Below are 53,819 nucleotides of genomic sequence, written 5' to 3'. Positions count from 1 at the left end.
CAACCAGCCGATGAACCAGACCGAGCACCAGCTCCGGCTGACCATCGAGGCGCTGCGCGAGCGCCAGGAGCACGAGCTGATCAACAACCCGGAGTTCGGGCTGCTCGGCAACACCGACTTCGACCAGCGGATCCAGACGCACTCCGGCGCGCCCACGCCGGACGACCTGGACGACCTGCTCGCGATGCGCCGCGACACCGACTACCTGTTCGCCCACCCGCGCGCGATCGCCGCGTTCGAGCGGGAGTGCAACCGGCTCGGCGTCTACCCCGGCACGGCCGAGGTGCTCGGCAAGCGGCGGCCGGCCTGGCGCGGGGTGCCGATCTTCCCGTGCAACAAGATCCCGGTGGCGGACAACCAGACCACCTCCTTCCTCGCGATGCGCGTCGGCGAGGACAACCAGGGCGTGGTCGGCCTCCACCAGATCGGCATCCCGGACGAGGTCGAGCCGGGGCTGAACGTCCGGTTCATGGGCGTCGACGAGAAGGCGATCACCTCCTACCTGGTGAGCGCCTACTACTCGGCGGCGGTGCTGGTGCCGGACGCGATCGGGGTGCTGGAGAACGTCGAGGTCGGGCACGCCCGCAGCTGAGCCACACGTCAGGGGAGTGCGGCGGGCGCGCGCAGCAGGAGCAGCGCGCGCCCGCCGAGCACCACCGCGCCGGCCGGGTGCGGCTCGCCCGCCCCGGCGGTGTCGACGACGGTCTCGTAGCGGGCCTCCGGCGCCGCCCAGGGCTCGCCGGGCAGGGTGAACACCACCGGTTCGTGGCCGGCGTTGAGGAGCAGCAGGAAGTCGTCGTCCCGCACCGGCCGCCCGGTGGCGTCCCGTTCGGACATCGCGCTGCCGGACAGCAGCATGCCGAGGCAGGCGGTCGGGGCGAACCAGTCGGCCTCGGTCATCTCCTTGCCGAGCCGGGTGAACCAGGCGAGGTCCGGGCGCCCGCCGGGGGCGGCGGCCCGGCCGGAGAAGAACGCCCGCCGGCGCAGCACCGGGTGGGCCCGGCGCAGCCGGACCAATCGGGCGGTCAGCTCGCACAGTTCGCGCCACTCGGGCCGTTCCAGTGTCGACCAGTCGACCCAGCCGACCTCGTTGTCCTGGCAGTAGGCGTTGTTGTTGCCGCCCTGGGTGCGGCCGAGCTCGTCCCCGGCGGTGATCATCGGGACGCCGGTGGAGAGCAGCAGCGTGGCCATCAGGTTGCGCAGTTGGCGCAGGCGCAGGGCGGTGACCTCCGGGTCGGTGGTCTCGCCCTCGGCGCCGTGGTTCCAGGAGCGGTTGTCGTCGGTGCCGTCCCGGCCGCCCTCGCCGTTCGCCTCGTTGTGCTTGCGGTCGTAGGAGACCAGGTCGCGCAGGGTGAAACCGTCGTGCGCCGTCACGTAGTTGACGGAGGCGCACGGGCGGCGGCCGTCGCGCTGGTAGAGGTCGGAGGAGCCGGAGAGGCGGTAGCCGAGCTCGCGGACGTCCGGGCGGGCGCCGCGCCAGAAGTCCCGTACGGTGTCGCGGTAGCGGTCGTTCCACTCGGCCCACAGCGGCGGGAAGCCGCCCAGCCGGTAGCCGCCCGGGCCGACGTCCCACGGCTCGGCGATCAGCTTCACCCGGGACAGCAGCGGGTCCTGGGCGACGGCGCTGAGGAACGGGTGCTCCGGGTCGACGCCGTCCGAGGCCCGGGCCAGGGCGGCGGCGAGGTCGAAGCGGAAGCCGTCCACGCCCATCTCGGCGACCCAGTGGCGCAGCGAGTCGGTGATCAGCCGGATCACCTGCGGGCGGCGGGTGTCCAGGGTGTTGCCGCAGCCGGTGTAGTCGGCGTAGCCGCGCGGGCGGTGCGGGGCGAGGCGGTAGTGGGCGGCGTTGTCGACGCCGCGCAGGGAGAGCGTCGGGCCCAGCTCGGCGCCCTCGGCGGTGTGGTTGAACACCACGTCGAGGATCACCTCGATCCCGGCGGCGTGCAGGGCGCGCACCATCCGCTTGAACTCGCCGACCTGGCCGCCGCGCGAGCCCGAGGCGGAGTAGCCGGCGTGCGGGGCGAAGTAGCCGATCGTGTTGTAGCCCCAGTAGTTGACCAGGCCGCGCGCCTGGAGGTGGTCCTCGCTGACGTGGTGGTGGACGGGCAGCAGCTCGACGGCGGTGACGCCGAGGCGGGTGAGGTGGGCGAGCGCGGCGGGGTGGGCGAGGCCGGCGTAGGTGCCGCGCAGGGCCGGGGGGACGTCGGGGTGGCGCATGGTGAAGCCGCGCACGTGCAGTTCGTAGAGGACGGTCTCGGACCACGGGGTCCGCGGGCGGTGGTCGTCGGACGGGTCGTCGGACCGGTGGTCGTCGTCCGCGACGACCACGGATCTGGGCACGTGGGCGGCCGAGTCGCGGTTGTCCCGGACGGTGTCGGCGACGTCGGCCTCCGGCCAGTTGCGGACGGCGGCGCAGACCGCGTCGTGCGCGGTGTAGTTGCCGTCGATCGCGCGGGCGTACGGGTCGAGCAGCAGCTTCGCCGGGTTCCAGCGGGCGCCCGTCCACGGGTCCCACCGGCCGTGCACGCGGTAGCCGTAGCGGGTGCCGGGGCGCACGCCCGGCAGGAAGCCGTGCCAGACCTGGACGTCCTGCTCGGTGAGGCGGTGCCGGCTCTCCCGGCCGTCCTCGTCGAACAGGCACAGGTCGACGGCCTCGGCGCCGGCCGCCCACAGCGCGAAGTTGGTGCCGGGGCCGCACGGCCCGTCCGGGCGGAAACGGGCACCGAGGGGGTGGGGGCTTCCTGGCCTCGTCCCGGCTTCCAGCTCCATGGCCCTGCCCTCCCTGGACGGGGTGTCCCGGACCCCGTGCCGTTGTTTCCTTCCCGGAATGCGGCGGGGGGAAGCCGTTGAACGGGGGCTTACCAGCGGATGGCTGTCCGGGGGGCGTGCTCCGGAGGGCGGGGCGAGGGCGTGTCCTCGGCGGGCCGGGGGTCGTTGTTCCCGGCGTTGGAACCGGACGGCGGGAGGCCCCGATGCGGCGCCGAGTACGGGTGTGGGCGCGGCATGCGGCGGCGGTGGGCTGCTGCTTGGCCGTCCTGGCGGGGTGCGGCGGCTCGGCGGGCGCCCCGGTCGGGGACGGCGCCTCGGCCACGGTCGTCGCGCCGCCTCCGCCGCCGTCGCGGGCGGTGCTCACGGTGCAGCCCGCGGACGGAGCGCAGGACGTGCCGCCGGAGGGGGCGGTGAAGGTGGCGGCGGCGCAGGGGAAGCTGCTGTCCGTCCGGCTGGCCGACGCCCGGGGGGCGGAGCTGCCCGGGACGATCGCCGCGGACGGCTCCTCGTGGGCGCCGGACGGGCCGCTGCCGCTGGGTACGGCGTTCACGCTGGACTCCGTCGCGGAGGACGACCAGGGGCAGAAGGCGGCCCAGCACGCGGAGTTCTCGACCGTCGCCCGGGCGCACACCTTCGTCGCGTTCTTCACGCCCGAGGACGGGTCGACGGTCGGGGTGGGGATGCCGGTGTCGCTGCGCTTCAGCCGCCCGATCGCGGACCGGGCGGCGGTCGAGCGGGCGGTGCAGGTGACCGCGGACCCGCCGGTGCCGGTGGCCGCGCACTGGTTCGGCAACCAGCGGCTGGACTTCCGGCCGCAGCAGTACTGGGCGGCCGGCACCAAGGTGGCGGTGGCGCTGCGGCTGAAGGACGTGCAGGGCGCGCCGGGCGACTTCGGCAGCCAGAACCGGGACCTGCACTTCACCATCGGCCGGGCGCAGGTCTCCACCGTGGACCTGGACGCGCACACGCTGACCGTCCGAGGAGGGCAGGGCGGCAAGGTGGTCCGGGTGCTCAAGGTGTCCGGCGGCAGCCCCGAGCACTCCACCTACCGGGGGGTGCTGGTGGTGTCGGAGAAGTACCAGGTGACCCGGATGAACTCGCAGACCGTGGGCATGGGCGACGAGTACGACATCAAGGACGTCCCGCACGCGATGCGGCTGACCGGCTCCGGCACCTTCGTGCACGGCAACTACTGGGCGAACCCCGGGGTCTTCGGCACCGCCAACACCAGCCACGGGTGCATCGGCCTGGCCGACACCAAGGGCGGCAGCAGCAAGGACACCCCGGCGGGCTGGCTGTTCGAGCACACGATCCCCGGTGACGTGCTGGAGGTGAAGGCCTCCGCGGGGGACTTCGTGCCGCCCTCGAACGGTCTCAACGGGTGGAACCTGCCCTGGGAGCAGTGGCTGGCCGGCAGCGCGCTGCGCTAGGCCCCGCCCGGCGGGCTTCACGGGGGGTTCACCCCCGCTCCACCCACCTCCCCTCCGGATTCACCCGGATGGCCCAGTTATCCTGCTCCGGCGCGTCGTGCCCCTGCTGGGGAAGATCGGCGCCCGGGTGCAACTCCCAGGGGCACTCGACGCGTCAAGAGAGTGGACAACGGGAGGGGAGAGACCGTGAAGACGGGTAAGGCGGCCGGCGCCGCGATACGCACCAGCCGGTTCGGGCGCAGGGGAGCTGCTGCGCTGGTCATGGGCGGGGTGCTGCTGCTGACCGCGGCCTGCAACGACGACAAGGGCGGTTCGGGCGGAGGTTCCGGGGGCTCCGGTGGCGACAACGCCGCCTCGGCCCCGGCGGACGCCGGCGGTGCGTCGGCGGCGCCGAAGACCTCGGCCGCGGTGCTGAACGTCGAGCCGAAGGACGGCGCCCAGGACGTCGCGCCGACCGGCCTGCAGGTGTCCGTCTCCAACGGCAAGCTGACCACCGTCGAGGTGACCGACAAGGACGGCAAGCCGGTCGAGGGTGCGATCACCCCGGACGGCACCGGCTGGAAGCCGGCGGCGGGCCTCGCGGTCGGCACGGCCTACAAGGTGAACGCGCAGGCCAAGGACGCGGACGGGCTGGTGGCCGCGTCCACCACCTCCTTCACCACGCTGACGCCGGAGAAGAAGGTCTCCACCAACGACAACATCAGCGACGGCGCCACCTACGGCGTCGGCATGATCGTCTCGGTGAACTTCACCAAGGACGTCAAGAACAAGGACGCCGTCCTCAAGGGCATCACCATCGACGCCGGCGGCACCGAGGTGAAGGGCCACTGGTTCGGCGACCGGCGGGTGGACTTCCGCCCGGCCGACTACTGGAAGCCGAACACCAAGGTCGTCATCAAGTACCGGCTGAAGAACGTCGAGGTCTCCCCGGGCGTCTACGGCGACGTGGACAAGGACGAGCCGTTCACCATCGGCCGCTCGCGGATCGCCACGGCGGACGCCAAGTCGCACCAGATGACCGTCGACCAGGGCGGCAAGGTCACCACCGTGCCGGTCACCCTGGGCGCGGACGCGACGCCGTCCTGGGGCGGGACGATGGTGATCATGTCCAAGGAGAAGGTCACCCGGATGAACTCGCAGACCGTCGGCCTCGGCGGCGAGTACGACATCCAGGACGTGCCGCACGCGATGCGGCTGACCACCTCCGGCACCTTCGTGCACGGCAACTACTGGTCCAGCCCGTTCGGCAAGACCAACGCCAGCCACGGCTGCGTGTCGATGGCCGACGAGAAGGGCGGCAGCGACTCCTCGGTGGCCGGCAAGTTCTTCAACGACTCGATCGTCGGCGACGTCGTGAAGATCGTGAACACCAAGGAGAAGACCGTCGCCCCGTCCAACGGGCTGGGCGGCTGGAACGTGGCCTGGGCGAACTGGTAGGCCGTACCGGTCCGCGGGTTCGATGAACCCGGGCGACCGGGGGATTCCGTTGGTTCTCATGCCGGCACCGTGCCGGCGGGTTTCATGCCGGGGCGGTCCGATCCTCACCCGTTGGGGTCGGGCCGTTCCGGTTTTCGGGGCGATGAGCCCCTCGAATGGCGCAACCTTTCCGGAGGGCCGGCGCATCTAGCGGTCGGGGCCCACGGGCCCCAGGGGAGCAGAGGGAGGGATCGACGTGAGGTCGATACGCAGAGTGGTGGCCGCCGGTGTGGTCGGCGGGGCGATGGTGCTGACGGCGGCCTGCAGCAGTGGCGGCAGCGGCGGCGGCAGCGCGGCCAAGGCCGACATCGGGGCCGGCGCGGCCCCCGCCTCGGCGGCGGCGGCGACGCCGGGCAGCGCCGCGCCGAAGGTGTCGCAGGCCGCGGTGAGCATCGAGCCGAAGACCGGTTCGGTGGACGTGGCGCCGACCGCGCTCAAGGTCGGCGCGACGGGCGGCAAGCTCACCACCGTCAAGGTGAGCGACAAGTCCGGCAAGGAGGTGCCCGGCACCATCGCCGCGGACGGCCTGAGCTGGACCCCGACCGCCGGCCTCTCGGTCGGCACGGCCTACCAGGTCAGCGCGATGGCGGCGGACGCCAACGGCGTGGTCGCCGAGGCGGACAGCAGCTTCACCACGCTGACGCCGGAGGTGCAGGCCAAGGCCGCCGACAACGTCGACGACAACGCGACGTACGGCGTCGGCATGATCGTCTCGGTGGAGTTCACCAAGGACGTCAAGAACAAGGACGCCGTCGCCAAGAGCATCTCCTTCGAGACCGACAACGGCACGGTCGTCAAGGGCCACTGGTTCGGCGACCGGCGGCTGGACTTCCGCCCGGAGAACTACTGGAAGCCGGGCACCAAGGTGACGGTGCACTACCGGCTGAAGAGCGTGGAGATCGCGCCGGGCGTCTACGGCGGTTCGGACCGGGACGAGCCCTTCACTATCGGGCGAAGCCAGGTCTCGACGGTTGACGCCGCCGCGCACCAGATGACCGTCGTCGGGGACAACGGCAAGACCGAGCAGATCGACATCACCTCCGGCTCGGACGACCACCCGACCTGGAACGGCACCATGGTCGTCATGTCCAAGGAGGGCACGGTGCGGATGCAGTCCAGCACCCTGCCCGGCATGACCGGCGCGCCGTACGACCTGCAGGTGCCGCACTCCATGCGGCTCACCACGTCCGGGACGTACGTGCACGGCAACTGGTGGGCCCGCAACGGCGTGTTCGGCGGGGACAACGTCAGCCACGGCTGCGTCGGGCTCAAGGACGCGGAGGGCGGCGGCAGTTCCACCACCGCCGGGAAGTTCTACGACAGCTCGATCGTCGGCGACGTCGTGATCGTCAAGAACTCGATCAAGAAGGAGACGCTGGAGCCGGACAACGGGCTCAGCGGCTGGAACCTGGGCTGGAGCCAGTGGTAGGCGGGCGCTGAGCCGCTGGTGAGCGGGCGTCGGGGTCAACCCGGGTTTGACCGGGGTGGCCCCGACGCGTTTTCCGACGCCTGTTCGGACGATCGCCGGGTGGTTCCGGATTGCTCCCGGCATATGCCGAACTGGGCGTGATCGTTTGCTCATTGTCCGTACGCGGCCGCTTGCGTTCCGCAATGATGGTCCGCATGGCGGGTTGGGGCGAAACAGATCAGTCAGTGGTTACCGTGGCCGGCGCGGTCGCGGAGGCGGCCTGGGCGGACGTCCCGGGCACACTCTCGGAGTTGGAGCGGCTCAGCTCGGCGGAGCTGGAGGAGATGTACTCCCCCAGACTGTGCGGCCAGTCCTCGCCGAACGAGGTGCGGCTGCCGTCCCGGCCGGCGTCGGCCAAGGTGGCCCGGCGGCTGGTGCTCTCCGCGCTGGCGTCCTGGGGCCTCCACCAGCACCTGGAGGCGGGGGAGTTACTCACCAGCGAGCTGGTCGCCAACGCCGTCCGGCACGCCGGCGGGCGCACCATCGGCCTGTACGTGGGCCGCAAGCCCGGGTGGGTGCGGATCGAGGTGCGCGACTCCTCGCGGTCGCTGCCCTGCATGATCCTCGCCGAGCCGCGGCCGGTGAACGAGCGCGGGCGGGGGCTGAAGGTCGTCGACGACCTGGCCGACCGCTGGGGCGCGGACCTGCTGCCGCGCGGGAAGGGCGTCTGGTTCGAGCTGAAGGTGCGCGACCGGAACTGAGCCGCCCGGCCGGCCGGCGCGACCGGCCGGGGATACGCGCAGGGCCCCCGGGTTCGCCGTGATCCGGCGATGGGGGCCCCTGCAAGTCATCGCGCCGGCCAAGGGGGTGCGTGCCGCACGATGGGCGTCGGCAGTGCCAGGTCGGGCCCGCCGAAGTCTTCGTTGCGTCGACTATCGCACGGATCTCAGCATGTGGGCAAACCGCGCGACTTGGAATGAAAGGTTTGTAACCTACTTCACCTTTGGATTTTGCATAGGTTAACGCTGCAACCTGTGAATATTCATGATCGCAGGGTTCAGGAGAGCATCGCGATCCGGTACTGCATGATCCGGTAGATCGTCGGGTCCGGGACGTACCATTGGCTGACGACGATGTGGAAGTCGCCGAACGTCGAGCCGGGGACCACGAAGCCGCCGTACGGGCTGAGGACGAGGTTGCCGGCCTCCTGGCCCGGGGCGCAGGGGAGGATCATGGTCTGCTCCAGCGTCCTGGTCAGGTCCGAGGTCGGGAGCGGGAAGACCATCGCCCTGATCGACAGCGGGTCCATGTTCAGCCAGGTGAGGACGTACTTGCCGTCCATGGCGCGGAAGCAGATCTCGCCCCACTTGCGAGTGCCGAAGACCGTCGTCGGGGCGGGCGCGTTCCACTGCCAGCCGCTGTCCGTGAAGCCCCACGGCTCGTAGGCGTCCGGGTTGCCGAGGCTGTCCTGGCGCACCCGGTGCAGCAGCATCCCGGATTCGACGTCGCGGTTGAAGACCGTCGACAGCACGTAGCAGTAGCCGTCGTCGGCCACGGCGTAGGTCTTCTGCTGGAACTGGCCGCCGTACAGGTCGGCCGGCCACTGGCACAGGTACTCCCAGGTCTCGCCGTTGTCGGTGGAGCGCCAGAAGTCCGTGTGGTGGGTGTCGTAGATGACGCCGCGCATCAGATGCATGTACATCACGCCGTTGACGACGAACGCGTCGGACGGGATCGCCGTCGTCCGCTTGTCGCCGACCCAGGTGTGCGGCTCGTCGACCAGGCTGCGGGCGTGGTCGCCGCCGACGACGCCGTCGATGCGCAGGTTGTTCGGGTCCGCGCTGCTGGAGCGCAGGCCCACCGGGGCGTACCAGTCGCCGTCGCCCACGCCGCTGCCGTCGAAGGTGTCGCCGCAGACGAAGAGCATCGTGCCGTCCGGGCACCGCACGGGGATGCCGAGGTCCGTCCACGGCGCGCCGAACGGCCCGGTCTCGGCGAGGCCGCTGAGGTTCTTCACCTTGGTCGCGATGGTGGGAGCGGTCGGGTCGTTCGGGCCGCCGGCGATCGCGGCGGGAGCGCCGGCCGCGAAGGCCCCCGCTCCCACGGCGACGCCGATGCCGAGCTTGAGGACCGTGCGGCGGGTGAGGTCGTTCCCGGCGGGCGAGTGCGTCATGTGGCCTTCCCTGGCGAGGAGTTGTGCGAGTCCGGCGAGGCCGGCGAGTCCTGCGGTCTCCCGAGGCTATGGCGGGCCACCGGCGCGCCGTCGATCGGAGACGAACCTTCACCCGAACGAGCTAGGCATGGGTGCGGCCCGGCCGTAGCATCGGGGGCGTGAACCTCTACTGGCACGCCGTGCTGCCACCGCTCTGCGCCTGATCGGGCGTACGCGCTGGTCGGCAGACCCCTTCCCGAGCCCCGGTTCGGCCCGCTGAGGCCGCCGGGTGTCGTTGCGGCGTGCGCCCGTTCTCGAAACCACTCCCACTGACGGTTTTCGACGACGGAAGTTCACGACTGTGCCGCATCGTTTGTCCGCGCCCACGCCCACGCCCATGCCCACCTCCACGCCCGTGCCCGCGTCCGGCCGGCCGGCCGGCGGCGCGCTGCCGATCCTGGCGGCCGCCCTGCTCTGGGGCACCACCGGGACGGCGGCCTCCCTCGCACCCGCCGCCGCCCCGGCCGCCGGGATCGGGGCGGCGGCCCTGGTGCTCGGCGGACTGCTGCTGTTCCTCACCGACCGCACCGCCCGGACCCTGCCCCGCACCTGCGGGGCCCGCGAACGCCGGCTGCTCGCGCTCGGGGCGGTGGCGGTGGTCGGCTACCCGCTGACCTTCTACCCGGCAGTCGCCCGCACCGGCGTCGCCGTCGCCACGGTGATCGCGCTCGGCAGCGCGCCGGTGTTCACCGGGCTGCTCGGGTGGCTCACCCGGCAGGGCCGGCCCGGCGGGCGCTGGGCCGGAGCCACCGGGCTCGCCGTGCTCGGCTGCGCCGTCCTCGTCCTCGGCCCCGAACTCGCGGGCGGGGGCGGGGCGGTGGACCTCCTGGGGGTGCTGCTCGCGGCGCTCTCCGGGCTCTCGTACGCGGTGTACTCGCTGATCGGCGGCCGGCTGATCGCGAACGGGCGGCCCTCGGGCGGGGTGATGGGCGCGATGTTCGGCGGGGCCGCGCTGCTGGTCTCGCCGGTGCTGCTGCTGCTGCTCGGCGGCGGCGGTGGGGCGGGCTGGCTGCTCACGGCGCGCGGCGCCGGCGTGGTCCTGCACCTCGGGGTGATCACCACCCTCCTCGCGTACCGCCTCTTCGGCCACGGCCTGCGCCACACCACCGCCCAGACCGCCACCACCCTCACCCTCGCCGAACCGGCCGTCGCGGCCCTCCTCGGCGTCGCCGCCCTCGGCGAACGCCTCCCGGCCGCCTCCTGGTGCGGCCTGGCCGTCCTCGCCGCCGGCCTCACGGTGCTCGCCCTCCCCACCCGCCGCTGAGCCCCCGCCCGCGCGGGAAGTCGGCCCGGCCGACTTCCTGTGCGGCGGGCACCCGCGGCCAAACCCGCTCGACCTCGCCGCACCCGTACGGGGACCATGGGCGGATGTCGTCCACCGAACCCGCCGCCCGGGAGCTCCAGGAGCGCGCCGCCCTCTGGACCATCGGTGAGGTCCGCGCCCACGAGGTCGTCGACGCCGCCTGCGACGCACTCGTCGCCGGACTCGGCGGCCCCGCCCTGTGGACCCTGGCCGCGTGCACGCGCGGCGAGGCGGACTGCGACGTGCCGGAGATCCTGCCGGCCGCGCTCGACGAGCTCGGCCTGACCTTCCACCCGGTCGGCAGCGAGGCCTGCCGGGAAGCCGCCGTCCGGGCACTCGCGAACCGGACGCTGGCCGGTCGGCTGACTCCCCGGGAGCTCGCCTCCCGGATCCACCTGCACTTCGGGCACCGGCTGCCCCTGGCCGAACGGCTCGCCGAGCTCGACGACGAGTACGACCTGGTCCACCTCGGGGCCGGGCGCGCCGCCGCGGAGGTCGACGCGGAGGTCAGGGCCGAAGCCCTCCGACTGGCTCGGGACGCGCCGGCGCACTCGTCCGGCCGCTGAGCCCCGGTGCGGTGGCCGGTTGCCGTCCGCATGGTTGAACGTGTTCAAGGGGCGTGCCAGGCTGGCGGCGGGCCGATCGTTCGTACCGCCGGGGGCGCGGCGCGGGCCCGCGGATCTGTGGGGGAGACGTGGATTCAGGGACGCGGGCCGGCCGGCTCGTCCGGTGGGGCGCGGTGGCGGTGGGGGGCCTGGCCCTCTACGCCGCCTGTGCGGTCATGGAGGCCGGGGGCGACCGCGCCGTGATCGAGCAGGCCGACCTGGTGGGGGACTGGGGCAACCGGGACGGCACCCGGCTGCACATCGCGGGCGAGCACAGCGTGTCCATCAGCGGCCTCGACCAAGCCGTGCCCGACAACGGATGCCCGATGACCGTGTCGGTCGGGACGTGGAGCTTCCTCGAACCGAAGGGCTCGCGCCGGACCTCCCCGCCCCCTGAGCCGCTGACCGGGAGCGATGCCGTCGACCTGGAGCTGAAGCCGGACGTGGGCTACCCCCGCGCCTGCTCGGTCTTCGTGAAGGTGCAGCGCGACGACGACGGGTACGACCTCTGCCTCGTCATGGACCCGGACCAGACCTGCATGGACGACGAACTCCTCCGCAAGCGCGGGCCTCGGAGCGGCTGACCGGCTGACCGGCCGACCGCTGACCGGCCCGGTCAGGCCAGGAGGCCGCCGGTGTAGGGGTCTTCGGCGAGGAGGCGCCAGGAGTGCCGGGGGGTGGCGAAGGACTCCGGGTCGACGGCCTCGACCAGGCCGTCGACCTCGGTGCGCAGGAAGGAGTGCGGGTCGAAGACCGTCCAGTCGTCGTCGCCGTCCCCGTCGTGCCAGTCCTGCCCGCCGTACTCCCAGCGGTCCCAGTGGGCGCGCACCCGCTCGTACGTCCACAGGGCGTAGAGGAGGGCGGAGAGGTCGCGGTTGAGGTAGCGGGCGGGGTCGTCGGCGCCGTGCAGGCCGGGGAGTTCGAGGCGGCCGGTGGTGCCGTCGAGCGCGATCACCAGGTCGTGCGGCCAGTAGCCGAGTTCGAGGTGGTGGGTGAGCTCGGCGAAGTCGTCGGGGTACCTGGCGGCCATGGTGGTGAGCGGGGCGTCCGGGTGGACGCCGAGCATCTCGCCCTCCAGGGGCAGGCCGGCCTCGACGAGGAGCCGGCGGGTCGGCTCGTGGGTGAGCTCGGCGGGCAGCTCCTCGGGGCGGTAGCGGCGGACGGCGGCGTCCTCCTCGTCGAGCAGGCGGGCCAGGTCGGCGACGAGGTCCGGCTCGAAGTCGTAGGCGAGGCCGTCCGGTTCGCCGGGGCGGGCGCCCCAGGCCAGGGCGGCGATCAGCAGCGCGGTGTGCCAGTGCGGGGGCGGGGCGCCCCGGGTGAACAGCTCCGGGTCGAGCGCCCGCATCCGCTGCTCGGCCGCCGATCGCACGGCGTCCGCCACCGCGGCACCCCGGCGGCCGCCGAACGCCGCGCGGTCGGCGGCGCCGGTCGCGACCGCCTCGACCTCCCGCACCAGGGCGGCGAGCGCGGGCAGCGAGGAGGCGAGCAGGTCGCCCTCGTCCTCCCGGCCGGACTCCTCGGCGAGCCGGACCTCGCCGGTCTCGCCGTCGAGGACGACCAGGCTGCCGCAGTAGGCCGTCCCGCCGAGGACGGTCCACCGCCCGCCCCCGGCCGGCGCGGTGCCGGGGGAGCGGAACTCCAGGAAGGCGCCGCTCGCCGGCAGCGCGGCGATGCCCGTACGGTCCGTCATGACTCCCCCTCCGATCCGATGACTGGCCAGAGCGTACGTGACGGCCCTGACAACGGGCGCGCGGGGAAGGCAGGATGGTGGGCGGGGAAGGGTGGGCGGCATGGCGGGACCGGCAGTGGGGCTGTGGCTGTTCGAGCGGCGGGAGTTCGGGGCCGTCCGGGCCGAGGCGGCCGCGTGGCTGGAGGGCTTCTGCGCGCCGGTCGAGACCGGGGTCGGCGGCGACCTGGACTTCCGGGTGCGGGACGCCACGGCCCTGGGGCCGGTGGAGCCGGACCTCGCCGACCTCGGGGTGTTCTTCCTGTCGGAGGACGAGGAGATGCCGGCGGAGGACGAGGACTACTCGGCGTTCCCGCGGCCGCCGGTGCAGGGCCTGGTGCTCGGCGCGGGCTGCTCCGGCCCGGCGAACCACCGGATGCTCGGCCACCTGGCCCTCGCGCTCGCCGAACGCCTCGGCGCGCTGGTCGACTTCGACGGCGTGCTGGGCTATCGCACACCGTGCGACGACGCGGGCGACGAGGCGCTGCTGGCCGGGGCGCGGGCGCTGGTCGCCGCCCTCCCGGGCCGGGTGGTGGAGGTCCCGTACGACACCGGGGGCGGCGAGCGGTGGTTCCGGCACGTCGGCGACGCGGAGTTCCTGGCGGCCTGGCTGCGGCACCCGGCCTTCCACCTGGTCACGTAGACAGTCGGCCTAGGGTGGGGTGATCACCGGACCAGCGGAGGAGTGGCAGCCATGACCGACCAACACCCCACCGGGCCGGGCCCGTTCGAGCTCCTCGCGCGGTACCGGCAGGCGATGCTCGACATGGACGCGGACGCGCTCGCCGACCTCTACGCCGAGGACGCCGTGCACGAGTTCCCGTTCCTGTTCCCCGGGATGCCCGAGGCCTACCGGGGCCGGGAGGAGGTGCGGGCCGGGTACCGGGCCGCGTGGGGGGCGAGTGCGGCACGGGTGGCGGAGATCCGCGAGGTGGCCGCGCACCCGGGCGCGGACCCGGAGGTGGTGGTGGTCGAACAGGTGGTGCACGGCACGATCAGCGGGACGGGCAAGCCGTTCGCGTTCCCCGGGCTGCTGGTGCTCCGGGCCCGGGGCGGCCGGATCGTGCACGTCCGCGACTACATGGACGGCCTCGGCGTGGCCGCCGGAACCGGCCGACTGGCCGCTGTGGCAGCGAAGTTGGCGGAACCGGCCTGACCGGGAGCCCGGGGCCGGCAAAGCCGTTGAGCCCGTGGGCGGCGGTCGGGAAGACTGCCGCCCATGGGCTTTCGACGTTTCGTGTCCCTCGACCCTGACGGGATGGCGGAGAGCGGTTGGCTGTACGTGGTGGTCGAGGCTCCGACCGGGGTCGTCCACCGGCACCAGTACGGCGGCACCGCGTGCCGCCAGGGCCGGGTGGAGGGCTTCCTGGTCCCGGTGTGCGGCCCCGGCGCGACGGCCGGCCTGCGCGAGCTGTTCGAGGGCGGGGGCGAGCCCTGCGGCGCCGACGCCCGGGACCGGAGGCTGCGCGCGCTCGTGGCGGGCATCGTCTACTGGGCGTGCGACGGGCGGGCCGAGGAGCCGCACGCGCTGCGGGTGGACGAGGGCCGGGCCCGGGAGATCGACGAGGCGTGGGTGCCGGTGGTCACCCCGGACGGGCCCGGCGTGCTGGTCTGGCCCAACTCGGACTGAGCCCAACTCGGACTGAGCCCTCCTCGGACTGAGCCCTGGCCGGGCTCAGCCGGCCGGAGTGGCCGGGCAGTGCCCGCTGAGGCAGAAGCCGGCGACGAGGCTCGCCTGGACGTCCCGCAGCGGGGTGGGCCAGCTGGTCTCGGGGCCGGCGACGAGCAGGGCGTACGCCTGGCCGTCCGGGCCGGTGACGATCTGGTCGACGGTGTGCCGGACGCCGCGCCCCGCCAGGTCGTAGGAGTACTCCAGCACCGCGCCGCCGCCCGGCGTCCGGTCCAGCCGCAGGCGCCGGTAGCCGGGGAAGCGGCCGGAGTCGGCGGCGAGGCTGCTGTCGGTGGAGGTGGCCTGGGCGTACGGGCTGTCGCCGCCCATCGAGAACACCTGGATCAGGCTGTTGCCGTCCGGCGAGTCGTAGAAGACGGACGTGCCGTCGACGCGGCGCTGCCAGCCGTCCGGCACCGGCAGGGTGAAGCCGGCGGCGTCCTGGGTGGGCGTGGTGTGCAACCCGGTGGTGGGCGTGGCGGACGGCGTGGGCGTGGCCGTGGGCGTCGGGCCGCCGGACGGGGTCGCGGGGAAGGTGAACTCGGGGTAGGGCGGCGGAGCGTCCGAGGCCCTGGTGCTCGGCAGGGGCGTGCCGAGCGGGGTGGCCGTCGCCTTCGCGTGGTCGTCGTGTCGCCCGTACAGGTACCACCCGCCGCCGCCCGCGACGGCCCCGAGCAGCACGCCGACGAGCGCCGCCACCAGCACGGGCCGCCGCCGCCCGCCGGGACGGTCCGGGGGCGGCGTCGACCGGGGCCCCGCCGGCGCCCGCAGCAGCGGCGCCGTCAGCGGCGGCGGAACCGCCCCGACCGGAGGCGGCACGGCCCCGAGCGGCGGCGGAGGCGGCGGTGCCGGCACCCACTGCTGCCGCTGCGCGTCCCAGATCTCCCCCACCAACGCCCCCCCGAAGTCCGTGACCGGCCGCTCGGCCGAGACCGGAGACTACCGTGGCAGAACGCCCGGCCGCGCCGGAAGCCCCCGGCGCGGCCCTCCCGGCCGCGTGATCAGCACTCGACGATCAGCACTCGACGATCAGCACTCGATGACGTTGACCGCGAGCCCGCCCCGCGACGTCTCCTTGTACTTGATCTTCATGTCGGCCCCGGTCTCCTTCATCGTCTTGATCGCCTTGTCCAGCGAGACGTGGTGCCGCCCGTCCCCGCGCAGCGCCATCCGGGCCGCCGTGACGGCCTTGACGGACGCCATGCCGTTGCGCTCGATGCAGGGGATCTGGACGAGGCCGCCGACCGGGTCGCAGGTGAGGCCGAGGTTGTGCTCGATGCCGATCTCGGCGGCGTTCTCGACCTGCTCGGGGGTGCCGCCGAGCACCTCGGCGAGGCCGCCGGCGGCCATCGAGCAGGCGGAGCCGACCTCGCCCTGGCAGCCGACCTCGGCGCCGGAGATGGAGGCGTTCTCCTTGAAGAGCATGCCGATGGCGCCGGCCGCGAGCAGGAAGCGGACGATGCCGTCGTCGTCCGCGCCCGGGATGAAGTTCAGGTAGTAGTGCAGGACGGCCGGGATGATGCCCGCCGCGCCGTTGGTCGGCGCGGTGACGACCCGCCGGCCGGAGGCGTTCTCCTCGTTCACGGCCATCGCGTAGAGGGTCACCCACTCCATCGCGTTGGCCGGGCCGATGCCCTCGGCGCGCAGCGCCCGGGCGCCCGAGGCGGCCCGGCGGCGGACCTTGAGGCCGCCCGGCAGGATGCCCTCGCGGGTCATGCCGGCCCGCACGCACTCCTGCATCACGGACCAGATCTCCAGCAGCCCGGTGCGGATCTCCTCCTCGCTGCGCCAGGCCTTCTCGTTCTCCAGCATCAGGCCGGAGATCGACAGCCCGGTCTCCCGGGTGAGGCGGAGCAGCTCCTCGCCGGTCCGGAAGGGGTAGCGCAGCGCGGTGTCGTCGGGCTTGACCCGGTCGGCGCCGATCGCGTCCTCGTCGACGACGAAGCCGCCGCCGACCGAGTAGTAGGTCTTCTCCAGCAGCGTCGAGCCGTCCGCCGCGAACGCCCAGAGGGTCATGCCGTTGGCGTGGTAGGGCAGCGAGCGGCGGCGGTGCAGGATCAGCTGGCTGTCGGGGTCGAAGTCGATCGGGTGCTCGCCGAGCAGGTTGATCCGCTTCTCGGCGGTGATCCGCTCGACGTCCTTGTCGGCCTGGTCGACGTCGACGGTGCGCGGCGAGTTGTTCTCCAGGCCGAGCAGGACGGCCTTCGGGGTGCCGTGGCCGTGGCCGGTGGCGCCCAGCGAGCCGTAGAGCTCGGCGCGGACGGCCGTCACCTGGGTCAGCAGGCCTTCGGTCCGCAGCCGGCGGGCGAACATCCGGGCGGCGCGCATCGGGCCGACGGTGTGGGAGCTCGACGGGCCGATGCCGATGGAGAAGAGGTCGAAGACGCTGATGGCCACGGGGGGACGTCCTTGTCTGGTCTCGTGGAAGGACTGGAGCGTGGAGGGGGAGCGGGGCGCCGCATGAGGAGGGGCACCGCGCGCACTTCCAGTGTGCGCGGTGCCCCGGGGCCCCAGGTACGCCGGCGGGGTGAGACAGGTCACCCCGGCCCGGCCGCACTACTCCTGGTTGGCGAGGTTCGGGTACAGCGGGTACTTCTCGGCCAGCGCGGTGACGCGGGCCTTCAGCGCGGCGGCGACGGTCTCGTCGAAGGCGGGCTTGAGCGCCTCGGCGATGATGTCGGCGACCTCGCGGAAGTCCTCGGCCCGGAAGCCGCGGGTGGCCAGGGCCGGGGTGCCGATGCGCAGGCCGGAGGTGACCATCGGCGGGCGCGGGTCGTTCGGGATGGCGTTGCGGTTGACGGTGATGCCGACCTCGTGCAGGCGGTCCTCGGCCTGCTGGCCGTCGAGCTGGCTGTTGCGCAGGTCGACCAGGACGAGGTGGACGTCGGTGCCGCCGGAGAGCACGCTGGCGCCGGCCTCGGCGACGTCGGCCCGCAGCAGGCGCTCGGCCAGGATCCGCGCGCCCTCCAGGGTGCGCTGCTGGCGCTCCTTGAACTCCTCGGACGCGGCGACCTTGAAGGCGACGGCCTTGCCCGCGATCACGTGCTCCAGCGGGCCGCCCTGCTGGCCCGGGAAGACCGCGGAGTTGATCTTCTTGGCCCACTCGGCCTTGGACAGGATGACGCCGCCGCGCGGGCCGCCCAGGGTCTTGTGGGTGGTGGTGGTGACGACGTCCGCGTACGGCACCGGGTTGGGGTGCAGGCCCGCGGCCACCAGGCCGGCGAAGTGCGCCATGTCCACCATGAGCAGGGCGCCGACCTCGTCGGCGACCCGGCGGAACTCGGCGAAGTCGAGCTGGCGCGGGTAGGCGGACCAGCCGGCGATGATCAGCTTCGGCTGGTGCTCCTTGGCGAGGCGCTCGACCTCGGCCATGTCGACCTGGCCGGTCTTCTCGTCGACGTGGTACGCGACCACGTTGTAGAGCTTGCCGGAGAAGTTGATCTTCATGCCGTGGGTCAGGTGACCGCCGTGGGCCAGGTTCAGGCCCAGGATGGTGTCGCCCGGCTGGATCAGCGCGAACATGGCGGCGGCGTTGGCCTGCGCGCCGGAGTGCGGCTGGACGTTGGCGTGCTCGGCGCCGAACAGGGCCTTGATGCGGTCGATCGCGATCTGCTCGACCACGTCGACGTGCTCGCAGCCGCCGTAGTAGCGGCGGCCGGGGTAGCCCTCGGCGTACTTGTTGGTGAGCACCGAGCCCTGGGCCTCCATGACCGCCACCGGGGCGAAGTTCTCGGAGGCGATCATCTCCAGGGTGGTCTGCTGGCGGTGCAGCTCGGCGTCGACCGCGGCGGCGATCTCCGGGTCGAGGGCGTGCAGGGACTGGTTCAGAACCGTCATGGTGTGGTCTTCCCGGGAGGAGGAGGGAAAGGGGCCGGGGCGGGACGGGCCGCGCTGCCGCGGCCCGCCCCTGCGGGGGCTCAGCCCTGCGGGTTGGTGAGCGCGTCGTACTCGGCGGCGCTGAGCAGCTCGTCGGTGGACTCCACGCGGACCTTGAACAGCCAGCCGCCCTCGAACGGGGCGCTGTTGACCAGGGCGTTGTCGTCCAGGACGTCCTGGTTGACCTCGACGACCTCGCCGGTCACCGGGGAGTACAGGTCGCTGACCGACTTGGTGGACTCCAGCTCGCCGCAGGTCTCGCCGGCCTCGACGGTGTCGCCGACCTCGGGCAGCTGCACGTAGACGATGTCGCCGAGGGCGTCGGCGGCGTGCTTGGTGATGCCGACCGTGGAGACACCGTCCTCAGCGGCGGTCAGCCACTCGTGCTCCTTGGTGTACTGCAGGTGCTGGGGGTTGCTCATGGCGTCATTCTCCAGGATGGGAAGCGGGTACGACGAAGCGGGCCGCCACTCGGACGGCTGCGACGTGCGCGTATGGGAAAGCGGGGGGAGCGGGGAGGGGTCAGCGCGCGCGCTTGTAGAACGGCAGCGCGACGACCTGCACCGGCTCGTGCTTGCCGCGCACGTCCACCGCGACGGTGGTGCCGGGGGCGGCGTGGGCCGCGTCCACGTAGGCCATCGCGATCGGCCGGCCCAGCGTCGGGGACGGCGCGCCGGAGGTGATCCGGCCGATCGGGGCGCCCTCGGTGGAGACCACGGTGTACTCGGCGCGCGGCACCCGCTTGCCCTCGGAGACCAGGCCGACCAGGACCTTCGGAGGGTTGGTCTCGGCCGCGGCGGCGGCCCGCTCCAGGGCGGCGCGGCCGACGAAGGCGCCGCCGTTGGTGGTCTTGTCGAAGCGGACGACCCGGCCCAGGCCCGCGTCGAACGGGGTCAGGTCGGTGGACAGCTCGTGCCCGTACAGCGGCATGCCGGCCTCCAGGCGCAGCGTGTCGCGGCAGGACAGGCCGCACGGCACCAGGCCGCGGCCCTCGCCGGCCTCGGTCAGCGCCTGCCAGATCGCCTCGGCGTCGGCCGGGGCGCAGAAGATCTCGAAGCCGTCCTCGCCGGTGTAGCCGGTGCGGGCCAGCAGCACGTCGCGGCCGGCCACCTGGGCGGGGAGGATCGCGTAGTACTTCAGGCCGGGCAGGTCGGCCTCGGTGGTCCCGGCCAGGATGCCGGTGGCCTCCGGGCCCTGGACGGCGATCAGCGCGTAGGTGTCGCGGTCGTCGGTGACGACGGCGTCGAAGCCCTTGGCGCGGGCGATCAGCTCGTCGAGGACCAGCTGGGCGTTGGAGGCGTTGGCGACGACCAGGAAGGCGTCCTCGCGCAGGCGGTAGACGATCAGGTCGTCCAGGATGCCGCCGTTCTCGGCGCAGATCATGGTGTAGCGGGCGCGCAGCTCGCCGAGCGCGGAGACGAAGCCGACCAGCGCGTGGTCCAGCATCTCGCCGGCCTGGGGGCCGGTGACGGTGATCTCGCCCATGTGCGAGAGGTCGAACAGGCCGGCCTTGGTGCGGACGGCGAGGTGCTCCTCGCGCTCGCTGCCGTAGCGCAGCGGCATGTCCCAGCCGGCGAAGTCGGTCATGGTCGCGCCGAGGGCGCGGTGCAGCGCGTCGAGCGCGGTCAGGCGGAGGGACGACATGGCCAGGAACTCCTCGGTCGGGGCACTCAGGGGTGCGCGTGCCGGACCGGACCCGCTCGGGGGCCGACCCTGCGCGCGGGCATGCGGCGGCGTGGGTCTCCCCATCTGTCGTCGAACCTGAGAGCTTCACCGCCCACTGCCCGGTGCTGGTTTCCAGCATCGGGGACAGCATGGCGGCTTGCACCGTGGGTGGGCGCGCGACCGGGCCGTGCGCCGCTTTCCAGATGTGCCTAACCCGTGCGGTAGGGGGGCCTGAGAGATTCCGGGGAGGACTTGCTCCTTCGGCGCCGGCTGTGCCGCCGTGGCGGCACTCCGGGCTCTCCCGCGCGGGTTCGAGCGGCCGGTGTGGAGTTGTGGAGCCCGCGGCGCATGCCGTCGGACGCGCACATCATGGCACGTCCGGGGCGGCGAAGGGAGAGGGGGCTGGGTCACACCCGGCCCCAGCACCGAACACGCCCTCTAAACTGCTCCGCGTCGGTGCGGCACAGGGCGGCCGGCGGCGGAGCGGCGGCGGACGGGGTGCCCGGTGGAGCAGCAGCAGGGGTGGGGCGGTCCGGACTCGGCGCCGCAGGGCGGCACGTGGCCGGCCAACGAGCTGGAGCAGGTGCTGACCGCCGCGCTGGGCGACCCGGGCGCGACGCCGCGGGTGATCGAGGTGCTGGCCCGCAGCCAGGTGTGGATCCCGCTGCCCGCCGGGGGCGACCCGCAGGGGCGGTCGCTGGACCTGCCGACCATCGAGCTGGGCGGCGAGCCGTACGTGCCGGTGTTCTCCTCGCAGGAGGTGTTCCTGCAGCAGGCGCCGGGGATGGCGTTCGCGGTCGCGCCGGTGTGGGAGTTCGCCCGCGGGCTGCCGCTGGGCGTGGGCATCGCGGTCAACCCGGAGGCGGCGGTGGGGATTCCGGTGCCGCCGCAGGGGGTGGCCGAGCTGCGCCGTGGCCCCCGGGACGCCGCTCGTTGGGAGCTTCCCGAAGGCGCTGCCGACGCCCCGACCGGCGGCCGGGTGGCGCTGCGCGAGCCGGTGCCGGGCGAGGACCCGGAGCACTTCCTGGCCGCCTGCCGGGCCGAACTCGCGGCCCTGCCCGGGGTGCTGACCGCGCGTCGGGCGCTGGCGAGCGTCGAGGGCGAGCCGACCGTGATGTTCGTGGGCGTCCAGCTCGACCTGGCGGCCCCGGCCGACCCGGCGGCGGTGAACGAGGCGCTCGGCCGGGCGCTGGGAACCGCGCCGCTGCCCGGTGGCGTCCACCTCGTGCTGCTCGACCTCGCCGAGGACCCGGTGGTCGAGTGGCTGCTCACCCGGGTCATGCCGTTCTACTCGCGGGTGTGAGCGGGGTCGGTTCACAGGCACGTCGCCGTGGCGGTGGCCGGTGCCGCGCCATAGGGTGCGTGCAGACGGCTGACGGCCGGCGGGAAGAGCGAAAGAGGCGCGGCGAGGTGGGCGCATGAGTGCGGGAGCGGGAGCGGTGGGTGGACCGGGGCCCTGGGGCCAGGCGCCGACCGGGCGCCCCGGGGCGGACCCGGGTGCGCTGGAGCGCGCCCTGCGCGAGGTCGCGCCGGAACGCTACGACGCGTACGAGCAGTTGCTCCGCGCCCTGGCGGACGGCCAGGTGTGGATGCTGCTCTGGCACGGCACGCCGGGCAGCCCGGACGCCCAGTACGGGAACATGGAGATCAGCGGCCACGGCTATGCGCCGGCCGTCACCTCGGCCGAGCAGCTGACCGCCTCCGGCTGGGCGAGGGCCCACGAGGTCATCTCCGGTCGGGAGATCGCCGCCTCGCTGTACCGGACCCGCTGGGGCCTGTGGCTCAACCCGCACGCGCCGGGCGGCGGCGTCGGCGTGCCCTGGGCGGACCTGCGGCGGATCGCGGCGGGCCTGGACCGGCTGCCGGCCGGGCCGCTGAAGCTGAGCGAGCCGCAGGTGAACGCCGAGCAGTTCTTCGCGCTGCTGGCGCGGCAGGCGGGCGAGGTGCGCGCGGTGCGCGCGCTGCGCCGGGCCTGGGTGCAGCCGGCGGTGGGGGAGCCGTACCTGGCGATCGGGCTGGAGCTGTACGAGAGTTCGCCGCCGGCGGTGGAGGCGGTGCGCGCGCTGATGCAGCGGGCGATCGCGGTGGCCCCGGAGGGGCTGGCGGTGTCCACGGTGGCGATGGCGGACGAGTACGACCCGGTGGCGCTGTGGATGCGCGCCAACGCGCGGCCGTTCTTCGACCGGGAGGCGGGCCGCCCGCCGGCCGGGACGTACCACCCGCCGGCGCCGCCGTACCACGGGCAGCCCGGCTACTACGGCACGCAGCCGCCCGCGCCGGGCTGGACCGGGCAGCAGCCGCCGCCGGGGCAGTGGCCCGGATACCCGGGGCGCTGAATCACCAAACACGTTCGCACGAAGCCGACTTGATTTCGCATCAGGTCGGCTTCGGTGTTTTCCGGTCGAATTCGGGTCGATTGCCGTCCAGGCATCTTGACATGGCTGTTACAGCGGTGTGAAGAGGGATATGCCACCGAATCCCGTGGTGCATGCACGCAGATCACAGTTGGGCATCTGTCGGTTGTCAGGGCTGGCGCAAGCCAGTTCGGATGGCAGAGAGTTCTGCGCAACGCAAAGCGCGTACTGGTTACCCCACGAAGGTGAACGCGCACGCCGACCGCTCGATCCGCCGTGTGACGCCCATCCCGCACGGGGGAAGTAACTCGTGCACGACGCACCGCCGCGCACAACTGCCAAGCAACTCCTGCACCTCCGCACGTCCGCAGCCGCACCGCCGACCCCCGGCGTCCGGCGCCCGTGGGCCGGCCACCGTCGGCGAGGGGATCTACTGACCATGACCGCACCCATCACTACCGCCGGGAACGAGCCGGAGGCACCGGCCTCCCCGAGCCCGGCCAAGACGATCGAGGGCCGTTCCCTCGGCCGGATCGCCTGGACCCGTTTCAAGCGGGACAAGGCCGCCGTCGCCGGCGGCGTCGTGGTGATCCTGCTGATCCTGCTCGCCCTGCTGTCCCAGCCGATCGAGTCCCTGTTCGGGCTCGACCCCGACGCCTCGAACACGGACCTGCTGGACGCCGACCTCGGCGGCCTGCCGTTCGGCGACTGGGGCGGGATGAGCGGCGACCACCCGCTCGGCGTCGACCCCCTGCAGGGGCGTGACCTGCTCGCCCGCGTGATCGACGGCTCCTGGGTCTCCCTGCTGGTCGCCTTCGGCGCGACCCTCCTGTCCAACACCCTCGGCGCCGTGCTCGGCGTGATGGCCGGCTACTACGGCGGCTGGGTGGACACCCTGATCAGCCGGCTGATGGACGTCTTCCTGGCGTTCCCGCTGCTGCTGTTCGCCATCGCGATCTCCGCCTCGCTCCAGGGCGGCGCGTTCGGCCTGCACGGCCTCCCGCTGCACATCATGGTGCTGATCTTCGTGATCGGGTTCTTCAACTGGCCCTACATGGGCCGGATCGTGCGCGGACAGACCCTCTCGCTGCGCGAGCGGGAGTTCGTGCACGCGGCCCGCAGCCTCGGGGCCCGCGGCCCGTTCATCCTGTTCAAGGAGCTGCTGCCGAACCTGGTCGGTCCGATCCTGGTCTACTCGACCCTGCTGATCCCGACCAACATCCTCTTCGAGGCCGGTCTGAGCTTCCTCGGCGTCGGCATCCAGCCCCCGCAGTCCTCCTGGGGCGGCATGCTGGCCGACGCGAAGAACTACTACCAGGTGGACCCCCAGTACATGGTGGTGCCCGGCCTGGCGATCTTCATCACCGTGCTCGCGTTCAACCTGCTCGGCGACGGGCTGCGTGACGCCCTCGATCCCAAGAGCAACTGACTCTGCGTCAGGAACCTCCCTCCTCCACATCCTCAAGGGGTTGATCTCACCCATGCGTAGGTCCCGCACCCTCGCGCTGACCGCCGCGGCCGCCGCCGTGGTCATGGTCGTCACCGGCTGTTCGTCCAGCGCCAAGGGCGGCAGCGGCAAGTCCTCGGCCGGCGCCAACGACGCCAACGCCGGCGGCGCCAACGCGGCCGTCAAGAACATCGTCAACGCCTCGGACAAGAAGGGCGGGACGGTCACCTACGAGATGAAGGGCACCCCGGACTCCCTCGACCCGGGCAACACGTACTACGCCTACATCTACAACTTCTCGCGCCTGTACGGCCGTCCGCTGACCACCTTCAACCCGGCCGCGGGCGAGGACGGCAACAAGCTCGTACCGGACCTCGCCGAGTCCCTGGGCCAGCCCAGCGCGGACGGCCTGACCTGGACGTACAAGCTGCGCGCCGGCCTGAAGTACGACGACGGCACCCCGATCACCTCCAAGGACGTCAAGTACGCCGTGGAGCGCTCGAACTTCGCGCCCGAGGTGAACTCCAACGGCCCGACGTACTTCCACGACCTGCTGGTCGACAACCCGGACAAGTACCAGGGCCCGTACAAGGACAAGTCCGGCGACCTGAAGTCGATCGAGACGCCGGACGACACGACGATCATCTTCCACCTGCAGCACCCGTTCGCGGACTTCGACTACCTGGTCAGCGCCCCGCAGACGGTGCCGGTCCCGCAGGCCAAGGACACCGGCGCCGACTACGTGAAGCACATCGCGGCCTCGGGCTCCTACAAGTTCGAGTCCTACGAGGACGGCAAGCAGGCCGTCCTGGTGCCGAACACCAACTGGGACAAGAGCACCGACCCGATCCGCAAGCAGCTCGCGGACAAGATCGTGCTCAAGATGAACATCGACCAGGCCACCATCGACAAGGACCTGCTGGCCGGCAACGCCCAGGTCGACCTGGTGGGCGGCGGCGTCGACCCGCAGACCCAGGCGCAGATCCTGCGCGACGACAAGCTCAAGGCCAAGACCGACAACGCCTACGGCGGCCGCCTGGTCTACATGGCGATCAACAGCAAGGTCGCGCCGTTCGACAACATCGAGTGCCGCAAGGCCGTCCAGTTCGCGATCGACAAGGTCGCGGTGCAGACCGCGCTCGGCGGCCCGATCCGCGGCCAGGTGGCCAACACCGTGCTCCCGCCGGACATCCCGGGCCACCAGGACTTCAACCTGTACGAGACCAAGGACAACAAGGGTGACGAGGCCAAGGCCAAGGACGCCCTGAAGGCCTGCGGCAAGGACAGCATCAGCACCGTCCTGTCCGCCCGCACCGAGCGTGCCACCGAGGTCGCTGCCGCCACCCAGATCCAGGCGCAGCTGAAGAAGGTCGGCATCAACGTCGAGATCCAGCAGTTCCCGCAGGGCAAGTACCTGACCGACTCGGCCGGCGCGCCGCAGTTCACCCAGGACCACAACATCGGCCTGATGATGATGCAGTGGGGCGCCGACTGGCCGACCGGCTACGGCTTCCTGCAGCAGATCGTCGACGGCCGGGCGATCAAGCCCTCCGGCAACAGCAACCTCGCGCAGCTGAACGACCCGGCGGTCAACAAGCTGCTCGACGACGCCGCGGTCAACCCCGACCGGGCCGCCCGCGAGAAGATCTACGGCGACATCGACAAGAAGGTCATGGAGTCCGCGACCTACGTCCCGCTGACCGACTTCAAGGTCTTCCTCTACCGCCCGGACAACGCGACCAACATCGCGTCCACCCCGGCCTTCTCGGGTGAGTACGACTACCTGAACATCGGCACCACCAAGTAAGAGCCCGAGCGAGAGCACGAGCGGCTCCGCATCCCTGAAGGCAGGTGAAGGCAGCGGCGCCCGCCGCCCGTCCGGAAGATCCCGGACGGCGGCGGGCGCCCGAGCCGCCCAACTGTGTTTGCCTACATCATTCGCAGGATCTTCGCGGCCGTCGTGCTGCTGCTGGTGGTCAGCGCGGTCACCTTCGCGATCTTCTTCCTGCTCCCGCGCTTCGCCGGCGAGACCACCGACCAGCTGGCCGCCCAGTACATCGGGAAGAACCCGTCCCCCGAGGCGATCGCGGCGGTCAAGTCGAACCTCGGCCTCGACCAGCCGCTGTACACCCAGTACTGGAACTTCCTGAAGGCCCTGGTCAGCGGCGCCGAGTACAAGTTCGGCCCGGAACCGGCCACCTGCCACGTGCCCTGCTTCGGCTACTCCTTCAAGAACCACCTCGAGGTCTGGCCGGAGATGACCAGCCGGATCCCGGTCACCATCTCGCTCGCCATCGGCGCGGCGGTGCTCTGGCTGGTCTCCGGTGTCACCACCGGCGTGATCTCCGCCCTCAAGCCGCGGTCGATCTTCGACCGGCTCTCCATGGGCGTCGCCCTGGCCGGCGTCTCGCTGCCGGTCTTCTTCACCGGCGCCCTGCTGCTGACGCTGTTCAGCTACGAGTGGCCGATCCTGGACAACCTCGAGTACGTCGACTTCACCGACGACCCGCTGATGTGGGCCCGCAACCTGATCCTGCCGTGGGTCTCGCTGGCCTTCCTCTACTCCGCGCTCTACGCCCGGCTCACCCGCGCCGGAATGCTGGAGACCATGAGCGAGGACTACATCCGCACCGCCCGGGCCAAGGGCCTGGCCGAGCGCAAGGTCGTCGTCAAGCACGGGCTGCGCTCCGCGCTCACGCCCATCATCACCATCTTCGGCATGGACCTCGGCCTGCTGCTCGGCGGTGCGCTCATCACCGAGCAGGTGTTCTCGCTCAAGGGCGTCGGCCAGTTCGCCGTCCAGGCGATCTCCGACAACGACCTGCCCAAGATCCTCGGCGTCACCCTGCTCGCCGCCTTCTTCATCGTCGTCTGCAACCTCGTGGTCGACCTCCTGTACGCGCTCGTCGACCCCCGGGTGAGGCTCTCGTGACCGACCTCAACAAGACCGCGGCGGACGCCGTGCAGGACGCCCCCCGGAACCCGGCCCCGGCCGGCGACCCGTTCCTCTCCGTCCGCGACCTGCGCGTCCACTTCGACACCGACGACGGCCTGGTCCGCTCGGTCGACGGCGTCAGCTTCGACCTGCACAAGGGCCGCACCCTCGGCATCGTCGGCGAGTCCGGCTCCGGCAAGTCCGTCACCTCGCTCGCCATCATGGGCCTGCACCGCAGCAAGCGGGCCGGCATCACCGGCGAGATCCGGCTCGACGGCGAGGACCTGATCGCGGCCGGCCCCGACCGGGTGCGCCAACTGCGCGGCCGGGAACTGGCGATGATCTTCCAGGACCCGCTGACCGCGATGCACCCCTACTACACGGTGGGGCAGCAGATCGTCGAGGCGTACCGGGTGCACCACCCCCAGGCCTCCAAGAAGCAGGCCCGCGCCCGCGCCGTCGAGATGCTCGACCGGGTCGGCATCCCGCAGCCCGACCGCCGGGTGGACGACTACCCGCACCAGTTCTCCGGCGGCATGCGCCAGCGCGCCATGATCGCCATGGCGCTGGTCAACGACCCCTCGCTGCTGATCGCCGACGAGCCCACCACCGCCCTCGACGTCACCGTCCAGGCCCAGATCCTGGACCTGATCCGCGACCTCCAGGCCGAGTTCGGCTCCGCCGTCATCATCATCACGCACGACCTCGGCGTCGTCGCCGAGCTCGCCGACGACATCCTGGTCATGTACGGCGGCAAGTGCATCGAGCGCGGCCCCGCCGAGACCCTCTTCGACGCGCCCGAACACCCCTACACCTGGGGTCTGCTGGGCTCCATGCCGCGCCTCGACCGGGAGCTGCAGGAACGGCTCGTCCCGGTCAAGGGCACCCCGCCCAGCCTGATCAACGTGCCGAGCGGCTGCGCCTTCCACCCGCGCTGCCCGTACGCCGACCTGACCGGCGGGCGCTCCAGCAGCGAGCTGCCGGTGCTGACCGAGGCCGCCCCCGGGCACCACGCGGCCTGCCACCTCCCGGTGGCCGAACGGCACCGCATCTTCGCCGAAGAGATCGCGCCCCGGCTGTGAGCCCGGCCTCTGTGAGGACGGCCTCCGCGAGCCCGGCCTCGTACCACCATTCTGGAGAGAACCGATGACGGACACTCAGGCGACAGAGGCGGCGGCGATCCCGTCGTCCACGCCCGCCGACGTGCGCGAGCCGCTGCTGAAGGTGACCGGCCTGACCCGGCACTTCCCGATCAAGGGCGGGCTGCTGCGGCGCCAGACCGGCGCCGTCCGGGCCGTCGACGGCATCGACTTCACCGTCAACGCCGGCGAGACCCTGGGCGTCGTCGGCGAGTCCGGCTGCGGCAAGTCGACGATGGGCCGGCTCGTCACCCGGCTCGACGAGCCCACCGGCGGGAAGATCGAGTTCGAGGGCACCGACATCACCCACCTGGGCGTCGGCGCGATGCGGCCGCTGCGCCGCGACATCCAGATGATCTTCCAGGACCCGTACTCCTCGCTGAACCCGCGGCACACCGTCGGCACCATCGTCGGCGCGCCCTTCAAGCTGCAGGACGCGGTCCCGGAGGGCGGGCTCAAGAAGGCCGTCCAGGACCTGCTGGAGCTGTGCGGGCTCAGCCCCGAGCACTACAACCGGTACCCGCACGAGTTCTCCGGCGGCCAGCGCCAGCGCATCGGCATCGCCCGGGCGCTCGCCCTGCGGCCCAAGATGATCGTCGCGGACGAGCCGGTCTCGGCGCTCGACGTCTCGATCCAGGCCCAGGTCGTCAACCTGCTCGACGACCTCCAGCGGGAGCTCGGTCTGACCTACCTGATCATCGCGCACGACCTCTCGGTGGTCCGGCACGTCTCGGACCGGGTGGCGGTGATGTACCTCGGCAAGGTCGTCGAGATCGCCGACCGCGACTCGCTCTACAGCGGCCCGATGCACCCGTACACCAACGCCCTGATGTCCGCGGTGCCGGTCCCCGACCCGCGCCGCCGCCAGCAGGGCGGCCGCGAGCGGATCCTGCTCAAGGGCGACGTCCCCTCGCCGATCAACCCGCCCAGCGGCTGCCGCTTCCGCACCCGGTGCTGGAAGGCGCAGGACGTCTGCGCCGCGCAGGAGCCGCCGCTGGCGACGCTGAAGACGGGGCACCAGGTGGCGTGCCACTTCCCCGAGCGGAGCGAGGGGAACGAGTAGCACAGCCCGGAGAACCCGGCTGACGCGGCGAGCCGAGCGTCGTCGAGAGAGAAGAGTCCGCCCGCCCCCGGCAGCCGGGGGCGGGCGGACTTCGTTCGTCCGGGCGTCAGCTGCCGGTGCCGGACAGCGCCTTCTCGGGCTCGACCGGCGCGGCCTGGGCGACCACCGTGCCGGCGGCCGGCCGCTCGCCGGCGACGGGCGGCGGGGTGAAGCTCGCCGGGAAGCGGCGGTTCAGCGCCTTGACGGCCTTGCGGCCCAGGTTCTGGAACGGGATCTCGACCAGCCGGTAGGCGATCCAGCTGATCAGCAGCAGCGCGCCCATGAAGGCGGCGAACTGGATGCTCCGGTCCTTCCAGGTGACGATCGGCGCGTGCCCCTGCAGCATCCAGTTCATGCCGTGGATCAGCGGGTTGTGCAGCAGGTAGACGGAGAAGCTGATCGCGCCCAGCCAGCTGAGCCAGCGCGGCCAGCGGCGCTTGCGCAGCAGCATGCCGATCGCGAACACCGCCCAGGCGGCGAGGTAGGCGTACGAGAACGACATCCACGAGCCGCCGGTGAAGGTCCGCCCCATGGCCGCGCCGCGGTTGTAGAGGTAGCCGACCGTGAAGCCGGAGGCGGCCACGAAGACGCAGGTGAGGATGGCGGGGAGCCGGTCGATCTGGCCGTGCTCCAGCCGGTAGAGGACGGTCCCCGCGAACATCGTGGCGAAGATCATCATGGTCTCGAAGCCGGTGGACCGGCTGTTCAGCAGGATCAGCGCCAGCCCGAGGCCGCCGAGCATCAGCCCGCCCCAGCGGGTCAGGTCGAAGCGGCCGCTGAAGATGCAGGCCATCGCCATGGCGACGACCAGGGCGGCCGCGGCGACCAGGTGCCGGGTCGAGGCCAGGTCGGTGGAGATGGTGCCGAGGGCCAGCCAGCTGCCGAGCACCAGGGCGAAGCCCGCGAAGCCGATCGCGATGGGCGCGCTCTTGCGGTGCCACCCCATGACGAACAGGGCCGTCACGAAGTAGTAGAAGATCATCTCGTAGGTGAGCGTCCACATCACCCCGATGATGTTCGGGATGCCCATCATGTCCTGCAGCATCAGGCCGTTGGCCACGGAGGACAGCAGCGGGTGGTCGAAGGCGAAGCCCTGGACCACCGCGTAGGGGCGGGGCAGGATCAGCAGGCTGCCGACCACGGTCAGGACGGCCACCGGGAGGATCCGGAAGAACCGGCCCGCCCAGAAGCCGCGGACGTCACCGCGCCGCTCCAGCGAGGCCGGGATGATGTACCCGCTGACCAGGAAGAACAGCATCACGCCGAACAGCCCGGGGTCCGCGTAGCCGGGGACCTTGGTGCCGTGGGGTATCCAGTAGAACGGCAGCGCGAGATGGTACACCGCGACCGAGAGGGCGGCTATGCCGCGCAGCGCGTCGAGCCAGGCGAGTCTCGACGGGGCGGGGGACGGGGGAGCGCCGTCGACGGCCTGGCCGCCGGTGCGTCGCCTGGATGCGCGTTCGATCAGCTTCACAGGCGGAGGCTAGCCGAAACGGTGGGGCAGGGGTCGTTCGGGGGAGATGGAACGTCCGGAGCGGGCGGCTTCTCCACCGGACCGTGACCATCCGGCCGGGCGGAGCGGGCGGTTCCGCTCGTGCCGGAGGAGGTCTCCGCTCGGGTCATAGTTGTCTCCGTGACCTCGCAGATCTTCCCCACCGACGTGCAGCAGTCCCTGGACCTCGCCGGCATCTTCGTCTTCGCCCTCTCCGGGGGCCTGCTCGCCGTCCGCAAGAACATGGACATCTTCGGCATCTGCGTCCTGGCCGAGGTCACCGCGCTCGGCGGCGGAGTGATGCGCGACCTGGTCATCGGGGCCACCCCGGTCGCCGCCTTCACCAACCTCGGGTACTTCGTCACCCCGCTCGCCGCCGCGCTCGTGGTGTTCTTCCTGCACCCCGAGGTCGAGCGGATCAACCGGGCCGTGCAGACCCTCGACGCGCTCGGCCTCGGCCTGTTCTGCGTCACGGGCACCGCCAAGGCCCACGACTACGGGCTCGGCGCCGTCGCCGCCATCGCCCTCGGCATGGTGACCGCCGCCGGCGGCGGCGTGATCCGCGACGTGCTGGCCGGGGAGATCCCCGCGCTGCTGCGCTGGGACCGCGAGATCTACGCCGTCCCCGCGCTGGTCGGCTCCGGCCTGGTCGCCCTCCTCATCGGCGCGGACCGCCTCACCGGCGCCACCGGCACCGCCGCCGCGCTCACCGCCTTCGTGCTGCGGATGCTCGCCCTGAAGTACGGCTGGCGCGCCCCGCGGGCCTGGCACCGCAACGGTTCTCGCACCAGCGAGGAGTAGGCGAGCCGCCGTACGCCAGCGAGATCGCCTCCGCCGTGCACAGCAGCTCCGGCACCATTCGGGCCAGTTCGGCCGGCGGCACCTGGCTCGCCGGGGCGCTCAGCGCGCACGCCGCCACCGTCCGGCCGCCGCTGCCGGCCACCGGCGCCGCCACGCACGTCACCGGCTCCCGGTGCTCGGCCGACTCCGCCGCCCAGCCGCGCCGGCGCACCGCCGCCAGCTCCGGCGGCAGCCCGTCCACGCGCTCCCCGTCCTCCGGCAGCCCCGCCAGCAGCACCCGGCCGACCGCCGTCCCGGTCACCGGCGCCCGGCGCCCGATCCGGGGCGGCCGCGCGGCGTGCTGCCCGGCCACCTCGTCCACGTACAGCACCTCGCCGTCGTGCAGCACCGCCAACTGGACGGTGAAGCCGCAGCGGGCGTTCAGCGCCGCCAGGTACGGCGCGGCCACCTGCCGGACGTCGATCTCCTCCAGCGCCCGGTGCGCCAGCGACAGCACCCGGCCGCCCAGCCGGTAGCGCAGGTCCGGCTCGCGGCGGGCGAAGCCGTGCTCCTCCAGGTCGCGCAGCAGCCGCAGCGCGGTGGACTTGTGCACGCCCAGGCGGGTGGCGGCCTGCTCCAGCGACAGCGGGCCGTCGCCGAGCGCGGCGAGCAGGGTCAGCGCGCGGTCGACCGACTGCGACATGGCGGCCCCCCGGGGTGGTCTCGTCTGATGCTCGTCTGATGCTCGTCCGGTGCTCGCCGATCCGGTGCTCGTCGATCCGGTGCGAAGCGTTCGTCAGGCTAGCCGCTCGGCGGCGCGGTGGTGCAAACCGGACCCGGAGCCCCATGTCCGGCACCGGGCCCGGCCGGTGGCCGGATAGCTGCGTAGGCGACGGCGGTTGCTTGCGGCCGCCCTCTACAATCGGATGGTTATGCCATACCTGGACCATGCGGCGACCACGCCGATGCTGCCCGAGGCGATCGCCGCGATGACGGCGCACCTGGGGGTGGTCGGCAACGCCTCGTCCCTGCACGCGGCCGGCCGCCGGGCCCGCCGGGTGGTCGAGGAGTCCCGCGAGTCGCTGGCCGAGTCGCTCGGCGCCCGCCCCAGCGAGATCGTCCTCACCGGCGGCGGCACCGAGTCCGACAACCTGGCCGTCAAGGGCCTGTACTGGGCCCGCCGCGGCGCCGACCCGGCCCGCACCCGGGTGCTGTGCAGCCCCGTCGAGCACCACGCGGTGCTGGACGCCGTCCACTGGCTCGCCGAGCACGAGGGCGCCGACGTCGAGTACCTGCCGGTGGACCCCCTGGGCCGGGTGCACCCCGAAGCCCTGCGCGCCGCGATCGAACGGGACCCGTCCTCCGTCGCCCTGGTCACCGTGATGTGGGCCAACAACGAGGTCGGCACCGTCCAGCCCGTCCGCGAACTCGCCGCCGTCGCCGCCGAGTTCGGCATCCCGATGCACGCCGACGCGGTGCAGGCGCTCGGTCAGGTCCCGGTCTCCTTCGCCGAGTCCGGCCTCACCGCGCTCACCGTCACCGGCCACAAGATCGGCGGGCCCTTCGGCATCGGCGCCCTGCTGCTCACCCGCGGCGCCACGCCCGTCCCGCTGCTCCACGGCGGCGGACAGGAGCGCGACGTCCGCTCCGGGACCCTGGACGCCCCCGCCGCCGCCGGCTTCGCCGCCGCCGCGGCCGTCGCCGTGGAACACCGGGAGGAGCACGCCGTCCTGCTCGGCGGACTGCGCGACGAGCTCGTCGCCGGCGTGCTCGCCGCCGTCCCCGACGCCGTCCTGAACGGCGACCCGGCCGCCGGGGGCCGGCTCCCCGCCAACGCCCACTTCTCCTTCCCCGGCTGCGAGGGCGACGCCCTGCTGATGCTGCTCGACGCGGCCGGCATCGAGTGCTCCACCGGCTCCGCCTGCTCCGCCGGGGTGCCGCAGCCCAGCCACGTGCTGCTCGCGATGGGCGTCGACCCGCTGCTGGCGCGCTCGGCGCTGCGGTTCTCGCTCGGGCACACCTCGGTGCGGGAGGACGTGACGGCGCTCACGGACGCCATCGGGCCGGCCGTGCAGCGGGCCCGCAACGCGGGGCTGGCCTCGGTCCGGCGGTGACTCTCCGGCTGTCGGGCATGTTCGGGCGCCCCGTACCCTTGTAGTCACCATGACTGACTTCCCGGGCGCCCCGACCACCCCGTCCACCGGCCGACTGCGCGTGCTCGCGGCCATGTCCGGCGGTGTCGACTCCGCCGTCGCCGCCGCCCGCGCCGTCGAAGCCGGCCACGAGGTGACCGGCGTCCACCTGGCGCTCTCCGCCAACCCGCAGTCCTTCCGCACCGGCGCCCGCGGCTGCTGCACCATCGAGGACTCCCGCGACGCCTGGCGGGCGGCCGACGTCATCGGCATCCCGTTCTACGTCTGGGACCTCGCCGAGCGCTTCCGCGAGGACGTCATCGACGACTTCGTCGCCGAGTACGCCGCCGGCCGCACGCCCAACCCGTGCCTGCGCTGCAACGAGAAGATCAAGTTCGCGGCCCTGCTCGACAAGGCGATCGCGCTCGGCTTCGACGCCGTCTGCACCGGCCACTACGCCCGCATCGTCGACCTGCCGGACGGCTCGCGGGAGCTGCACCGGGCCGTCGACGGCGCCAAGGACCAGTCGTACGTCCTCGGCGTGCTGGACGCGGACCAGCTCGCCCACTCCCTCTTCCCGCTCGGCGACACCACCAAGGACGCCATCCGGGCCGAGGCCGAGCAGCGCGGCCTCGCGGTGGCCAAGAAGCCCGACAGCCACGACATCTGCTTCATCGCGGACGGCGACACCCAGGGCTTCCTCGCCCGGCACCTCGGTACGGCCACCGGCGACATCCTCGACGTCGACGGCACCAAGCTCGGCGAGCACGACGGCGCCTACGGCTTCACCATCGGCCAGCGCAAGGGCCTGCGCATCGGCCGCCCGGCGGCGGACGGCAAGCCGCGCTACGTGCTCGACATCTCCCCGGTGAACAACACCGTGACGGTCGGCCCGGTCGAAGGCCTCGACGTCGTCGGGCTCACCGCCATCCGCCCCCGCTGGTGCGGCACCGAGCCCCTCGTCGACGGCCGCTACACCGCCCAACTCCGCGCCCACGGCGAGGAGGTGCCGGTGACGGCCGCGGTCGTCGACGGCGAACTGCGGGTGCGGCTCGACACCCCCGCCCGCGGCATCGCCCCCGGCCAGGCCGTGGTCCTGTACGACGGCACCCGCGTCGTCGGCTCGGCCACCATCGCCACGACCGAACGGCCCGCCCTTCAGGCCTAGGCTCCGGGGGCAGTGGGAAACCGCATCCGAAGGGGACGGCATGACCTTCTACGAGCAGCACCGCGACTTCATCGAGGAGCTGGAGCGGATCGCCCCGGACGGCGTCCGGATCGAGTGGTCCGGAGACACGCTGATCGTGCAGGCGTCGCCGTCCAACATCCACCAGCTCAACGTGGCGCAGGTGCGCCGGCAGTTCGAGCAGCACGCCCCGGACGGCTACCTGCCCAGTGAGCGGAGCGAGATCGTCAGCCCGGACGTCTCCAAGGGCCGCGAGCCGGATCTGACGTACCTCCCGCTGGCGGTCCTCTCCCAACCGGGCAACAAGGCCCCCGCCGAGGAGGCCCTGATCGCCGTGGAGATCGTCTCGCCGTCCAACCCGGGCAACGACTGGATGGACAAGCTGCGCGACTACGCCGTGATGCGCGTCCCGCTCTACCTCATCGTCGATCCGCGCCAGCAGACGGTGACGCTCTTCTCCGAGCCGGACCACGACCGCTACCACACGCGCAGCGACCGGAAGTTCGGGGACGCGATCACCGTCCCGGAGCCGTTCGGCTTCAGCCTGGGCCTGTCCGAGCTCGTGCCGTACCCGGATTAAGGGGATGAGTGGGGGCGGCCGGGCGTGATAGACCAGTCAGCACTATGAACATCTGCGTCTTCTGCTCCGCGTACTCGCTCGACGACCGCTACACCGCCCCCGCCGCCGAGTTCGCGCGGCTGCTGGGTGAGGGCGGGCACACGCTGGTGTGGGGCGGGTCGGACGCCGGGCTGATGGGGCTGCTGGCCGACAACGTCAAGGCGGCGGGCGGGAAGCTCGTCGGGGTGATGGTCGAGATGCTGCGGCACAAGGCGTACGCCGGGGCGGACGAGCTGGTGTGGACGGCCGATCTCGCGGAGCGCAAGGCCGAGCTGGCGGGCCGGGCGGACGCGATCGTGGTGCTCGTGGGCGGGCTCGGGACGCTGGACGAGGTCACCGAGGTGCTGGAGCTGAAGAAGCACGGGATGTTCGACAAGCCGGTCGTCGTCCTCGACACCGAGGGGTTCTACGACGGCATGCGCACCCAGCTGGAGCGGATGGACGCCGAGGGCTTCCTGCCGAAGCCGCTCGCCGAGCTGGTCACCTTCGCCGACACGCCCGCCGAGGTGTTCGAGCAGCTCAAGGCCTGAGAGGATCGGGGCCATGGCTGCACATCTGATCACGGGCGCGGGCTCCGGCATCGGCGCCGTCCTGGCGGAGCGACTGGCCGAGCGCGGCGACGAACTGTGGCTGCTCGCCCGGGACGCGCGGCGGGCCGCCGAGCTGCGCGAGCGGTTCCCCGGGGCGCGGACCCTGGTCGGCGACCTGGGCGACCCGGCGAAGCTGTCCTGGGCGTTCGGGCACCAGCTGCCGCCCGTCGAGCTGGACTCGCTGCTGCACGTCGCCGGCGTGGTCGAGCTGGGCCAGGTCGGCGAACTGCCGGTCAAGGCCTGGCAGGAGCAGCTGAACGTCAACCTGGTCGCCCCCGCCGAGCTGACCCGGCTGCTGCTGCCCTCGCTGCGCCTGGTCAAGGGCCACGTGGTGTTCGTCAACTCGGGCGCCGGCCTGCACGCGCACGCCGAGTGGTCGGCCTACGCCGCCAGCAAGCACGGTCTGCGCGCCCTCGCCGACTCGCTGCGCCAGGAGGAGCACGCGAACGGCGTCCGGGTCACCTCCGTCTACCCGGGCCGCACCGCCACCGCGATGCAGGTGAAGGTGCACCAGCAGGAGGGCAAGGCGTACGACGCCGACCGCTGGATCGACCCGGAGTCCGTCGCGAAGGCGGTCCTCGCCGCGCTGGACGCCTCGCGGGACGCGGAGATCACCGACATCACCGTCCGCCCGGGGCGCTGACGCCCCCGGGCACTAGGCTCGGAGGGGTGAGCAACGAGCACTCCTTGGCCGAGTTCCCCGACCTGATCGGCGCCGCGACCGGCGTCGGTTCGCTGCCCGGTACCGACGCCCGGGAGGCGGCCAGGACCGCCACCGGGGCGTTCGAGCACCTGCCGTTCCTGCCCGAGCTGCCGGCCCGCGGGCCGGGGGCGGACATGATCGGCCGCAGCGCCGGCCTGCTCGTCGAGCTGTTCGCGCAGACCGAGCCGAGCGGCTGGCGCTTCGCCGACCGCCCCGGCCGGGACACCCGGCGCGCGCACTCCTGGCTCGGCGAGGACCTGGACGCCCTGGAGGAGTTCACCCAGGACTACCGCGGCGCGCTCAAGGTGCAGGCGGTCGGCCCGTGGACGCTGGCGGCCACCATCGAGCTGAAGCACGGCGAGAAGGCGCTGGCCGACCCCGGCGCCTGCCGGGACATCGCCGGCTCGCTCACCGAGGGCCTGCGCCGCCACCTGGCCGAGGTTCGCAAGCGGGTCCCCGGCGCGCACCTCGTCCTCCAGCTCGACGAGCCGTCCCTGCCCGCCGTGCTGGCCGGCCGGGTGAAGACGGCGAGCGGCTTCCAGCGGCTGCGCCCGGTGGACCGGCAGGTGGCCGAGGAGGTGCTGCGCGAGCTGGTCCGCGGCCTGGACGCGCCCGTGGTCGTGCACTCCTGCGCGCCGGACGTCCCGATCCCGCTGCTGCGCCGGGCCGGGGTGGCCGGCGTCTCGCTCGACTTCTCGCTGCTCACCGAGCGCCAGGACGACGACCTGGGCGAGGCGGTCGAGGCGGGCACCGCGATCTTCGCCGGCGTCGTCCCCGCCACTGACCAGCCGGCCTCTCAATCAAAGGCAGTGTCGGACCCTGCCGGTAGTGTCCAGGGAATCAGGACCTTGTGGCGCAGGCTCGGGTTCGCTCCGGAGCTGCTGGGCCGCCGCGTGCTGGTGACGCCGACCTGCGGGCTGGCCGGGGCGTCCCCGGAGTACGCGCGCAGGGCGCTGTCGCTCGCGGCGCGGGCGGCGCGGAGCCTGGTGGACAACCCGGAATGAGAACGTAGGAGGGCTTGCGGTGACGGCTGTCGAGGGCTGGGAGGACGTCCCGGCGGAGGTGCGCAGGCGGCACGCCGAGCTGTCGGTGGAGATCACCGACCACCGCGCCCGCTACTACGAGCAGGACGCGCCGGTCGTCAGCGACGCCGAGTTCGACGCGCTGATGCGCGAGCTGGAGGGGATCGAGGCCGAGCACCCGGCCCTGGTCACGCCGGACTCGCCGACGCAGCGGGTCGGCGGCGCCCCCACCGCGCTGTTCGCCGCCGTCGAGCACCGCGAGCGGCTGCTCAGCCTCGACAACGCGATGGACGACGAGGAGTTGGGCGCCTGGGCCGACCGGGTCGCCACCGAGCTGCACGGCATCGACTACCACTACCTGTGCGAGCTGAAGGTGGACGGCCTGGCCGTCAACCTCACGTACGAGAACGGCCAGTTGGTGCAGGCGGCGACCCGTGGCGACGGCCGGGTCGGCGAGGACATCACCGCCAACGTCCGCACCATCAAGGAGATCCCGCACCAGCTCGCGGGCGAGAACGTCCCCGAGCTGGTGGAGATCCGCGGCGAGGTCTACTTCCCGACCGAGGCCTTCGACGCCCTCAACGCCTCCTTCGCGGAGGAGAACGAGCGCCGCCGGCAGGAGAACGAGGAGCGCGCCAAGGAGGGCAAGCGGCCCCGGGCGATGATCCGGCTGTTCATGAACCCCCGCAACGCGGCGGCCGGTTCGCTGCGCCAGAAGGACCCGCACGTCACCGCCTCCCGCCCGCTGCACATGGTGGTGCACGGGATCGGCGCCCGGGTCGGCTTCGAGATCGACAACCAGTCGCACGCGTACCAGCTGCTGCACGACTGGGGCCTGCCCACCGCCCGGCACAACAAGGTGGTCGGCACGCTCGCCGAAGTCCGGGCCTTCATCAAGCACTTCGGCGAGCAGCGGCACTCCGTCGAGCACGAGATCGACGGCGTCGTGGTCAAGGTGGACGAGATCGCCCTGCAGGGCCGGCTCGGCGCGACCTCCAAGTCCCCGCGCTGGGCGATCGCCTGGAAGTACCCGCCGGAGGAGGTCACCGGCAAGCTGGCCGAGATCAAGGTCGGCATCGGCCGCACCGGCCGGGCGACCCCGTACGCGGTGCTGGCCGAGCCGGTGAAGGTGGCCGGCTCGATGGTGCAGTACGCGACGCTGCACAACCAGCAGATCGTCAAGGCCAAGGACGTGCTGCTCGGCGACACCGTGGTGCTGCGCAAGGCCGGTGACGTCATCCCGGAGATCCTCGGCCCGGTCTACGACCTGCGGGACGGCACCGAGCAGGCCTTCGTGATGCCCTCGCACTGCCCCGAGTGCGGCAGCGAGCTGCGTCCGATGGCCGAGGGGGACATCGACCTGCGCTGCCCCAACGCGCAGTTCTGCCCGGCCCAGATCCGCGAGCGGATCGCCTTCCTCGGCGGGCGGTCCTGCCTGGACGTCGAGGGGCTGGGCTACGTCGCGGCCACCGCGCTGACCCAGCCGCTGCAGCCGGCCGAGGCGCCGGTGCGCAACGAGGGGGACGTCTTCGGGCTGACCGAGGAGCAGCTGCTGCCGATCAGGGTGCTGGTGCGCGACCAGAAGACCGGCATGCCCAAGCTGGACGACAAGACCGGCGAGGAGAAGGAGGTCTTCTTCTTCGCGACCACCAAGGGCGAGCCGAAGAAGTCGCTGCGGACGCTGCTGGACAACCTGGAGGCGGCGAAGGACCGCCCGCTCTGGCGCTTCCTCAACGGCCTCTCGATCCGGCACGTGGGGCCGGTCGCGGCGCAGGAGCTGGCCCGCGAGTTCCGCGACCTGGACCGGATCTTCTCGGCCACCGAGGAGGAGCTGGCGGCGGCCGAGGGCGTCGGCCCGACCATCGCGCGCTCGATCAGGGAGTGGCACGAGGAGGAGTGGCACCGCGACATCCTGGAGAAGTGGCGTGCCGCCGGCGTCCGCTTCGTCGAGGAGTTCGCGGACGAGGAGGAGGCGGAGCGCCCGCTGGAGGGCCTGACGGTGGTCGTCACGGGCACGCTGGCCGGGCACACCCGGGACGGTGCGAAGGAGGCGCTGACCTCGCGGGGAGCGAAGGTGACCGGATCGGTGTCGAAGAAGACCGACTTCGTGGTCGCCGGTGACAACCCCGGGTCCAAGTACGACAAGGCCGTTCAGCTCGGCCTGCCGGTCCTCGACGACGCCGGCTTCGCCGTGCTGCTCGCGGACGGGCCGGCCGCGGCCCGCGCCCACCTGGGGCTGCCCGAGCCGGAGGCGGCGGCCGAGGAGCCGAAGGGGGACGCCCCGGCCGGGTCCTGACCCCCGGACGGACGGAGTTCCGACCCGATCAACACATGGCCGAATCCGTCTTGTTATCGTCCTGATGCAACGTCACCGGGTGCCGCATCGTGAAATCGGGCATTGTTTCACCGTGCGGTACCCGGCGCGGTGGCGCGTTTCCGGTTGTCCGAAAGTCTGCCCACCGGGTGGACCCCGGCATACCCTGGAGCGCAACAGAGTGTCAGCAGGGGTGGGGGCACCGGCTGAGCCGGGGCTCCTCGGGGTCGCTCCATGCCCGGCAGCTGTCGGTACCGGCACGGTGCCTCACCGTTAAGGCGGCCTGACGGGGCGGGCCCGACGGAGGACAGGGCTTATGGATCGTACGACCGGCGGCGCTCCCACACGCCCGCCGCAGGGGGTGGCAGGTGCGGTCCTGCTGCTCGGCGTACTGCTGGCCGGTGCTGCGCCGCTCATCCCGCTCGCCGTCCTGGTCTACCGGTACGAACCCGAGCTGTTGCCGCTGTTTGCGGTGCCCCTCGCCGTGCTGGTCGCGGCCTGGCGGATCGCCCGGGACCGCGCCCGCGACCAGCTCACCGACCCGCTCACCGACCTGCCGAACCGTCAGGCGTTACTCCTGGCGGCTCAGGAGGCGATCGTCGCGCACGGCGAGAAGTGCAGCGTCGGTCTGATACTGCTCGATCTCGATCGGTTCCGATCGCTCAACGACACGCTCGGACACACCGCGGGCGACCGGCTGCTGGTGCACATCGCCCGCCGCCTGCACCGCGCGCTGCGCTCCGGCGGCCCGGCCGGCAGCGCCACCCGGGAGTCCATCGACGACGTCTTCGCCGGCCTGCCCCGGTACTACCGGCGCGGCCGGCCCATGGTGGCCCGGATGGGCGGCGACGAGTTCGCCGTCCTGCTGCCCGGCATCAACTGCCCGGACAGCCTGGAGCGCGTCGCCAAGGCGCTCATCGCCGAACTCGCCGCGCCGATCCGCCTCGACGGGCTGCTGCTCGTCCTGGAGGCCAGCGCCGGGGTCTGCGTCTACCCGCAGCACGCCCAGGACGCCGAGGCGCTGCTGCGCCGCGCGGACGTCGCGATGGGCCATGCCCAGCGCGGCTGCAGCGGCGTCGCCCAGTACGACGAGGCGCAGGACGTCGACACGCCGTACCGGATCGGGCTGCTCGGCGACCTCCGGCGGGCGCTGGAGACCGGCGAGGTGCAGCTGCACTACCAGCCCAAGGTGGCCTTCGACGGCCGGGTGGTCGGCCTGGAGGCGCTGCTGCGCTGGGAGCGGCCCGGGCAGGGCAGGGTCTCGCCGGACGAGTTCGTCGGGCTCGCCGAGTCCAGCGGCCTGATGCCCCGGCTCACCGACTACGTGCTGGAGGCGGCGGTCGGCCAGCTCGCCAGCTGGCGCCAGGAGGGCCTGGAGGTGCAGGTCGCGGTGAACGTCTCGCCGCGCGACGTGCTCAACCCCGGCTTCGCCCAGCGCGTCGCCGGGCACCTCGTCCGGCACCGGGTGCCGGCCCACGCGCTCCAGCTGGAGATCACCGAGCGGCTGCTGCTGGACGACTCCCGCCGCGCCGCCGACACCCTGGCCGAACTGCGCGGCTACGGCGTCGGGATGTCCCTGGACGACTTCGGCACCGGGCACTCCTCGCTGGTGCGGCTGCGCAGCCTGCCGGTCGGCGAGCTCAAGATCGACCGCTCCTTCGTCTCCCGGATGGTCGCCGACGACCACGACGCGGCGGTGGTCCGCTGCTCGGTGGAGCTCGCCCACTCGCTCGGGCTGACGGTGGTCGCCGAGGGCGTCGAGGACGACGAGACCTGGGAGCGGCTGCACGGGCTGGGCGTGGACGCGGTGCAGGGCTGGCTGGTGTCGGCCGCGCTGCCGGCCGAGCAGGCCACCGCCTGGCTGCGGGTGCACCGCACGGCCGGCGCCCCGCCGGTGGAGCGGCTGGGCATCGCCCCGGCCGGTTCGCCGGTCACCCGGCCGGTGAACCAGCCGGGCTGCGGGAAGCCGGCGATCCAGCCGGTGGCGCAGCCGCTCGCCCAGCCGGTGGCGCAGCCCGCGGCCGCCGCCGTCCAGCCGGTGCTGCCGCCCGTCCTGCCGCCCGTGATTCCGCCGGCCCGGCCCCCGGTCCTGCCGCCGGCCGCCGCCGCCCAGCACGTCCCGCTCGTTCCGCACCTGCCGAGCGGCAGGCAGGTCCAGCACGCCCCGCACGTCAACCACCTCCCCGCGGCGCCGCGGCCCCAGCCGGTGTCCGCCGCGCAGCTGGAGTTCAAGGCGCCCGGCGCCCAGGGGTGGGCCCGCGTGCGGCCGCAGTAGACCGCCCCGGGTGTCGGCCGGCCGTCGGTCGGCCGGCGCCCCGGGTGGGTCGGGGAGCGGGGGCGGGGCCGTGCGCGGCCGCGGTGACGCGGCTCCGGGGTCACTCGTTGGCCGGTGGCCGGGCCGCGCCCCATAGGATGGGGTCCAAAGACCACGAGGACGGAGCGCCGAACCCGGCTGCTCCTGCCCGGGCCCGGCACGCCGGCAGGCGCCGCCGGGCCTCACCAGAACTCACCCTGAGGATCGCTGCATGCCTGGCATCACGCGCGAGGAGGTCGCCCACCTCGCCCGGCTGTCGCGTCTTGAGCTGAAGCCCGAAGAGCTGGACCACTTCGCCGAGCAGCTCGACGTGATCATCGGCGCGGTCGCCCGCGTTTCCGAGGTCGCCGGACAGGACGTCCCGCCGACCTCCCACCCGCTGCCGCTGACCAACGTCATGCGCGCGGACGAGGTGCGGCCGTCGCTCACCCCGGAGCAGGCGCTGTCCGGCGCCCCCGCCGCCGAGGAGCAGCGTTTCCGTGTGCCGCAGATCCTCGGGGAGGACTGACCGAGATGACCGAGATGATCCCCACTCCGATCATTAAGTGGACAGCCGCCGAGACGGCCTCCGCCATCGCCAAGGGCGAGGTGTCCGCCGTCGAGGTCGCGCAGGCGCACCTGGACCGCATCGACGCCGTCGACAAGAAGGTCAACGCCTTCCTGCACGTGGACACCGAGGGCGCGCTGAACGCCGCCAAGGCCGTCGACGAGAAGCGCGCCAAGGGCGAGGAGCTGGGCCCGCTGGCCGGTGTCCCGCTCGCGCTGAAGGACGTCTTCACCACCAAGGGCATCCCGACCACCTGTGGTTCGAAGATGCTCGAAGGCTGGATCCCGCCGTACGACGCCACGCTGACGAGCCGTCTCAAGGACGCCGGCGTGGTCATCCTCGGCAAGACCAACATGGACGAGTTCGCGATGGGCTCCTCCACCGAGAACTCGGCCTACGGCCCGACCGGGAACCCGTGGGACCTCACCCGCATCCCCGGCGGCTCCGGCGGCGGTTCGGCCGCCGCGCTGGCCGCCTTCGAGGCCCCGCTGGCGATCGGCACCGACACCGGCGGCTCGATCCGCCAGCCCGGCGCCGTCACCGGCACGGTCGGCGTGAAGCCGACCTACGGCTCGGTGTCCCGCTACGGCCTGGTCGCCTTCTCCAGCAGCCTGGACCAGGGCGGCCCGTGCGCCCGTACGGTGCTGGACGCGGCGCTGCTGCACGAGGCCATCGCCGGGCACGACCCGCTGGACTCGACCTCGATCGACGCGCCCGTCCCGGCCGTGGTCGAGGCCGCGAAGATGCGCGACATCCGCGGCATGCGGATCGGCGTCGTCAAGGAGTTCGCCGGCGAGGGCTACCAGGCCGGCGTGATGCAGCGCTTCAACGAGTCGGTGGAGCTGCTGCGCGAGCTGGGCGCCGAGGTCGTCGAGGTGTCCTGCCCGTCGTTCACCCTGGCGCTGCCCGCGTACTACCTGATCGCGCCGAGCGAGTGCTCCTCCAACCTGGCCCGCTTCGACGCGATGCGCTACGGCCTGCGGGTCGGCGACGACGGCTCGCGCTCGGCCGAGGACGTCACCGCGCTGACCCGTGAGGCCGGCTTCGGCGACGAGGTCAAGCGCCGCATCATCCTGGGCACCTACGCCCTCTCCTCGGGCTACTACGACGCCTACTACGGCTCGGCCCAGAAGGTCCGCACGCTCATCTCGCGGGACTTCGACACGGCCTTCGCCGGCGTCGACGTCCTGGTCTCGCCGACCACGCCGACCACCGCCTTCCCGATCGGCGAGCGCGCCGACGACCCGATGGCGATGTACCTGGCCGACCTGTGCACGATTCCGTCGAACCTGGCGGGCAACGCGGCCATGTCGCTGCCGGTCGGCCTGGCGCCGGAGGACAATCTCCCGGTCGGCCTGCAGATCATCGCGCCCGCGATGGCGGACGACCGCCTGTACCGCGTGGGCGGCGCCGTCGAGGCCGCACTCAACGACAAGTGGGGGCACACCCTGCTGGAGGAGGCACCGGCACTGTGAGCAAGATCGAGAAGGCCAAGGGTTGGAAGCACTCCAAGCCCGGTCTGCTGCTGTCCATCGGCACCAGCGCGTTCGGCGCGATCTCCATCGTCAAGGACGTCCGCAGCGCCCGCGACGAGAGCGACACCCTGAAGCTGGTCAACGCCCTGGTCGGCGCCGCCGCGCTGATCACCGGCACGGCGCTGCTGGTGCGCGAGCTGCGTCAGCTCGCCTCCGACGACGTGCTGCAGGGCTGACGCCCCCGGTCCGGCCGCCGCGCGACGCGGCGGCCGGGCCCGTACCTCCCGAGTCTTTAGTTGAGAAGGGACGCTGTGAGCGTCATGAACCTGGTCTCCTACGAGGACGCTCTCGCGTCGTACGACCCGGTGATGGGCCTTGAGGTCCACGTCGAGCTCGGCACCAAGACCAAGATGTTCTGCGGGTGCTCGACCGAGCTGGGCGCCGAGCCGAACAGCCAGACCTGCCCGACCTGCCTGGGCCTGCCGGGCTCGCTGCCGGTGGTCAACGCGGTGGGCGTGGAGTCGGCCGTCAAGATCGGTCTGGCGCTGAACTGCGAGATCGCCGAGTGGTGCCGGTTCGCGCGGAAGAACTACTTCTACCCGGACATGCCCAAGAACTTCCAGACCTCGCAGTACGACGAGCCGATCGCCTTCAACGGCTACCTCGACGTGCAGCTGGAGGACGGCTCGACCTTCCGCGTGGAGATCGAGCGCGCCCACATGGAGGAGGACACCGGCAAGTCCAGCCACGTCGGCGGGGCCACCGGCCGCATCCACGGCGCGACCCACTCGCTGCTCGACTACAACCGGGCCGGCATCCCGCTGATCGAGATCGTCACCAAGCCGATCGTCGGCGCCGGCGAGCGTGCCCCCGAGGTCGCCAAGGCGTACGTGGCCGAGCTGCGCGAGGTCATCAAGTCGCTGGGCGTCTCCGAGGCCCGGATGGACAAGGGGCAGATGCGCTGCGACGTCAACCTGTCGCTGCGCCCGAACGGCACCGAGACCTTCGGCACCCGCTCGGAGACCAAGAACGTCAACTCGCTGCGCAGCGTGGAGCGGGCCGCCCGGTTCGAGATCCAGCGGCACGCGACCGTGCTGACCGACGGCGGCACCATCGTCCAGGAGACCCGTCACTTCCACGAGGAGGACGGCAGCACCACCTCGGGCCGGATCAAGGACAACGCCGAGGACTACCGCTACTTCCCCGAGCCGGACCTGGTGCCGATCGCCCCCGCCCGCGAGTGGGTCGAGGAGCTGCGCGCCGGTCTGCCGGAGCTGCCGCGGGTGCGCCGCGCCCGGCTGCAGGCCGAGTGGGGCCTGTCCGACAAGGACATGCAGTCGGTGCTCAACGCCGGTGCGGTGGAGCCGATCCAGGAGACCATCGCGGCCGGTGCCCCGGCCGACCAGGCCCGCAAGTGGTGGATGGGCGAGCTGGCCCGCCGCGCCAACGAGACCGGCACTGAGCTGGCCGAGCAGCCGATCACCCCGGCGCAGGTCGCCCGGGTGGCCGCGCTGGTCGCCGAGGGCAAGCTGAACGACAAGCTGGCCCGCCAGGTCATCGAGGCCGTGCTGGCCGGCGAGGGCGAGCCGGACGAGGTCGTCGAGAAGCGCGGTCTGGCCGTGGTCTCGGACGACTCCGCGCTGGGCGCGGCCGTCGACCAGGCCATCGCCGAGAACGAGGCGATCGCCGCCAAGATCCGCGACGGCAAGGTCGCCGCGGTGGGCGCGCTGGTCGGCGCGGTCATGAAGGCCACCCGCGGCCAGGCGGACGCGGCGCGCGTGAAGGACCTGATCCTGGAGCGGCTTGCCGCGGAAGGCCAGTAAGCACAGCCTGGAGAAGCTCGGCGCTGCCTGAGCCCGGGTATCCCGAGCGTCCTGAGGGGTCCTAGGCCGTCAAGCCCGCCTTCCTAAGGCATCTAAGGCGTCTAAGGCCCTCTAAGTAAGGCCTAAGGCCCTGTCTCACCTCCAGATCGAGGTGAGGCAGGGCCTTAAACCTTTTCCAGGGCCCGATCTAAGGCATCCCGCCTTCGAAACATCGGGCAGGCTCCCGATGTGGCACCCCCTCCTGGGAGAGGAAGCTCTTACATGTCAGGGAAACGCAGTGAAACCCACAAAGGGGAACCCGAAGTGATCGAGTACCAGCTCATCCAGCACCAGGCCCACGAGCTCGCCGAGCGCGCCGAACACGAGCGCCTGGTGCGCGAGGCCCGCCAGGCGCGACGCCTGCAGCGCCGTCCCGTCGCCGCGCGCTTCCAGCGCCGCCCCGTGAAGCAGCGGGAATGCTGACCGCCGGGCACCGCGAAGGTGCCGAGGACATCCCGGAGGGGGAGACGCCGAACGGCGCCTCCCCCTCCGGGCGTTCGCCGCGGGTGAATACCCCTCTCACCGGCGGCTCCGGCTATGGCATGCTCGCCTCCATGCAGCAGATATCGGTCAGTCCCGTCTTCGTCGGCCGCGGCAGCGAGATCACCGAGCTGACCGACGCGCTGCGGCGGGCCGGCACCGGTAGCCCGCAGGCCATCCTGATCGGCGGCGAGGCGGGCGTCGGCAAGACCCGGCTGCTGGAGGAGTTCCTGTGCCGGGCCGGCGACGCCGGTGCGCTCACCACCCTGGGCAGCTGTCTGGAGGTCGGCGCCGAGGGCCTGCCGTACGCGCCGCTGGCCGCCGCGCTGCGCCGGCTGCACCGCGCGCTGGGCGCCGAGCTGGAGGGTGCCGCCGCCGGCAGCGAGGGCCATCTCGCCCGGCTGCTGCCGGAGTTCGGCGAGGCGGACGGCGAGCCGAACGACGAGTACGGCCGGGCCCGGCTGTTCGAGCACACCGCGAGGCTGTTCGAGCGGCTCGGCGCGGACCGTACCCTCGTCCTGGCCATCGAGGACCTGCACTGGTCCGACCGCTCGACCCGCGAGCTGTTCGCCTTCCTGGTGCGCACCCTGCACCGCTCCCGGGTGCTGCTGGTCGCCACCTACCGCACCGACGACCTGCACCGCCGGCACCCGCTGCGCCCCTTCCTCGCCGAGCTGGAGCGGCTGCGCACCGTCCAGCGGCTGGAGCTGGCGCGCTTCGGCCGCCGCGAGGTCGCCGCCCAGCTGGCCGGCATCCTCGGCACCACCGCCCCCGACCGGCAGCTGGTGGACCGCATCCACCGCCGCTCCGAGGGGAACCCGTTCTTCGTCGAGGAGTTGGCCACCGCCGTGCAGGACGGCGTCGGCGCCGGGCTCACCGACTCGCTGCGGGACATGCTGCTGGTGCGGGTCGAGGGCCTGGACGAGGACGCCCAGCGGGTCGTGAAGATCGCCGCCGAGGGCGGGTCCCGGGTCGAGCACGCCCTGCTGGCGGCCGTCCTGGCCGACGACGAGGAGGCGCTGATCGAGTCGCTGCGGGCGGCGGTCGGCGCCAACATCCTGCGGCTGGACGGTGACGGCGAGGGCTACTGCTTCCGGCACGCGCTGGTCCGCGAGGCCGTCTCGGACGACCTGCTGCCGGGCGAACGGCACCGGATCAACCGCAAGTTCGCGCTCGCCGTGGAGGCCGAGCCGCTGCTCGTCCCGGGCGACGCGCTGCCCGCACGGCTCGCCAACTACTGGTACCACGCGCACGACCCGGCGCGCGCCCTGCCGGCCGCCCTGGAGGCCGCCCGCGCGGCCCGCCGCCGCAATGCCTTCGCCGAACAACTCGGCATGCTGGAGCGGGCGTTGGAGCTGTGGGACGCGGTCTCCGAGGAGGTGCTGGCGAACACCCTGCGGCCGTACGACTGGGCCGAGACCTACCCGCCCGGCTCCTGCGACCACGGCGCCGACGACTGCGAGAGCATCCAGCTCGTCGACGTGCTGGCCGAGGCCGTGGTCGCGGCCCGGCGCAGCGGCGACCGCGAGCGCGGCCTGAGCCTGGCCCGGCGCGGGCTGCGGCTGGTGGACGAGGCGGCGCACCCGCTGCGCGCGGCCTGGTTCCACATCAACCGGTCCCGGATGCTCGACAGCCTGCGGCGGTCCGGCAGCAACGAGGAGATCGACTACGCGCTGCGGCTGGTCGAGCACCTGCCGCCGTCCGCCGTGCAGGCCGACGTGTTCGCGCTCAGCGCCGGGCGCGGGGTGATCAAGGGCCCGGGGCCCGAGCACATCGAGCTGGCGGAGCGGGCGATCCGGATCGCCGAGGAGGTCGGCGCGCACTCGGTCGAGCTGCACGCCCGGATGACCCTCGGCTACCTGCGCTACGACGTGCTGGGCGACACCGAGGGCGGGCTGGCCGAGCTCGCCGGCGCCGTCGACCGGGCCCGCACCCTGGGCGTGCCCGACGTGCTGCTGCGCGGCATCAACAACCTCGCCAACATGCGGCGCGGGCTGGGCCGGCCCGAGGAGGCGGTCGCGCTGGCCCGGGAGGGCCTGGAGTTCGCGGACGGCAACGGGCTGCTGCGCAACATCGGCAGCATCCTGTCCGGCAACCTGCTGGAGGCGCTGGTCGACCTCGGCCGGCTCGACGAGGCCGCGGAAGTGCTGGCCGCTTGCGAGGCGACCGGGCTGACCGACGGCCATGTCGAGTTCCTGGACCGGATACGCGGCGACCTCGCCCTGCTGAACGGTGACCTGGCGGGCGCGGCGACCGCGCTGGCCCGTGCCCGGGCCAGCGACCGGCAGGGCGAGGTGCAGCACACCGTGCCGATCAGCCGGCTCGCGGTGGCGCTCGCCGCGCACGGCGGGCGGCCGCTGGACGCCCGCGCCGAACTGCTCGCCGAGCTGGGGCGGGAGCAGCGGCTCGGCTACGAGTCCGACGTCTACCCGCTGCTGGTCGAGGGCGCGACGGTGGAGGCGGACAACCGGGGCCTGCCGCAGGCCGGTCCGGGCCGCGCCGAGGCGCTGGCCGCGATCGCCGCGGCCGCCGCCGAGCTGCGGCCGCGGGCGCCGCTGCACCACGGCTGGGCCCGGCTGCTGGAGGCCGAACTGGCCCGGGCCGAGGGCGCCGACACCCCGGAGCAGTGGGCGGAGGCGGTCGCGCTGCTGCGGACGACCGGCCTGCCGCACCCGCTGGCGCTCGCCCTGGCGCGGGCCGGCGAGGCGGAGCTGGTCGCCGGCCGGCGCGAGGCCGCGGCCGAACTGCTGCGCGAGGCCCGCGAACTGGCGTCCGGCCGGGGCGACCGGCTGCTGGCGGCGCGGATCGCCGGGCTGGTCGAGCGGGGCGGGCTGGACCTCGCCGCGGGCGAGCGGCCCGCCGCCGCGGCGGCGCCCGCCCCCTCGGTCGGGGACTCCTTCGGCCTCACCCCCCGTGAGCGGGACGTGCTCCGACTGCTCGCGCGCGGCTGGACGAACCGGCAGATCGCCGAGGAGCTGTACATCTCTCCGAAGACCGCAAGCGTGCACGTGTCCAACATCCTCGGCAAGCTCTCGGTCGCCGGCCGGGGCGAGGCGGCCGCGCTGGCGCACCGGTTGCGGTTGTTCCCGGACGACCTGGCCCCCGCCGGCAGCTGACCGGCGCCCCGGAACGGCCCCTGACCTGGACGGTCGGGGGCCGTTCCGGTTGTTCGAGCGCCGCCGCGCGCTCCCGTGCGCGTCGCGTGAGCCCCCGCCCGCGCGCCGCCGCCAACCGGGCCGATCCGCTCGAATCGGATGCATCACCCCACCCACTCGCCATTACTCTAAGTTGAGTGTGCGTGTCATTGAGTGACGGAATTGGTGTAGGGTCCCGTCCGGGAGCATCGGTGCGGTGCGGTGGCCGACCGGCCGCCCGCCCCCTGGGCCGCCGTCCTGACGGGGCGCCGGGTCGCCGCGTACGGCCGAGAGGTGCGCGGCCGGTGGTCCGCGACCGGGGCGCCGGGCCCCGGGTCGGAGGGGGAGAGGTCCAGTGAGCTCCACCGATACGGTGCTGCCCGGAGCCGGACGCCCGGGCCCGCCGACCATCGAGGGGTCCGCGCCCGTCGACGCGTCCGCGCCCGGCCCGGCCGCCGCCCCGCCGCCCGTCCGCCCGGGGGTGCTGCGCCGGTTCCGGCACAGCCGCGCGCTGCCCGGCCTCGTCCTCGGCGGCCTCTGCGGAGCCTACGCGCTGGGCGCCGCCGCCGACTGGGGCTCGCCCCAACTCTCCATCTTCATGGGCGACTTCGGGCTGGCCGCGGCGGCCCTCGCGGCCGCCCTGTCCTGCCTGGTGTACGGCTGCACGGTCGGTGGGCACGCCCGCCCGGCCTGGCTGCTGTTCGGCCTCTCCTCGCTCATGGTCGCCTTCGGCAACGGCACCTGGGGCTGGTACGAGCTGGTCGTGCGCAGACCGCTGCCGCAGGACTCGCTCGCCGAGTACGCCTTCCTGCTGTTCGCCCCGCTCGCGATCACCGGCGTCCTGGTGCTCGCCCAGCACCCCCGCTCGGCCGCCGGCTGGCTCTGCCTGCTGCTCGACGGCTGGCTGATCGCCGGCTCGCTGTTCACCCTCAGCTGGAGCCTGGCCCTCGGCCGGATCGCGGCCGGCGAGAACGGCTCCCCGCTGCACATCGCGCTCAACCTGGCCTACCCGGTGCTGGACATCCTGCTGGTCAGCCTGGTGGTCGGCCTGCGCTTCGGCGGCCGCGACGGCAACCGGGCGGCCGTGCACACCGCGATGGTCGCGCTCGCCGTCACCGTCCTGTGCGACGCGCTGTGGACCTCCCCGACGCTGCACAACAGCTACCACTCCGGCGAACTGCTGGACGCCGGCTGGTTCTCCGGCAGCCTGCTGCTCGCCTGGGCGCCGTGGTCCCCGCGCTGGCGCCGCCCGCTGCGCGAGCACCCCTCGGCCGGCGGCCTGCCGCGCCGCCGGGTCGCCACCACCTTCAGCGCGCTCACGCCGTACGCGGCGGCCGCGGTGTGCACCGCCGGGATCCTCTACAACGCCCTCGGCGGGCGGGAGTTGGACCGCGTGGTGGCCGCCGCCGCGTGCACCGTCGGCCTGGCGCTGATCCTGCGGCAGGGGGTGATGCTGCTCGACAACCTGTCGCTCGCGCAGGAACTCGCCCACAAGGAGGCGCACTTCCGCTCCCTGGTGCAGGGCTCCAGCGACGTCATCATGATCGCCGGCGCGAACGGCGTGCTCTCGTACGTGTCCCCGGCCGCGCTCGGCGTCTACGGGCGGGACCCGGAGGAGCTGGTCGGCGGCAACCTGCTCGACCTCGTCCACCCCGAGGACCTGGACCGGGTGCTCTCCGAGGTCCGTCGCTACCTCGCCCGGGTCCGGCTCACCGCGCACCGCAGCCCCGGCACCGCGGAGTCCTCGGCCCGGGTGGAGTGCCGGATCGGCTCCGGCGGCGGCGAGTGGCTGCACGTCGAGTCCACCGTCAGCCGGCACCGCGACGGCCTGCTGCTCAACAGCCGGGACGTCACCGAACGCGTCATGCTGCAGGCCCAGTTGCAGCACAACGCCTTCCACGACCCGCTCACCGACCTGCCCAACCGGGCGCTGTTCACCCAGCGGCTGCGCGGCGCCCTCGGCGCACGCGGACAGCAGAACGAGGCGGGGGCCGGCGTCGCGGTGCTCTTCCTCGACCTGGACGGCTTCAAGGCCGTCAACGACAGCGCCGGCCACCAGGTCGGCGACGAACTGCTCGTCCGGGCCGCCCGCCGGCTGAAGGGCGCCGTCCGCAGCGGGGACACCGTCGCCCGGTTCGGCGGCGACGAGTTCGCCGCGCTGGTCTGCGGCCCGCTCGGCCGCCTCCAGGTCCAGGAGCTCGCCGAACGGCTGCGGGTCGCGCTCTCCGAGCCGTACTGGATCGGCGGCGCCGAACTCGGCGTCGCCGCCAGCATCGGCATCGCCTTCGGCACCCCCGAGCGCGGCCCGGCCGCCGACCCGCGGGCCGCCGCCGACGAGCTGATGCGCAACGCCGACCTCGCGATGTACCGGGCCAAGTCCGAGGGCAAGGGCCGGGTGGTGCTCTACACCCCGGCCATGCGCGCCGACCTGGAGCGCCGCAGCGAGCTGGACGAGCGGCTGCGGGTGGCCGTCCGGGAGGGCGGCTTCACGCTGCTCCACCAGCCCGTGGTGGACCTCGCCACCGGCTCGGTCGCCGGCGTCGAGGCACAGGCCCGCTGGCGCTCGGCGGGCGGCCTGCTGCTCACCCCCGCCGAGTTCCTGCGCTCGGCCGAGCACGGCGACGCCGCCACCCGCTTCGCCCGCTGGCTGATCCAGGAGGCCGTCGCCGCGGCCGCCGGCCGGCGCGGCCTGCCCGGCCGGGGCCGCGGCGCGCCCGCGGCCGTCCCGGTGGCCGTCCGGCTCTCCGCCGAGCGGCTGTGCACGCCCGGCGTGTACGAGACGGTCGCCGCCGCGCTGCGCGACACCCGGCTGCCGGCCGACGAACTGGTGATCGAGGTGGCCCGGATGGGCCCGGACGCGACCGCCGACGAGCTCGGCCGCCGGCTCGCCGCGCTGCGCCGGCTCGGCGTCTCCACCTGGCTGGCCGGCTACGGCGCCGGCGGCGGCTCGCTCGGGGCGCTCGCCCGGCTGCCCTTCGACGGGCTCAAGCTGGACCGCACCCTGGTCCAGGACCTCGGCGGGTCCGCGGTCGGCCGCACCCTGGCCGGGCACGCCCTGCGGCTCGGCCGCGACCTCGGCATGACCACCGCCGCCGAGGGCGTGGACCTGCCCCGGCAGCTCGCCGTCCTGCAGGAGCTGGGCTGCCGGCAGGCGCAGGGCTCGGTGTTCGCCCCGCCGCTGGACGAGCCCCGGCTGCGCCGCGCCCTGGCCCGCCGCGGCTACCCGGTGCCCCGGCAGCCCGGCGCGCCGCCCGCCCGCCGCGTGCCGGCCGCCCCGGACACCCGGACGAGTGGCCGTACCGAGGCCGCGCCGGGGCGTGGCGCAGGCCGCCAGGAGCCCTCCGACCTGCCCGAACACCGGGCCGCCGGCGGTCCGGCAGCCGGTCCGAATGGCGAGACGGTCATCCCACCTGCTTGACATGCGACCCCGGACCGGAGGAAGGTCGTTGCCATGCGCACCCGAATTCTCGTACTTGGCGGGCGCGTCGGCTGAGCGGGCTTCCAAGCCCCGCTCGTGACAGACCGACGCGCCACCCCTCGCATGCCCTTGGGCACGAGGGGTTTTTTGTTGCACCGACGCTGTTCGATCCCCGCAAGACCCCCGCCTCGACCGCCCGATTCGGCCCGATTCGTGAGATTCGGCCGCTTCGGGAGGAGGATCGAGGCAGAGCCGGCGATCGGCCCGGACCGGGACCCCACCCCTCGCACCACCGGGGCCCGTAGCACCGGGTCGGCAGAACCCGAGAAGAGACAGGCAGATGACTGAGCACGCCGCATCCCCCCGCCGCGGGGACGCCCCGGCCGCCCACGCTCCCGCTCCCCAGCACGTCGTCGAGACCATGACCGGCGCCCAGTCGCTCATCCGCTCGCTGGAGGCCGTGGGCGCGGACACCGTCTTCGGCATCCCGGGCGGGGCCATCCTTCCCGCGTACGACCCGCTGATGGACTCCGCCAAGGTCCGCCACATCCTGGTCCGGCACGAGCAGGGCGCCGGCCACGCCGCCACCGGCTACGCCCAGGCCACCGGCCGGGTCGGGGTCTGCATGGCCACCT

The 53,819-nt window shown here is 73.0% G+C and carries 43 protein-coding genes, 2 pseudogenes and 1 riboswitch; of the genes and pseudogenes, 35 read left to right on the top strand and 10 right to left on the bottom strand.

Annotated elements, in window-relative coordinates; translation table 11 throughout:
• Positions 1-592 (top strand): annotated as a pseudogene (locus VM95_RS23555) (Crp/Fnr family transcriptional regulator); the annotation flags it as partial.
• An 8-nt stretch (positions 593-600) separates the two neighbouring features.
• On the opposite strand, the gene glgX reads toward VM95_RS23555, so the two are convergent.
• Positions 601-2,769 (bottom strand): glycogen debranching protein GlgX, encoded by a 2,169-nt coding sequence (glgX, locus tag VM95_RS23550; RefSeq protein WP_045700051.1) that lies wholly within the window; start codon positions 2,767-2,769, stop codon positions 601-603.
• 203 nt (positions 2,770-2,972) lie between these two features.
• Here glgX and VM95_RS23545 point away from each other — a divergent pair, with 203 nt between their 5' ends.
• From VM95_RS23545 to VM95_RS23530, 4 genes are all read left to right on the top strand, one after another.
• Positions 2,973-4,199, top strand: coding sequence for a L,D-transpeptidase (locus VM95_RS23545; RefSeq protein WP_052706475.1), 1,227 nt, complete (start codon positions 2,973-2,975; stop codon positions 4,197-4,199).
• 186 nt (positions 4,200-4,385) lie between these two features.
• The gene (locus VM95_RS23540; protein WP_244178914.1) at positions 4,386-5,636 is read left to right on the top strand and encodes a L,D-transpeptidase; all 1,251 of its coding nucleotides are present in this window, start codon (positions 4,386-4,388) and stop codon (positions 5,634-5,636) included.
• 235 nt (positions 5,637-5,871) lie between these two features.
• Positions 5,872-7,104, top strand: a complete 1,233-nt coding sequence (locus tag VM95_RS23535) for a L,D-transpeptidase (protein ID WP_045700048.1) — start codon at positions 5,872-5,874, stop codon at positions 7,102-7,104.
• A 224-nt stretch (positions 7,105-7,328) separates the two neighbouring features.
• On the top strand, positions 7,329-7,844 hold the full coding sequence (locus tag VM95_RS23530; RefSeq protein ID WP_244178913.1) for an ATP-binding protein: 516 nt from the start codon (positions 7,329-7,331) through the stop codon (positions 7,842-7,844).
• A 296-nt stretch (positions 7,845-8,140) separates the two neighbouring features.
• Here the strand turns inward: VM95_RS23530 and VM95_RS23525 are convergent, their stop codons facing one another.
• Positions 8,141-9,256 (bottom strand): DUF4185 domain-containing protein, encoded by a 1,116-nt coding sequence (locus VM95_RS23525; RefSeq protein ID WP_045700047.1) that lies wholly within the window; start codon positions 9,254-9,256, stop codon positions 8,141-8,143.
• A 376-nt stretch (positions 9,257-9,632) separates the two neighbouring features.
• Here VM95_RS23525 and VM95_RS23520 point away from each other — a divergent pair, with 376 nt between their 5' ends.
• The 3 genes from VM95_RS23520 (at position 9,633) to VM95_RS23510 (ending at position 11,787) form a co-directional block, all read left to right on the top strand.
• A complete protein-coding gene (locus VM95_RS23520) occupies positions 9,633-10,559 on the top strand; it encodes a DMT family transporter (protein WP_045700046.1) in 927 nt (308 codons plus the stop codon).
• A gap of 104 nt (positions 10,560-10,663) precedes the next feature.
• A complete protein-coding gene (locus tag VM95_RS23515; RefSeq protein ID WP_045700045.1) occupies positions 10,664-11,164 on the top strand; it encodes a hypothetical protein in 501 nt (166 codons plus the stop codon).
• 128 nt (positions 11,165-11,292) lie between these two features.
• The gene (locus tag VM95_RS23510) at positions 11,293-11,787 is read left to right on the top strand and encodes a hypothetical protein (protein WP_157882175.1); all 495 of its coding nucleotides are present in this window, start codon (positions 11,293-11,295) and stop codon (positions 11,785-11,787) included.
• A gap of 32 nt (positions 11,788-11,819) precedes the next feature.
• Here the strand turns inward: VM95_RS23510 and VM95_RS23505 are convergent, their stop codons facing one another.
• Positions 11,820-12,893: an SUKH-4 family immunity protein gene (locus tag VM95_RS23505; protein ID WP_045700043.1), complete on the bottom strand. Its 1,074-nt coding sequence runs from the start codon at positions 12,891-12,893 to the stop codon at positions 11,820-11,822.
• Positions 12,894-12,993: 100 nt separating this feature from the next.
• Between VM95_RS23505 and VM95_RS23500 the strand changes: the two genes are divergently transcribed.
• The 3 genes from VM95_RS23500 (at position 12,994) to VM95_RS23490 (ending at position 14,559) form a co-directional block, all read left to right on the top strand.
• Positions 12,994-13,572, top strand: coding sequence for a DUF6368 family protein (locus VM95_RS23500; protein ID WP_157882174.1), 579 nt, complete (start codon positions 12,994-12,996; stop codon positions 13,570-13,572).
• Between the two features lie 51 nt (positions 13,573-13,623).
• A complete protein-coding gene (locus VM95_RS23495) occupies positions 13,624-14,085 on the top strand; it encodes a nuclear transport factor 2 family protein (protein ID WP_045700041.1) in 462 nt (153 codons plus the stop codon).
• A gap of 102 nt (positions 14,086-14,187) precedes the next feature.
• Entirely contained in the window at positions 14,188-14,559 is a 372-nt protein-coding gene (locus VM95_RS23490; RefSeq protein WP_052707524.1) for a DUF6210 family protein, read from the top strand.
• Between the two features lie 45 nt (positions 14,560-14,604).
• Here VM95_RS23490 and VM95_RS39015 read toward each other — a convergent pair whose 3' ends face one another.
• The 5 genes from VM95_RS39015 to gcvT form a co-directional block, all read right to left on the bottom strand.
• A complete protein-coding gene (locus VM95_RS39015) occupies positions 14,605-15,489 on the bottom strand; it encodes a hypothetical protein (protein ID WP_052707523.1) in 885 nt (294 codons plus the stop codon).
• Positions 15,490-15,627: 138 nt separating this feature from the next.
• Positions 15,628-16,995, bottom strand: coding sequence for an L-serine ammonia-lyase (locus tag VM95_RS23480; protein ID WP_045700039.1), 1,368 nt, complete (start codon positions 16,993-16,995; stop codon positions 15,628-15,630).
• Positions 16,996-17,154: 159 nt separating this feature from the next.
• On the bottom strand, positions 17,155-18,435 hold the full coding sequence (glyA, locus tag VM95_RS23475) for a serine hydroxymethyltransferase (RefSeq protein WP_045700038.1): 1,281 nt from the start codon (positions 18,433-18,435) through the stop codon (positions 17,155-17,157).
• Between the two features lie 80 nt (positions 18,436-18,515).
• Positions 18,516-18,896, bottom strand: a complete 381-nt coding sequence (gene gcvH / locus VM95_RS23470) for a glycine cleavage system protein GcvH (protein WP_045700037.1) — start codon at positions 18,894-18,896, stop codon at positions 18,516-18,518.
• A gap of 100 nt (positions 18,897-18,996) precedes the next feature.
• Entirely contained in the window at positions 18,997-20,118 is a 1,122-nt protein-coding gene (gene gcvT / locus VM95_RS23465; RefSeq protein WP_045700036.1) for a glycine cleavage system aminomethyltransferase GcvT, read from the bottom strand.
• Between the two features lie 230 nt (positions 20,119-20,348).
• Positions 20,349-20,453, bottom strand: a riboswitch (glycine riboswitch).
• A 191-nt stretch (positions 20,454-20,644) separates the two neighbouring features.
• On the opposite strand from gcvT, the gene VM95_RS23460 reads away from it, so the two are divergent.
• The 7 genes from VM95_RS23460 to VM95_RS23430 all read left to right on the top strand — a co-directional run bounded on the left by VM95_RS23460 (position 20,645) and on the right by VM95_RS23430 (position 29,077).
• Entirely contained in the window at positions 20,645-21,442 is a 798-nt protein-coding gene (locus tag VM95_RS23460) for an enhanced serine sensitivity protein SseB C-terminal domain-containing protein (protein ID WP_045700035.1), read from the top strand.
• A gap of 115 nt (positions 21,443-21,557) precedes the next feature.
• Positions 21,558-22,475, top strand: coding sequence for an enhanced serine sensitivity protein SseB C-terminal domain-containing protein (locus tag VM95_RS23455; RefSeq protein ID WP_078860424.1), 918 nt, complete (start codon positions 21,558-21,560; stop codon positions 22,473-22,475).
• Between the two features lie 457 nt (positions 22,476-22,932).
• The gene (locus VM95_RS23450) at positions 22,933-23,922 is read left to right on the top strand and encodes an ABC transporter permease (protein WP_045700034.1); all 990 of its coding nucleotides are present in this window, start codon (positions 22,933-22,935) and stop codon (positions 23,920-23,922) included.
• Positions 23,923-23,974: 52 nt separating this feature from the next.
• Positions 23,975-25,747, top strand: a complete 1,773-nt coding sequence (locus VM95_RS23445) for an ABC transporter substrate-binding protein (protein WP_045700033.1) — start codon at positions 23,975-23,977, stop codon at positions 25,745-25,747.
• Positions 25,748-25,861: 114 nt separating this feature from the next.
• Positions 25,862-26,872 (top strand): ABC transporter permease, encoded by a 1,011-nt coding sequence (locus tag VM95_RS23440; protein WP_045700032.1) that lies wholly within the window; start codon positions 25,862-25,864, stop codon positions 26,870-26,872.
• A complete protein-coding gene (locus tag VM95_RS23435; protein WP_045700031.1) occupies positions 26,869-27,957 on the top strand; it encodes an ABC transporter ATP-binding protein in 1,089 nt (362 codons plus the stop codon). The genes VM95_RS23440 and VM95_RS23435 overlap by 4 nt, the downstream gene beginning before the upstream one ends.
• A 64-nt stretch (positions 27,958-28,021) precedes the next feature.
• Positions 28,022-29,077 (top strand): ABC transporter ATP-binding protein, encoded by a 1,056-nt coding sequence (locus VM95_RS23430; protein ID WP_045700030.1) that lies wholly within the window; start codon positions 28,022-28,024, stop codon positions 29,075-29,077.
• Between the two features lie 106 nt (positions 29,078-29,183).
• On the opposite strand, the gene VM95_RS23425 is transcribed toward VM95_RS23430, so the two are convergent.
• Complete coding sequence (locus VM95_RS23425) at positions 29,184-30,590, bottom strand: acyltransferase family protein (protein ID WP_052707522.1); 1,407 nt, start codon at positions 30,588-30,590, stop codon at positions 29,184-29,186.
• A gap of 159 nt (positions 30,591-30,749) precedes the next feature.
• On the opposite strand from VM95_RS23425, the gene VM95_RS23420 reads away from it, so the two are divergent.
• The gene (locus VM95_RS23420) at positions 30,750-31,409 is read left to right on the top strand and encodes a trimeric intracellular cation channel family protein (RefSeq protein WP_045700029.1); all 660 of its coding nucleotides are present in this window, start codon (positions 30,750-30,752) and stop codon (positions 31,407-31,409) included.
• Here VM95_RS23420 and VM95_RS23415 read toward each other — a convergent pair.
• Positions 31,315-32,091: an IclR family transcriptional regulator gene (locus VM95_RS23415; RefSeq protein WP_045700028.1), complete on the bottom strand. Its 777-nt coding sequence runs from the start codon at positions 32,089-32,091 to the stop codon at positions 31,315-31,317. The genes VM95_RS23420 and VM95_RS23415 overlap by 95 nt on opposite strands.
• Positions 32,092-32,320: 229 nt before the next feature.
• Between VM95_RS23415 and VM95_RS23410 the strand changes: the two genes are divergently transcribed.
• The 16 genes and pseudogenes from VM95_RS23410 to VM95_RS23340 form a co-directional block, all read left to right on the top strand.
• Positions 32,321-33,502, top strand: coding sequence for a cysteine desulfurase family protein (locus tag VM95_RS23410; protein WP_045700027.1), 1,182 nt, complete (start codon positions 32,321-32,323; stop codon positions 33,500-33,502).
• A 49-nt stretch (positions 33,503-33,551) separates the two neighbouring features.
• Positions 33,552-34,688, top strand: coding sequence for a tRNA 2-thiouridine(34) synthase MnmA (gene mnmA, locus VM95_RS23405; protein WP_208615518.1), 1,137 nt, complete (start codon positions 33,552-33,554; stop codon positions 34,686-34,688).
• Between the two features lie 40 nt (positions 34,689-34,728).
• Positions 34,729-35,286 carry a Uma2 family endonuclease gene (locus tag VM95_RS23400; protein ID WP_045700026.1) on the top strand — a complete coding sequence of 186 codons (558 nt, stop codon included), beginning with the start codon at positions 34,729-34,731 and terminating at the stop codon, positions 35,284-35,286.
• Positions 35,287-35,330: 44 nt separating this feature from the next.
• The gene (locus VM95_RS23395; protein ID WP_045700025.1) at positions 35,331-35,855 is read left to right on the top strand and encodes an LOG family protein; all 525 of its coding nucleotides are present in this window, start codon (positions 35,331-35,333) and stop codon (positions 35,853-35,855) included.
• Between the two features lie 13 nt (positions 35,856-35,868).
• On the top strand, positions 35,869-36,558 hold the full coding sequence (locus VM95_RS23390; RefSeq protein WP_045700024.1) for an SDR family oxidoreductase: 690 nt from the start codon (positions 35,869-35,871) through the stop codon (positions 36,556-36,558).
• 26 nt (positions 36,559-36,584) lie between these two features.
• On the top strand, positions 36,585-37,622 hold the full coding sequence (locus VM95_RS23385) for a methionine synthase (protein ID WP_045700023.1): 1,038 nt from the start codon (positions 36,585-36,587) through the stop codon (positions 37,620-37,622).
• Positions 37,623-37,641: 19 nt separating this feature from the next.
• Positions 37,642-39,936: an NAD-dependent DNA ligase LigA gene (ligA, locus tag VM95_RS23380; RefSeq protein WP_045700022.1), complete on the top strand. Its 2,295-nt coding sequence runs from the start codon at positions 37,642-37,644 to the stop codon at positions 39,934-39,936.
• 373 nt (positions 39,937-40,309) lie between these two features.
• Positions 40,310-41,926 (top strand): annotated as a pseudogene (locus VM95_RS23375) (putative bifunctional diguanylate cyclase/phosphodiesterase); the annotation flags it as partial.
• A 553-nt stretch (positions 41,927-42,479) separates the two neighbouring features.
• Positions 42,480-42,776 carry an Asp-tRNA(Asn)/Glu-tRNA(Gln) amidotransferase subunit GatC gene (gene gatC, locus VM95_RS23370; protein WP_030057414.1) on the top strand — a complete coding sequence of 99 codons (297 nt, stop codon included), beginning with the start codon at positions 42,480-42,482 and terminating at the stop codon, positions 42,774-42,776.
• A gap of 14 nt (positions 42,777-42,790) precedes the next feature.
• Complete coding sequence (gatA, locus tag VM95_RS23365) at positions 42,791-44,290, top strand: Asp-tRNA(Asn)/Glu-tRNA(Gln) amidotransferase subunit GatA (RefSeq protein ID WP_107073064.1); 1,500 nt, start codon at positions 42,791-42,793, stop codon at positions 44,288-44,290.
• Positions 44,287-44,526 carry a hypothetical protein gene (locus VM95_RS23360; protein WP_045700020.1) on the top strand — a complete coding sequence of 80 codons (240 nt, stop codon included), beginning with the start codon at positions 44,287-44,289 and terminating at the stop codon, positions 44,524-44,526. The genes gatA and VM95_RS23360 overlap by 4 nt, the downstream gene beginning before the upstream one ends.
• A 75-nt stretch (positions 44,527-44,601) precedes the next feature.
• A complete protein-coding gene (gatB, locus tag VM95_RS23355; RefSeq protein ID WP_045700019.1) occupies positions 44,602-46,113 on the top strand; it encodes an Asp-tRNA(Asn)/Glu-tRNA(Gln) amidotransferase subunit GatB in 1,512 nt (503 codons plus the stop codon).
• Positions 46,114-46,416: 303 nt separating this feature from the next.
• Complete coding sequence (locus VM95_RS42715) at positions 46,417-46,575, top strand: hypothetical protein (protein ID WP_157882173.1); 159 nt, start codon at positions 46,417-46,419, stop codon at positions 46,573-46,575.
• A 131-nt stretch (positions 46,576-46,706) separates the two neighbouring features.
• Positions 46,707-49,748 carry a helix-turn-helix transcriptional regulator gene (locus VM95_RS45290; RefSeq protein ID WP_279616848.1) on the top strand — a complete coding sequence of 1,014 codons (3,042 nt, stop codon included), beginning with the start codon at positions 46,707-46,709 and terminating at the stop codon, positions 49,746-49,748.
• Between the two features lie 499 nt (positions 49,749-50,247).
• On the top strand, positions 50,248-53,184 hold the full coding sequence (locus tag VM95_RS23345) for a putative bifunctional diguanylate cyclase/phosphodiesterase (RefSeq protein ID WP_045700052.1): 2,937 nt from the start codon (positions 50,248-50,250) through the stop codon (positions 53,182-53,184).
• A gap of 340 nt (positions 53,185-53,524) precedes the next feature.
• Positions 53,525-53,819: thiamine pyrophosphate-binding protein (locus tag VM95_RS23340; RefSeq protein ID WP_244178911.1), on the top strand; the 295-nt coding region annotated here is incomplete at its 3' end.

The organism is Streptomyces rubellomurinus, assembly GCF_000961885.1.
In the GTDB taxonomy this organism is placed as follows: Bacteria; Actinomycetota; Actinomycetes; order Streptomycetales; family Streptomycetaceae; genus Kitasatospora; species Kitasatospora rubellomurina.
Note: the sequence above shows the minus strand (reverse complement) of the source record. Positions and strands in the feature narration are given on the sequence as shown.

Bases quoted from the DNA above. Each gene is read 5' to 3' on its own strand.
- VM95_RS23390 (WP_045700024.1), top strand. From the start codon at position 35,869: ATGGCTGCACATCTGATCACGGGCGCGGGCTCCGGCATCGGCGCCGTC.
- VM95_RS23545 (WP_052706475.1), top strand. From the start codon at position 2,973: ATGCGGCGCCGAGTACGGGTGTGGGCGCGGCATGCGGCGGCGGTGGGC.
- VM95_RS23395 (WP_045700025.1), top strand. From the start codon at position 35,331: ATGAACATCTGCGTCTTCTGCTCCGCGTACTCGCTCGACGACCGCTAC.
- VM95_RS23410 (WP_045700027.1), top strand. From the start codon at position 32,321: ATGCCATACCTGGACCATGCGGCGACCACGCCGATGCTGCCCGAGGCG.
- VM95_RS23450 (WP_045700034.1), top strand. From the start codon at position 22,933: ATGACCGCACCCATCACTACCGCCGGGAACGAGCCGGAGGCACCGGCC.
- VM95_RS23445 (WP_045700033.1), top strand. From the start codon at position 23,975: ATGCGTAGGTCCCGCACCCTCGCGCTGACCGCCGCGGCCGCCGCCGTG.
- glyA (WP_045700038.1), bottom strand. From the start codon at position 18,435: ATGACGGTTCTGAACCAGTCCCTGCACGCCCTCGACCCGGAGATCGCC.
- VM95_RS23415 (WP_045700028.1), bottom strand. From the start codon at position 32,091: ATGTCGCAGTCGGTCGACCGCGCGCTGACCCTGCTCGCCGCGCTCGGC.
- VM95_RS45290 (WP_279616848.1), top strand. From the start codon at position 46,707: ATGCAGCAGATATCGGTCAGTCCCGTCTTCGTCGGCCGCGGCAGCGAG.
- gatA (WP_107073064.1), top strand. From the start codon at position 42,791: ATGATCCCCACTCCGATCATTAAGTGGACAGCCGCCGAGACGGCCTCC.
- VM95_RS23430 (WP_045700030.1), top strand. From the start codon at position 28,022: ATGACGGACACTCAGGCGACAGAGGCGGCGGCGATCCCGTCGTCCACG.
- VM95_RS23525 (WP_045700047.1), bottom strand. From the start codon at position 9,256: ATGACGCACTCGCCCGCCGGGAACGACCTCACCCGCCGCACGGTCCTC.
- gcvH (WP_045700037.1), bottom strand. From the start codon at position 18,896: ATGAGCAACCCCCAGCACCTGCAGTACACCAAGGAGCACGAGTGGCTG.
- VM95_RS23500 (WP_157882174.1), top strand. From the start codon at position 12,994: ATGGCGGGACCGGCAGTGGGGCTGTGGCTGTTCGAGCGGCGGGAGTTC.
- gcvT (WP_045700036.1), bottom strand. From the start codon at position 20,118: ATGTCGTCCCTCCGCCTGACCGCGCTCGACGCGCTGCACCGCGCCCTC.
- VM95_RS23495 (WP_045700041.1), top strand. From the start codon at position 13,624: ATGACCGACCAACACCCCACCGGGCCGGGCCCGTTCGAGCTCCTCGCG.
- gatC (WP_030057414.1), top strand. From the start codon at position 42,480: ATGCCTGGCATCACGCGCGAGGAGGTCGCCCACCTCGCCCGGCTGTCG.
- VM95_RS23515 (WP_045700045.1), top strand. From the start codon at position 10,664: ATGTCGTCCACCGAACCCGCCGCCCGGGAGCTCCAGGAGCGCGCCGCC.
- VM95_RS23520 (WP_045700046.1), top strand. From the start codon at position 9,633: ATGCCCACCTCCACGCCCGTGCCCGCGTCCGGCCGGCCGGCCGGCGGC.
- VM95_RS23455 (WP_078860424.1), top strand. From the start codon at position 21,558: ATGAGTGCGGGAGCGGGAGCGGTGGGTGGACCGGGGCCCTGGGGCCAG.
- VM95_RS23490 (WP_052707524.1), top strand. From the start codon at position 14,188: ATGGCGGAGAGCGGTTGGCTGTACGTGGTGGTCGAGGCTCCGACCGGG.
- glgX (WP_045700051.1), bottom strand. From the start codon at position 2,769: ATGGAGCTGGAAGCCGGGACGAGGCCAGGAAGCCCCCACCCCCTCGGT.
- mnmA (WP_208615518.1), top strand. From the start codon at position 33,552: ATGACTGACTTCCCGGGCGCCCCGACCACCCCGTCCACCGGCCGACTG.
- VM95_RS23505 (WP_045700043.1), bottom strand. From the start codon at position 12,893: ATGACGGACCGTACGGGCATCGCCGCGCTGCCGGCGAGCGGCGCCTTC.
- VM95_RS23400 (WP_045700026.1), top strand. From the start codon at position 34,729: ATGACCTTCTACGAGCAGCACCGCGACTTCATCGAGGAGCTGGAGCGG.